This window comes from Pseudomonas sp. NFX71 (assembly GCF_048079215.1).
Taxonomy (GTDB): domain Bacteria; phylum Pseudomonadota; class Gammaproteobacteria; order Pseudomonadales; family Pseudomonadaceae; genus Aquipseudomonas; species Aquipseudomonas fluorescens_B.
Genome location: NZ_CP182230.1, coordinates 5,954,389 through 6,010,774 on the forward strand (window position 1 = coordinate 5,954,389; position 56,386 = coordinate 6,010,774).

Sequence of the window (56,386 nt, forward strand, 5' to 3'; positions counted from 1 at the left end):
GTCCAAGTGCGGCAACGCATAGACGCTGGCATCCACGAACTTCGCATCGTAGACCTGCACGATTTCGTGCCCTGGTATGCCGTTATACGTAAAGAGGCTTTCAAGAGTGCCAAGCAAGTGAACATCGGTGATGGGAAAACCGAGTTCTTCCTGAACTTCTCGCACAATGGCTTGTGCACTGGTTTCACCGAATTCGATTCCGCCACCGATCGGACGGAAAAATGGCTTTTCAGTGATGGGGTCGCGACTTTCGTTGACGAGTATCTTGCCATCGTGGTGGAAGACGCAAAGTGCGAGGGCGCGGATGCGTGGCGTGGTCACGAGGTTAAGTCCATTTATCTGGCAGAGTGTGTAACGGTCACGTTGCTAATCAATGTCTGCGACCGGGTTTCCAGACATAGTGGCTAAAAACAAAGACCGCCATTGCGAAGACAACAAACAGCATACCTACCGCAAGCCACCGCGGCAGTTCACTCAAAAACCCGATTTTATCAATGACCGGAACACTGAGAACGGTCCCAATCAAAGCCCCGACGATAACCCCTACCCTCGCCCCCCACACACTCGTGAACCGCTCCTCTTCGCCGAACTCAATCCGTTTCAACCTCGGCGCAAGGTAATACACGCCGAAAATGCAAAAGACCACGAAAGAGGCAAGTCCCACCGTCTTGAGATACGCGTCACCCACACCAAAAATTTGCTTCAGCCCCGCCACCAATATCACAGAGTAAAAACCTGAACTGGCAAAGACCATCGGCCATGCCCGGAGGTAGTAGCGCAACGTTCGAGCATCCATACGCACACGATCCATTAGGGGTACAGCAATCAAGCCCTGGTGAAATCAGAAGTTAGCCGGCGTATTCGCGCTAATGATTTCCGCTTCATCCGCCCCAATATTGCGAAACTTGTGCGGCAACGTCGTCGGAAAGTAGTAGCCGTCACCCGCGTTGAGCACACTGACCTGCCCATCAACTGTCAGCTCGACAGTGCCCCGCGTAACCAACCCACACTCCTCCCCTTCCGAGTGCACAATCGGCTCTTCCCCCGAACTCGCCCCCGGCGCGTACTGCTCCCGCAAAAGCCGCATCTGCCGACTCGGCACCGAAGCGCCAATCAGCAACAACCGCAGCCCATGACGCCCAAGATCCGGTTGTTCATTGGCGCGGAACACGTATTGGTGCTCACGCGGCGGCTGATCGAAGGTAAAGAAATCCGCCAAAGACATCGGTATGCCTTCGAGCAGTTTTTTCAGGGAGCTGACGGAGGGACTGACGCGATTCTGTTCGATCAGGGAGATGGTGGCATTGGTGACGCCGCTACGCCGGGCCAGCTCGCGCTGGGAGAGTTTGTAGCTTTCGCGTACTAATTTGAGTCGTGAGCCCGTGTCCATGACAGCCTTATGCGAGGAAAACTTAAGGGTTATGGGGGTGGATGGCGGGCGACTTTTGGCCGCGAAAGTACCGCTTCCCTGTCCCAGGATTGTGAAAGGCGGGTATTAAATCACGTTTGGTGGTGTTGCTCAGCAGGTTCGATGAATGGCCGAATAAAAAGCCAAAAGCGCGGGCCGCTCCGCCCCCGGCGTGAGCAAGCTCCCTCGCCACAGGGACATTTAGATCGTGTGGCGAGGGAGCCAGGCTTAGATGCCGAACCGATCGCGCAGCGCGTAATAGGCGGCACCCATGGCGGTGAGTGGGGCCTGAAAGGTGCGGCCACCGATCATGGGCATATGCGGCAAGGATGCGAAAGCGTCGAAGCGTTCGGCGTCGCCGCGGATCATTTCCGAGATCAGTTTGCCGGCCAGGTGCGAGCAGGTGACGCCGTGGCCGCTGTAGCCTTGCATGTAGTAGGCGTTTTTTTCTATGCGGCCGAATTGCGGCATGCGCGACATGGTCAGCAGGAAGTTGCCGGTCCAGCGGTAATCGATCTTCACGTCCTTCAGTTGCGGGAAGGTCTTGAGGATTTTCGGTTTGATCAGTTGCTCGATGTCGTCCGGTTCACGGGCGCCGTAGACCACTCCGCCGCCGTACAGCAGGCGGTTGTCGGCGGTGAGGCGGTAGTAGTCGAGCAGGTAATTGCAGTCTTCAACGCAGTAGTTGTTTTTGATCAGGCTGCGCGCAACCTTTTCCGACAACGGTTCGGTGACGACAATTTGCGAGCCGCACGGCATGCTTTTGCTGGTCACACGATTGTCGAGACCCTGCGGCAGGTAGGCGTTACCGGCGATCAACAGGTATTTGGCACGGACCAGGCCTTTGGCGGTGCGCACGGTGATCGGTTCGCCGTAGGTGATTTCCACCGCCGCCGATTGTTCGTAGATTTTGCCGCCCAGGCCGATGATGGCCGAGGCTTCGCCGAGGGCCAGGTTCAGCGGGTGGATGTGGCCACCCTGCATGTCGAGCAGGCCGCCGACGTAGTTGTCGCAACCGACTTCGCGCTTGATGTCAGCCGCGTCGAGCATTTTCAGGTTCTTGTTGCCGTAGCGTTCCCAGCTGCTTTTCTGCTCGGCCAGGCCTTTGAGCTGCTTTTTGTTCAGCGCGGCGAAGATGCCACCCGGCTTGTAGTCGCACTGGATGTCGTAGTGCTGTATGCGCTGACGGATGATGTCGGCGCCTTCGAAGATCATGCTGCCGAGGACTTCGGCGGTCTTGTCGCCGTAGCGTTCTTCGATGACATCGACATCGCGGCTGTAGGAATTGACCAGTTGGCCGCCGTTGCGACCGCTGGCGCCGAACCCGACTTTGGCGGCTTCGAGCACGGTCACGCTGTAGCCGGCTTCGGCAAGGAACAGCGCCGAGGACAAACCGGTGTAGCCGGCGCCGATGATGCAGACGTCGCAGTCCACCGCTTGCTCCAGCACCGGGAAGTCGCCGGTGAAGTTGCGGGTGGCGGCGTAGTAGCTGTTTACATGTGTTGTTTGTTTCATAGGTTTCTCCGATGGCCACTGGCATGTGCCGGCGACCGCCGTTGTAGAAGTGTTAAAGCTTGATCCAGGTCGCTTTGAGTTCGGTGTATTTGTCGAACGCGTGCAGCGATTTGTCCCGACCGTTACCCGACTGCTTGTACCCGCCGAACGGCGCGGTCATGTCGCCGCCGTCGTACTGGTTGACCCAGACGCTGCCGGCGCGCAAGCCGCGGGCGAAGGTGTGGGCCTTGCTCAAGTTGCTGGTCCAGACGCCTGCAGCCAGGCCGAAGATGCTGTCGTTGGCGATGGTCAAGGCTTCTTCCTCGGTGTCGAAGGTGATCAGCGACAGCACCGGGCCGAAGATTTCTTCACGGGCGATGGTCATGGCGTTGGTCACGCCGTCGAAAATCGCCGGTTCCACGTACAGGCCACCGGTGGCCTCAAGGGTGCGGCTGCCCCCCGCGATCAGTTGCGCGCCCTGGTCTTTGCCGACCTGGATATAGCGCAGCACGTTGTCCAGTTGACGCTGATCGACGACCGCGCCGACGGTGGTTTGCGGATCGAGAGCATGCCCCGGTTTCCAGGCTTGCAGCGCTTCCACCAGTAGCGGAATGAACTGCTCGCGAATCGAACGCTCGACCAGCAACCGCGAACCGGCGGTGCAGACTTCGCCCTGGTTGAAGGCGATCCCGCTGGCCGCTGCTTGTGCTGCCGCGCGCAGGTCCGGCGCGTCGGCGAACACCACGTTCGGGCTCTTCCCCCCGGCTTCGAGCCAGACGCGTTTCATGTTGCTTTGGCCGGCGTAGATCAGCAGTTGCTTGGCAATCGCGGTCGAGCCGGTGAAGGCCAGCACGTCGACGTCCATGTGCAACGCCAGCGCCTTGCCGACGGTGTGGCCGTAGCCCGGCAAGACGTTGAACACCCCTTTCGGAATGCCGGCGTCCAGCGCCAGCCGAGCGATGCGGATCGCGGTCAGTGGCGACTTTTCCGAAGGCTTCAAGATGAACGAGTTGCCCGCCGCCAGAGCCGGGGCGAACTTCCAGCTGGCCATGATCAACGGGAAGTTCCATGGCACGATGGCGGCGACCACACCGGCAGGTTCGCGGGTGATGAGGCCGAGTTGATCGTGCGGCGTGGCGGCGACTTCGTCGTAGATCTTGTCGATAGCTTCGGCGCTCCAGCGGATCGCGTTGGCGGTCGCCGGGATGTCGATGTTCATCGAATCGTTGATCGGTTTGCCCATGTCGAGGGTTTCGAGCAGGGCGAGTTCTTCCTGGTTGGCCAGGATCAAATCCGCGAAGCGAATCAAAATGCGCTTTCGCTCTGCGGGCGCCAAACGCGCCCAGATGCCGGATTCGAAGGTGCGGCGCGCGACGGCCACGGCTTCGTTGGCGTCGGCTTCGTCGGTGCTGGCAACGTTGGCCAGGAAACGGCCGTCGACCGGGCTGATGCATTCGAAGGTGTCACCGCTGAGGGCGGCGCGGTATTGGCCATCGATGAAGGCGCGGCTTTCGATGGTCAGGGACTGGAAGCGTTGTTCCCAGTCGCTGCGAGTGTTTGTCATTGTTGTGACTCGACGCAGAGGAATAGGGGGTCGTGTTAACCGATGGGATGAGCGATGAGTACCCTGTGGCGAGGGAGCTTGCTCCCGCTGGGTTGCGAAGCGACTCCAAAAGGCAGTCCTTCGGCCTCCAGCGGGAGCAAGCTCCCTCGCCACAGGTTGAATGTCAGCCCATCAAACGGTGTGCAGATACCAGTTGTACTCAAGGTCCGAGATGGAGTTCTCGAACTCGGCCAGCTCGCTTTCCTTGCACGCCACGAATACGTCGATGTACAGCGGGTCGATGTATTTGGCCATGACTTCGCTGTCGTCCAGTTCGCGCAGCGCATCGCGCAGGTTGTTCGGCAGGCTTTGTTCGTTTTGCTCGTAGCTGTTGCCTTCCACCGGAGCACCCGGCTCGATCTGGTTGGTCAGGCCGTGGTGAATACCGGCCAGCACCGAGGCCATCAGCAAGTACGGGTTGGCATCCGCACCGGCAACGCGGTGTTCGATGCGCACCGAGTCCGGCGAACCGGTCGGCACACGGACCGCGACGGTGCGGTTGTCGATGCCCCAGCTCGGCGAGTTCGGCACGTAGAACTGCGCGCCGAAACGGCGGTACGAGTTGACGTTCGGGCAGAGGAACGCCATCTGCGCCGGCAGGGTCTCGAGCACACCGCCGATCGCGTGTCGCAGCGCGGCGTTCTGCTCGGGATCCTCGCTGGCGAAGATGTTGTTGCCTTCTTTGTCGAGAATCGAAATGTGCACGTGCAAGCCGTTGCCCGCCTGGCCCGGGTACGGCTTGGCCATAAACGTGGTGTCCATCTCGTGGTCGTAGGCGATGTTCTTCACCAGACGCTTGAGCAACACCGCGTAGTCGCAGGCCTTGATCGGGTCATTGACGTGATGCAGGTTCACTTCGAATTGCGCCGGGGCGCTTTCCTTGACGATGGCGTCGGCAGGAATGCCCTGCTCTTTCGCGCCTTCGAGGATGTCTTGCAGGCAATCGACGTATTCGTCGAGGTCGTCGATCAGATACACCTGAGTCGACACCGGACGCTTGCCCGATACCGGCGAACGCGGCGACTGCGGACGACCGTTCACGTTGTCCTGGTCGATCAGGTAGAACTCGAGTTCGAACGCGGCGCAGATGGTCAGGCCAAGTTCGTCGAACTTGCGCACCACATTGGCCAGCACTTCACGCGGGTCAGCGAAGAACGCCTCGCCCTCCAGTTCGTGCATGGTCATCAGCAACTGAGCGGTCGGGCGCTTCTGCCATGGCTCGATGCTCAGGGTGCCAGGGATGGGGTAGCAGATCCGATCCGAGTCACCGATGTCCAGACCCAGGCCGGTGCTTTCCACCGTAGAACCGTTGATGTCCAGGGCAAACAGCGACGCCGGGAGGTTGATGCCTTTTTCGTAAACCTTATGAAGACTGGTGCGTTCGATGCGCTTGCCGCGCACCACACCGTTCATATCCGCAATCAGAAGGTCGACGTACAAAACCTCAGGATATTTCTTAAGGAATGCGTTTGCTTCGTTGAGTTGAACGGTACGCAGAGGGACCGACATGATGCACCTATTAGCTGTTAATTATTATGTTCACTACCTTGTTGCGAGCCCAGTCAACCCGAACGGCAAAGTGAAGTCAATAGCGAACACCCGGCCTCTCATCCGTTATTTTTGGGCCTTTTTCGGGCACGAGAGTGCCAGATGAACCTTGAGCGCCGCGCAAAGACTAGCGATCGGACGTGTGGCGTTTAGAATTTTTTACATGAGAGTTGTTAATTAAAATCAACAAGGCTAAGCTCCGGAAAAGCTCGTTCAAGTGTGAAACTTCGAGGTGATAAAAATGGCATTCAAGCCATTGATCGGCGTTACAGCGTGCGTCAAACAGATTGGCCTGCACCCCTACCATGTCAGCGGCGACAAGTACTTGCGTGCTGTCAGCGTCGCGGCTTTGGGGCTGCCCGTCGTCATTCCTTCCTTGGGCGAACTGACCGAAATCGATGACCTGCTATCGCAGCTCGACGGCCTGTTGCTCACCGGCTCGCCGTCGAATGTGGAACCCTTCCACTATCAAGGCCAGGCCAGCGCTCCCGGCACGGATCACGATCCAGCGCGGGACGCCACCACCCTTCCCTTATTGCGTGCAGCCATTGCGGCGGGCGTTCCGGTGCTCGGCATCTGCCGCGGCTTCCAGGAAATGAACGTGGCGTTTGGCGGCAGCCTGCATCAGAAGGTGCATGAACTGCCGGGCATGCTCGATCACCGAGAAGCGGACAGCCCCGAGCTGGCGGTGCAATACGCTCCGGCACATGCGGTGACAGTGCAACCGGGTGGCGTGTTCCAAGCGCTGGAGTTGCCGGCCGAGTTCATGGTCAATTCGATTCACAGCCAGGGCATCGACCGCCTCGCGCCCGGCCTACGCGCCGAAGCGATTGCGCCGGACGGCCTGATCGAGGCGATTTCGGTGGACCACAGCCCGGCCTTCGCCGTCGGCGTGCAATGGCACCCGGAATGGCAGGTACTTTCGAATCCGCCCTATTTGAGTATTTTCCACGCGTTCGGCGATGCATGCCGGCGACGGGCCGCGCTGCGTAAAACCCGCTGACCCAAAAAACCCATTTACTGCCCCCGCGAGTTTGGCGGGCGTGCCTTTGCACGTCCGTGACTCGCGAAAACAACACACTGCAATAACAACAAGTACGACCCAGGCAGCCAGGACGGCGGCGCCGAATAAGCCCGCCCAGTGCTGGCTTGCAATCAACTATTAAGTCAGGCCGCGTTGGCCCGACGACTGAAACCTGTTGGGAGTTTCACATGGCAAACGCCTCCAGCATTTACAGGAAGGCTCTTGAAGGTCACCCGTCACCGAAAAAGGTGCTGGTGAAAGTCGACCGCGTCACCAAGAAATTCGATGAAACCACCGCAGTGGACGATGTCTCGCTTGAGATTCATCAAGGGGAAATCTTCGCCCTGCTCGGCGGTTCCGGTTCCGGCAAATCGACGCTGCTGCGCATGCTCGCCGGCTTCGAGCGCCCGACCGAAGGGCGGATTCTGCTCGATGGCGTGGACATCACCGACATGCCGCCGTACGAACGGCCGATCAACATGATGTTCCAGTCGTACGCCCTGTTCCCGCACATGACTGTGGCGCAAAACATCGCCTTCGGCCTGAAGCAGGACCGTTTGCCCGCCAGTGAAATCGACGCCCGCGTGGAAGAAATGCTGCGCCTGGTGCACATGACCCAATACGCCAAACGCAAGCCGCATCAACTGTCCGGCGGCCAGCGTCAACGTGTGGCCCTCGCCCGCTCCCTGGCCAAGCGTCCAAAGCTGTTGCTGCTCGATGAGCCGATGGGCGCACTGGATAAAAAACTGCGTTCGCAAATGCAGCTCGAGCTGGTGGAAATCATCGAGCGCGTCGGCGTGACCTGCGTGATGGTGACTCACGATCAGGAAGAGGCCATGACCATGGCCCAGCGCATCGCGATCATGCACCTGGGCTGGATCGCCCAGATCGGCAGCCCGGTCGACATCTATGAAGCCCCGGTCAGCCGAATGGTCTGCGAGTTCATCGGCAACGTGAACGCCTTCGAAGGCACGGTCGTGGAAGACCTTGAAGGGCACGCGATCATTCACAGCAAGGATCTGGAACAGAAGATCTACGTCGGTCACGGCGTCAGCACGTCGGTGCAGGACAAGTCGATCACCTACGCGATCCGTCCGGAGAAAATGCTGGTCAGCACCACCCAACCCGAGTCCCGCTACAACTGGTCCCAGGGCAAGGTGCATGACATCGCCTACCTCGGTGGTCACTCGGTGTTCTACGTCGAATTGCCCGGCGGCAAAGTCGTGCAGTCGTTCATGGCCAATGCCGAACGCCGTGGCGCGCGTCCGACCTGGGACGACAAGGTCTACGTGTGGTGGGAAGACGACAGCGGCGTGGTACTGCGCTCATGAAAACACTCAATCAGCAGTTCATGCGGCTGATGCCGAGTGGTCGAAAGCTCGTCATCGGGATTCCTTTCCTGTGGCTGTGCCTGTTTTTCCTGTTGCCGTTCTTCCTGGTGATGAAGATCAGCTTCTCGGAAGCGGCGCTGGCCATTCCTCCTTACTCCGAGATCTACACCTTCGCCGAACAGAAATTCCAGCTGTTCCTCAACGTCGGCAACTACTTGCTGCTGACCGAGGATGAGTTGTACATCTCGGCTTACTTCGGCTCATTGAAGGTCGCGTTTTTCAGCACGCTGATGTGCCTGGTGATCGGCTTCCCGATGGCCTACGCGATCACTAAAGCGAGCAAGGAAGCGCAGAACGTCTTGCTGCTGTTGATCATGATGCCGACCTGGACCGCGATCCTGATCCGCGTTTACGCGTGGATGGGCATCCTCAGCAACAACGGTTTGCTCAACGCGTTTCTGATGTGGACCGGGCTGACCGATCACCCGATCGAGATCCTCAACACCAACACGGCCGTGTACATCGGGGTGGTGTATGCCTACTTGCCGTTCATGGTGTTGCCGCTGTACGCCAACCTGGTCAAGCACGATCAAAGCTTGCTGGAAGCGGGTTCCGACCTGGGTTCGAGCAACTTCAACAACTTCTGGAAAATCACCGTGCCGCTGGCCAAGAACGGGATCATCGCCGGTTGCATGCTGGTGTTCATTCCGGTGGTCGGTGAGTTCGTGATTCCGGAACTGCTGGGCGGCCCGGAAACCCTGATGATCGGTCGCGTGCTGTGGCAAGAGTTCTTCAACAACCGCGACTGGCCGGTGGCGTCTGCCCTGGCGGTGGTGATGCTGTTGATCCTGATTGTGCCGATTCTGCTGTTCAATCGCAGCCAGGCCAAAGAGATGGAGGCACGGGGATGAAACGCTTCGGATTTTCAAAGTTCATGCTGATTTTCGGCCTGTCGTTTATCTACCTGCCGATGCTGATCCTGGTCATCTACTCGTTCAACGCTTCGAAACTGGTGACGGTGTGGGGCGGCTGGTCGTTCAAGTGGTACGCCGGCCTGCTCGACAACACCCAATTGATGGGCTCGGTGGTGCGCTCGCTGGAAATCGCCTGCTACACCGCGATTGCCGCAGTGGCACTGGGGACGTTGGCGGCGTTTGTGCTGACTCGCGTGACGCGCTTCAAGGGCAGGACGTTGTTTGGTGGCCTGGTCACCGCGCCGTTGGTGATGCCGGAAGTGATCACCGGTCTGTCGCTGTTGCTGCTGTTCGTGGCCATGGCGCAACTGATCGGCTGGCCACAGGAACGCGGCATCGTCACCATCTGGATCGCCCACACGACATTCTGTGCGGCGTATGTGGCGGTGGTGGTGTCGGCGCGCTTGCGCGAGCTGGACCTGTCCATCGAAGAAGCCGCCATGGACCTCGGGGCGAAGCCGTTCAAGGTGTTTTTTCTGATCACCATCCCCATGATCGCGCCGTCACTGGCGGCCGGCGGCATGATGTCGTTTGCCCTGTCGCTCGACGATTTGGTGTTGGCGAGCTTCGTGTCGGGGCCGGGGTCGACGACCCTGCCAATGGAAGTGTTCTCGGCGGTGCGCCTGGGTGTGAAGCCTGAGATCAACGCCGTGGCCAGCCTGATTCTGCTCGCCGTTTCGATCGTGACGTTCATGGTCTGGTACTTCAGCCGCCGCGCCGAAGCCAGCCGTAAACGGGCGATCCAGGAAGCGATGGACCAGACCGCCAACGAATCGTGGCAGCAACCGAAAAAGCAAATGGTAGAAGCGACGGTTTAGTGCCGTTGCTGAAGCGGTCAGTGAACACCAAACCTGTGGCGAGCGAGCTTGCTCGCGCTGGGTTGCAAAGCGACCCCGAAAAATCCGGCAACCCTGCCAATTTTGTGAGTGCTACGCACTCAAGCGGGAGCAAGCTCCCTCGCCACAGGAGTTTTGTTTACTCCACAGGTTTTGTGTTGACTCCACGGGTTTTGGGTTTGCTGCAAAGGTTTTATGTTCACTGCATTTTTGCTGTGTGATTTTGAATAAAAAGAGAATTGGAGTTGTACCGATGAAAATGTTTGGCAGGACTCTGCTGACGCTGTCCTTAATGGGCGCAATGGCCACTGGCGCCCAGGCCAATGACAAGGTTCTGCGCGTCTACAACTGGTCCGATTACATCGCCCCGGACACCGTCAAGAAATTCGAAGACGAGACCGGCATCCGCGTGACCTACGATGTATTCGACAGCAATGAAACCCTTGAGGCACGCCTGCTCGCGGGCAAATCCGGCTACGACATCGTCGTGCCGTCCAACAGCTTCCTGGCCAAGCAGGTCAAGGCCGGCGTCTATCAGGAACTGGACAAGTCGAAGCTGCCGAACTGGAAAAACCTCAACCCGGTCCTGCTGAAAAACGCATCTGCCAGCGACCCGGATAACGCTCACGCCTTCCCGTACATGTGGGGCTCGATCGGCATTGGTTTCAACCCGCAGAAGGTCAAGGAAGTGCTCGGCGCCAACGCCCCGACCAACTCCTGGGACTTGCTGTTCAAACCGGAAAACGCGGAAAAACTGAAAGCCTGCGGCATCAGTTTCCTCGATTCGCCGACCGAGATGCTGCCCGCGGCTTTGCACTATCTGGGTTACCCGGTGAACTCGCAGGACAAGGCGCAGATCGCCGAAGCGGAAGCGCTGTTCATGAAGATCCGGCCGTCGGTGGCGTACTTCCATTCGTCGAAGTACATCTCCGACCTGGCCAACGGCAACATTTGCGTGGCGGTCGGTTACTCCGGCGACGTGTTGCAAGCCAAGGCCCGCGCGCAGGAAGCGGGCGACAAGGTGAAGATCGACTACAGCATTCCGAAAGAAGGCGCCGGCAGTTTCTACGACATGGTCGCGATCCCGCGGGATGCGGCGAACGTCGAGAACGCCTACCTGTTCATGAACTTCCTGATGCGCCCGGACATCATCGCCGAGATCACCAACAACATCGGCTACAGCAACGCCAACGCAGCGGCCACGCCGTTGGTGGATGAAGCGATTCGCAATGATCCGGGCTCGTATCCACCGCTGGCCGTGATGGCGACGTTGTATGCGATTCCTGACATGCCGATCGGGGTTCAGCGGGTGATGACCCGGGGCTGGACACGGGTGAAGCTCGGGAAGTAAAAAATATTTGTGAACACCCCGGATCAAGCCCGCTCCCACAGTTTGATCCGGGATGATCACTCGTTTTCCGTTCACGCAGCGCCTTACCACCGCTGCACTCCTCTCTGACGAACGGCCTCACCTGGCTTCCTCGGTTCAGGTGAATTTGGCGCCCTCCTCGGGCGCCTTTTTTATGCCGGAACCAACGGCCATTCGGCCAGCGCCCGATAGCGGCCCTTGTGGGATTCAAACAAGACGAACCGGTCCGCCCGCAGAAGAAACTCCGGCGGCGTCGCCGATTCAGGCACCGGCGCCCGATAGTCGCGCATCAACGTCAGGTGTGGCCGGAACTCCTTCGGCGTCTCCTCAAAACCGAACGGCGACATCGCCTGCTCCAGCGCATACACCAGCCGCAACAACTCCGGCGGCGCTTGCTCCGGCGCGAGAACCAGCACCCCTGCCCTGCGCCAGACATCCAGCCGATCCAGCGCCACTCGCAACGCCACACCGGGAACACGCACCTTCGCCGCCGCCACGCAGATCTCGGCAATCTGCGCTACGCCAACCGTGCCCAGAAACAGCAACGTCAGGTGAAAGTTTTCCGCCGGCACCGGGCGCCCATGACGCAATTGCAGCGCACTGCGCCACTGGGCGATGGCCTTGCGTTGCTCGGGCGGGCAGCTCAACGCGAAAAACAGCCGTTTGACCGGCTCCGGGGTTTCGTCGCTCACACCTGGCACCTCCTGACATGCACGTTATAGTTGAACCAACCGAATCTACGGGACGGGGCCATGCGAGAAATCATCAGCAAAGAGCCATGGTGGGCCATGCCACCGCAACCGGGTCAGGATGAGTCAGAACTGGAATGGGGCTGGCTGGTTCACTATAGCGAAGGTGAACCGCGTTTCGAATTCGTCAGGGAGCGACCGACGGACAGCGAGATCCAAAATCGAAAAAGTTGCAGGATCACCCCCGCGTCGGAGTGATCCCGTGATTGATGCTCAAGCCTTCACGATCATTTCAAAACCACCGAACACCAGGCGCTGCCCATCGAACGGCATCGGATTGACGTCCGGCTGCATGCGCGGATCGTTCATGAGTTTTTCCATCCCGGCGTCTCGGGTTGCCTTGTCCGGCCAGATGATCCAGGAAAACACGACGGTTTCGTCTTCCTTGAGTTTCACCGCCAGCGGAAACGACGTCACCTTGCCGTCGGGCACATCGTCACCCCAGCATTCGGCGAGGCTCAGCGCGCCGCTTTCCTTGAAAATGGCTGCAGCGGTTTCGGCGTGTTTCTTGAATTTTTCGCGGTTGGCGGTGGGTACGGCGGCGAGGAAGCCATCAACGTAGGACATGGTCGTTCTCCTTGGGTTATGGGTCGTTCTGCGGGTTAGTCGGTTGGGGCGGACTCCAATCGACCGTGTCGCCGTCCGAACCGACCGACGGTACTTCGGCACTCCCCGCCAGATTGCCCTCGATCTGACTGGCCATGTACAACGTCCCCGCCATCACACCGGTGGTCGGGTTCTGCACCATTTTTATCCAGGCTTTGTCGAACGTATTGCCCAGACTGCTGCGAATCAGCGCCTCGCTGTCCGGCCGGTCGCTGGCCTGAATCAACGCGCGAATCCCCGCCACGCCCAGAGTAATCAAGCCTCCTGCGAGCTTGCCCGCCGCTGCGGACACCGCGCTGGCGGCACCGCGCGGGGCCATTTCGGCTTCCATCCGCTGGCTCGCGCGTTTGGCCACGGGTGCCATGGCGGTGTCGGTCGAATCAACGCCCTTGCTACCGCCGGCCTTGTGGATCTTGTCGATCAGCGCCGCGTAAGCCGGCAACGTGTTCAGCGGCTGGGTGTGCACGACCTGGTACAGCGTCGCATCCCGTGCGGGCGGCGGACCCAGGGCGATGGCCGGGATTTTCTGGATACGGCCATTGAGCTGGGCCATGGGGACGCCGTGGCGCTGGGAGATTTTTTGCAGTTCTTCCTGAAGAATATCCACGTAGAACACCGTGGCCAGGCCGAGGATCTGGTCGGGATCAATCTCGACCGCGACCGGGGCCAGCACACGTTTCTGGTATTGCTCCAGCAGATAGGCTGCCAGGCGCTTGGACGAAGCATCCTGCTCGCCCTTTGCGCTGAGGGAGTACCAGCTGACCTTCATCGACAGCCATTCCTGGGTCCAGTAGCTGCTGAACCAGGGAATGAAATTTTCTTCGGTGAGTTGATAGACCCGGGTGCGCCAGTAATCCATGGCGCCACGGGAGTAGATTCTTGCCTGTTCGGTGGCGGACCGGGACGCGGCGATGATGTCCCGATCCACCAGCTGCCAGGTGCTCTGGGAAATGATCACCGGCGGCGCTGGCGCCGGGGCGCGCGCAGGCATGGCGCATCCCGCCAACACCAGCAGCACGGCGACGATCAGCGAACGCAGGTTCAAGATCGCATGTCCTACAGTCTTCCCGTGAACAGGTTATTCGGGGGTTAAGGCACCCTGATTTGAGTATAGGCGTCGGTGAGGGCCTGCTCTGGGGTTGATGGTGTTGCTGAGTGCCTCATCGCTGGCAAGTCCGCCATGAGGCACTCAAGAACACCACAAAAACCGACCATCACTTCCGTCGATATTCACCATCGCCGCGAATGCCTTCCGCTCGTGAACCGTCAGCGTAGGATCGACCTCAACCCGACACAAAACCCCGAACCGGAGGGGCAAAATCATGTTGATCCATCTGCTGACCTGCCTGGCCCTGACAGCCTTCACGCTGACCGTTTTTTCGTGGTACGTCCTGACCGAGGAGCGCACATCATGATCCACACCGTCACCCTCGCCGTGAGCTTTCCGGTGTTCGGCAACAACTACTACTCGCAGCAGGTCGTTTCGCGTAAGGAGCTGTCGCTGGTGTTCGACAAGAATTTCGAAGCGCTGCTGATGCCGGCCGCCGCCAACCACTTCAGCAACGAAGTAGTCGGGCTCAACGATCAGTTCCGCTTTTTGAATGATGTGCTGGCCGAGCACCTGCTGGATGCCGAACTGGCCCAACATTCCTCCCGTTCGTTCACTTTTTGAGTGCGGCCCATCAGTGCCATCCGTGCATCGGCCGGCACGTCGGCCTGAGGGAAGTTCAGGCTCCATAGGGAACACATGGCTTCCTCATCAGCGCCACTTGAGTCCATTTTCCATTTGAAGAACGCGCTATTGCGCACAAACCTCACGAACACACCCGCGTAACCATCGGTGCACCGGATCGGCATCCAGCCGGGGGTGCCAAAGCATGGCGACGGTGAATTCCGCCAAGGAAAACGGCAGCGCAAAGCTGTGCATGCCCGCCCGCAGGTTTTCGGTGTGCCGCTCAGGAACGGTAGCGATCAAGTCAGTGGCGCGGGCGAGCGCCAACGCGGTGGAGAAACCGGCAACGATGGTCACGATCTGCCGCTCCAGTTGCAACGTCACCAGCGCTTCATCGACCGGCCCCTTGTCGAGCCCACGCCGCGAAACACTGATGTGGCCGCCCGCCGCGTAGCGTTCCGGGGTGATCTCGCCCTGGCTTAGCGGGTGCCCCGTACGCACCACGCCGATAAAACGGTCGCGAAACAAACCCTGCGTACGCAGCTCGGGCCCGGCGGCCCTCCCCACCACACCGGTTTCCAAATCAACGCTCCCATCACGCAGCGACGTGCTGTCCTTGTCAGGTTTGTGCATGAAGCGCAGACGCACGCCAGGCGCTTGTTCGGCGAGGCGTTCAATGAGCGGCGCGCCGAAGTTCTCCACAAACCCCTCGCTGGTGCGCAACGTGAAAGTGCGCACCAGTTGTTTCAAGTCAGGCTGCTGCGCCGGACGCAACACCGCCTCGGCGTCCTGCACCAGCTGGCTGACCCGCTCGCGCAGTTCCAGCGCCCGCGGCGTGGCGACGAGCCCTCGCCCGGCCCTGACCAGCAACGGATCGCCCGTGGTTTCACGCAAACGCGCCAACGCCCGACTCATCGCTGAAGGGCTCAACCGCAAGCGTTTCGCCGCACGCGCCACGCTGCCCTCGGCGAGCAGCACATCAAGGGTGATCAGCAGATTGAAATCAGGATTGGACATGGCTCGCCCCGCGACAAAGTGAGATGGCGTTGAACGCACGAATACAGTGCAAAGCATGCGCCTTCCGCCATGTTAGGTGCTGGCGTAGATTTCTGACAGCTCCGCTTTGGGAGTGCCAGATCAAGAGAGACAGAATGAAGCCGACTATTGCCCTCGTAGACAACGCACCACAGACACCCTCCGTGCGCTGGGCGCTGATCAGCCTGTCGCTGTCGATGCTGCTGTCGTCGCTCGGCACCAGCATCGCCAATGTGGGGTTGCCGACGCTGGCGCAGGTGTTCAACGCGACGTTCCAGGAAGTGCAGTGGATCGTCATTGCTTATCTGCTGGCGATCACCACGCTGATCGTCAGCGTCGGTCGGCTCGGTGACCTGATCGGGCGTCGACGCTTGCTGCTCGGCGGCATCGGCGTGTTCACCCTGGCCTCGGCACTGTGCGCTTGTGCTCCGACACTGGGCATGTTGATTGGCGCCAGGGCCCTGCAAGGGCTCAGCGCGGCGATCATGATGGCGCTGACCATGGCCTTCGTCGGCGAAACGGTAGCGAAGGACAAAACCGGCAGTGCCATGGGTTTGCTCGGAACGATGTCGGCGATTGGCACCGCGATGGGACCGTCGCTCGGCGGTCTGCTGATTGCCGGTTTCGGCTGGCGGGCGCTCTTCCTTGTCACCGTGCCCTTGGGCCTGATGACGTTGCTGCTCGCACATCTTAATCTACCCGCCGACCGCCAGAGGCCAGCCACCGGGCGTGCCCGTTTCGACATGTGGGGCACCCTGGTGTTGGCGCTGACGTTGGCGGCGTATGCGCTGGCCATGACCCTCGGCCGCGGCCATTTCGGGCTGTTCAATATGAGTTTGCTGTTGGCCGCGGGGGTCGGCGTGGGGCTTTTCGCGTTCGTCGAGACACGAGTCGCTTCGCCGTTGATTCGACTGGCGATGTTTCGCAACCCGGTGCTGAGCGACAGCTTGGCGATGAGCACGCTGGTGGCGACGGTGATGATGGCGACGCTCGTGGTCGGGCCGTTTTACCTCGCCCATGGACTTGGACTGGAAGCGGTTGTGGTGGGACTGGTGCTGGCGGTCGGGCCGTGTGTCGCGGCGTTGACGGGGGTGCCCGCTGGCCGGATCGCCGACCGTTTCGGCGCACAACGGATGACGGTCGCCGGGCTGATCGCGATGGCCGTCGGTTGCCTTGCACTGTCGGTGTTGCCACGGACAATCGGCATCGGCGGTTACGTTGTGCCGATGGTGGTCATCACACTCGGCTATGCGGTCTTCCAGACGGCCAACAACACCACAGTCATGACCGATGTTGCGCCAGACCAGCGCGGTGTTGTCTCGGGCATGCTCAACCTGTCGCGCAATCTCGGACTCATCACCGGAGCTTCCGCGCTGGGCGCCGTGTTCGCCCTTGCCTCGCAGGCAGCCGACATCGCCACCGCGCAACCCGAAGCCGTAGCCCACGGAATGCGGGTCACCTTCGCGGTAGCGCTGGGGCTGATCGTGGTTGCGCTTTGTGTAGCGCCGACTCGACCACCAGCAATCGACCGCCCTCCTCAACCCACCACAAAACCTCTGTAGGAGCTGCCGCAGGCTGCTCCTACAGGGGGATGTGTTGGCTCTTGCGGATTCAGCGGGTCTTACTGTTTGATCACAACCAGCGGTTCGCCTTTCTTCACGATGTACGTCGCCAGTTCGGAGCCGGTTTTTGTCCCGACGTTCTTCGCGATATGCGCGACGCCAGCCGGGATGTACAGCGAGTCACCGGCCTTCAGCGTGACCGGAGGCTGCCCTTCCAGTTGATATTCGAACGTGCCGTCGATGACATAAGCCACTTCCACGCCTGGATGGGAGTGGTTGGGTGACGAGACGCCCGGATCAATATCAACCCGAACCTGGATCACTTCGCGACCGTCGACGTCGAGATCCTTTTTCAGAAGATCGGTGCGATGAATCCCTGTCTGCCAGCTTTTTGCAGGGGCTTTCACTTCTTCGGCCTGAGACACGCCGGAGAACGCAGCGAGTGCGGCGGTGGTGACAACAGCGACACCGAGCATTTTGACAGCGTGACGAGCATTGATGCGGAACATGGCGTTTCTCCGGTTATACCGTTGTGGTGCCCTCATTAGGCCGCCGCCGTGTATCCCGTACGTGTCGTGGACGCCATGGATTTGTAAGCGAAGATAGCTGTGGGCGCGGCGGATACGTAGGGATACAAACGGCCAACTCATCTGGAGGTGTTGAGCACCACTGCCGCACGAATCAGCGCCTTGAGCGCCTGCTCATCAATCGCATCGCCCTCATGCAGATCAATCGCCCGTCGGGTGTTGCCCTCAAGGCTGGCGTTGAAGAGGCCCGAGGGATCGTCCAGCGAGGCACCCTTGGCGAAGGTCATCTTCACGGCGGTCTTGTACGTCTCTCCCGTGCAGATGATCCCGGCATGCGACCACACCGGCACGCCTCGCCACTTCCATTCCTCGACCACGTCGGGGTCTGCCTGCTTGATGATCGCCCGGATGCGCGCGAGCGTCTCGCCCCGCCAGTCATCCAATTCCTTGATTCGGGTGTCGATCAGCGCAGAGGCCGATTCGCCGCCGCTGCTTTCCTTCTTCATGGTGCTCGCTCCTGTGCAACAAGGGTCGAATCAGTATTGCCGACTTGCGCAATCTCTCCAGGCGCAACGTGACCGGCTGGCCGCACAAGGTTGCGAGTGAGGCAATCGCGGCCTATGGTCCAAGCGATGCATTGTTGGCAACGGAGGCGCGAGGACGTGCTGCCGGTTGCCGTCCTTCAGTGCGAATACCCGCGAAGAGGTGACAACATGCTGAACGATTCCCGCCCTGCCGTGCTTGAACTGATTGGCAACACGCCGCTGGTGCGCGTCAGCCGTTTTGATACCGGCCCGTGCACGCTGTTTCTCAAGCTCGAATCGCAGAACCCCGGCGGCTCGATCAAGGACCGCATCGGCCTGGCGATGATTGACACCGCCGAGCGCGATGGTCGGCTCAAGCCCGGTGGCACGATCGTCGAAGCCACCGCCGGCAACACCGGGCTCGGCCTGGCGCTGGTCGGCCGCGCCAAGGGTTATCGAGTGGTGTTGGTGGTGCCGGACAAGATGTCCACCGAGAAAGTCCTCCACCTCAAGGCCATGGGCGCCGAGGTGCACATCACCCGCTCCGACGTCGGCAAGGGCCATCCCGATTATTACCAGGACGTCGCGGCGCGGCTGGCGCTGGACATTCCCGACGCATTCTTCGCCGACCAGTTCAACAACCCCGCCAACCCGCTCGCCCATGAGTGCAGCACCGCGCCGGAGATCTGGGCGCAGACCCAGCATGACGTGGATGCCATCGTCGTCGGTGTCGGTTCGGCCGGCACGCTGACCGGGTTGACCCGATTCTTCAAGCGCGTGCAGCCGGATCTGGAAATGGTGCTGGCCGATCCGGTCGGTTCGGTAATGGCCGAATACAGCCGCAGTGGCACCATGACCACACCCGGTTCGTGGGCCGTGGAAGGTATCGGTGAAGACTTCATTCCGTCGATTGCCGACCTGTCCAGCGTGCGCCACGCCTATTCGATCAGCGACGAGGAAAGCTTCGACCACGCCCGCCAGTTATTGCGCGCCGAAGGCATTCTCGGTGGTTCTTCGACCGGCACCTTGCTGGCCGCGGCGCTGCGTTATTGCCGCGAGCAAACCGAGCCGAAGCGCGTGGTCAGCTTCGTCTGCGACACCGGCACCCGCTACCTGTCGAAGGTCTACAACGACCAGTGGATGAACGATCAAGGGCTGCTGGCACGCAAACCTTATGGCGATCTGCGCGACGTGATCGCGCGGCGGTTCGAGGATGGCCGGGTGATCAGCGTCGGACCGGACGACACCTTGCTCACGGCATTCCAGCGCATGCGCCTGGCGGATGTGTCGCAACTGCCGGTGCTGGTGGACGGCAAGCAACTGGTCGGTGTGATCGACGAATCCGACATTCTGCTGGGCATGGCGGAAGATCCTTCACACTTCCGCTTGACCGTGGCCAGCGCAATGACCGACAAAGTGGAAACCCTGCCAGCCAGCGCCAGCATGGCCCAGCTGCAGACCGAACTCGATCGCGGGCTGGTGGCGATCATCGCCGACGCGTCGGGCTTCCATGGCCTGATTACCCGCGTCGACCTGCTCAATCATTTGCGGAGATCCCTTGCATGAGTCAACACGATGAAAACGCCGCGCCGCGTGCCTTCGCCACTCGGGTGATCCACGCCGGGCAGGCACCGGACCCGACCACCGGCGCATTGATGCCGCCGATTTATGCCAACTCCACCTACCTGCAACAGAGCCCCGGCGTGCACAAGGGTTTCGACTACGGCCGCTCGCACAACCCGACGCGCTTTGCCCTGGAGCGCTGCGTCGCCGACCTGGAAAGCGGCACCCAGGCCTTCGCGTTCGCCTCGGGGCTGGCGGCGATCTCCACCGTGCTGGAGCTGCTCGACGCCGGCTCGCACATTGTCTCTGGCAATGACCTGTACGGTGGCACCTTCCGGCTGTTCGACAAGGTGCGCAAACGCAGCGCCGGCCATCGTTTCAGTTTCGTCGACCTGACTGACCTCGCGGCCTTCGAAGCGTCCTTGCAGGACGACACCCGGATGGTCTGGGTCGAAACGCCGAGCAACCCGTTGCTGAGCCTCACGGACCTTACCGCCGTCGCACGCATCTGCCGCGCGCGCGGCATCATTTGCGTGGCCGACAACACCTTTGCCAGCCCGTGGATCCAGCGGCCGCTGGAGCTGGGTTTCGACATCGTGCTGCACTCGACGACCAAATACCTCAACGGCCACTCCGACGTGATCGGCGGCATCGCCGTGGTCGGGCAGAACCCCGAACTGGCGGAACGCCTGGGCTTTTTGCAGAACTCGGTGGGTGCGATCGCGGGACCGTTCGACGCCTTCCTGACCCTGCGCGGCGTGAAGACCCTGGCGCTGCGCATGGAGCGACACTGCAGCAACGCGCTGGAACTGGCGCAATGGCTGGAACGTCAACCGCAGGTGGCGCGCGTCTACTATCCGGGCCTGCCGTCACACCCCCAACATGAATTGGCCAAGCGGCAGATGCGCGGTTTCGGCGGAATGATTTCTGTCGATCTGAAAAGTGATCTGGCCGGCGCCACGCGTTTCCTCGAGAGCGTGCGCATCTTCGCCCTGGCCGAGAGTCTGGGCGGCGTGGAAAGCCTGATCGAGCACCCGGCGATCATGACCCACGCCACCATCCCCGCCGACACCCGCGCACAACTTGGGATCGGCGACGGGTTGGTACGATTGTCGGTGGGGGTTGAGGATGTCGAGGATTTGCGTGCCGACCTGGCTCAGGCGCTGGCGCGGATCTGAACAACGGAGGGGCATTCAAACCTTTGCGCAATCTCGCAAAGGTTTCCTGTTCACACTTAGGCGCGCGTGCACACGTGTGTGGCAAGGGGATTTATCCCCTCGCCACAGGTTTCTTTCCCGCCTGAAGATTTACTCAAGTGAACAGCATCAGTGCCTGTGCGTTATTTGTCGGATTTGATGCTGGTCCAGACCCGCGTGCGAACCCGCTCGAGTTTTTGCGGCAACGGCTGCACCACGTACAGCGTTTTCAACGCTTCGCTGGTCGGTGTCAGGTTCGGGTTGCCGGTGATCTCTTTGTTGATCAGCGCAATCGAGTCCTTGTTGGCGTTGGGGTAGCCGAGGAAGTCACTGATCGGGGCGATGACTGTCGGGTCCAGCAAGGTGTTGAGAAATTCGTGGGCTTCTTCAACGTTCTTCGCGCTTTTCGGGATGGCGAAGGTATCAAACCAGATCGGCGCACCTTCCTTCGGCAAGCGCCAATCGACCACCACGCCGTTGCCCGCCTCCTTGGCGCGATTGCCGAACTGGTAGAAGCTGCCGGAGTAGCCGATGGCGACGCAGATATCGCCGTTGGCGATGTCGGTCATGTACTTGGCGGAGTTGAAGTAGGTGACGTAAGGCCGGATTTTCAGCATCAGTGCCTTGGCTTTTTCGTAGTCGTCCGGGTTCTGGCTGTTAGGGTCCAGGCCCAGGTAGTGCAACGCCAGCGGCAGGATTTCCGAAGGTGAGTCGAGCATCGCGACGCCGCAGGATTTGAGCTTCTCCATGTTCTCCGGCTTGAACACCAGGTCCCAACTGTCCACCGGCGCATTCTCGCCCAGCGCGGCCTTGACCTTGGCCGGGTTGAAGCCGATCAGCACGGTGCCGTACATGTAAGGCACGCCGTACTGATTGCCGGGGTCGTTCTTGTCCAGCAACGCGAGCAGTGCCGGGTCCTGGTGCTTCCAGTTCGGCAGTTTGGACTTGTCGAGCTTCTGGAACACTCCGGCCTTGATCTGGGTTTCGATGAACTGGTTGGACGGCACCACCAGGTCATAGCCCGAGTTACCGGTGAGCAACTTGGCTTCCAGCGACTCGTTGGTGTCGAAGGTGTCCCAGGTCACTTTGATGCCGCTTTTCTCGGCGAAGTCCTTGGGCACGGACGGCAGGATGTAATCCGCCCAGTTGTACACCCGCAGTTCCCGCTGTTCGGCGTGCACGGCGCTGGCCAGCAGCGTCAGCCCACACACGGTGGCGCCCAGTATGCGTTTCATCGTGACCATGAATGAATTCCCCAAGTGTGTCGCTCGTTGGTTTTTATGTTCTGTGCACGGCAGGACTTGAAAATTGCCAAGGGCAAGGAAAACGGGATTCTTGTTGTGATGTTGTCAGCGTGCTGGAACAGCAACGCTGCTTCGATTCTTGCTGACGAACTGGGCAGTTCATAGTGCGAGGTCGGCCAAAAGGGGATCGAAATGGCCAATATCGGTGTCCCGCTTGATCTGGTCGTTAGTGGGGGGCTTTGTTCCCCTGAAACATAGAATCTCCCACAGGAAGCTGCGGTGTTTTGCGGAGACAATGACGAAAACGACAAAGCCCGCACAAGGCGGGCTTTGGGATTCGAGTAGGTGGCCGGTGCTGGTCTCCGGCTTACAAGGTTTATCAGGATTCTCACAGAACAGTTTTGTGCTCTTCTGCTTCACACGGCATAAGGGCTGGATCTCAGCGCGGAGATCTTTCTAACCGTGTACCCTTCGGAACGCGCCCCACGTGTCCTTGCCATCCGTTTGCGCATCAGTCTGCGTCTTCACCTACATGTTCAATAGTAGCCCACCGTCAGCCGTGCGGAACGGTATTTTTAGATCGATTTGATCCGCCACGAAGCCCGGCAGGAAGCAAAGAAAATAACCCTCCCGAAGCGGCCATCCCAGCATACCTGCGCAATTTGGCAACAGTGTTTCTCCAGCGGGCCGCTATTTGAGGAAAGCCTAAACTCTTAGCATCGACTTCACCCGGTGAACAAATGAATCAAACAGCCACTTAGTCACCGGGACCCACCGAAACTCGATGCGAAGGTGAACACCATGAAAACGTTAAAGATCGCGATGTTTCTGGCACTTGCCGGTGTAGCCGCACAGGCCTACTCGGATGAAACTCCCACTGATGCGGCCAGCCAGATTCCGGTTGAAAGTTACTCTTACGGCATGAAACTCGACATCCAGAAAATCATTACCGTGTCCGATACAGGAGACGAGTGCGCGCCGGTGCCGAAGCAAATGACCTATGAAGACTCGAAGGGTCAACGCCATATCCTTCAGTACCAGGTGATGGGCACCGGCTGTTCGAATGGTTGAGGACCGTGCGGACGATGGGGGGTCGACACTCCATGCCTGCCGCCCCCCCCCTACATCAGCGCCCGGCGGCTGAACCGGCGATCGCTTCATCGGATGCCAATAACACCGGTATGTAATCCTTCAGAAATTCCACCCATGTCTTTATCTTTGCGTCCACGAACTTTCGTGACGGGTAGATCGCAAACAAGTTGAACTCTTCAAAGTGATACTCCGGCAATACACGCACTAGCGTGCCTGCTCTTAGACCGTCAACGGCAGATGCAATCGGTTGAATACCGATCCCCATCCCGTTTGTGATCGCGACAGTCATTGCATCGGCCGTGTTGACGTGAAACGGAGAGACCGGAATGTTCACCGTCTCCACGCCATCAGGCCCTTCGAATGCCCAGTTTTCAACCGGCATGACCGTATTCACGATCCGCAAACAATCATGTTCGCCAAGCGCCGTTGGAGACTCCGGACAGCCACGTTTCTTCAAGTACACCGGCGAGGCGCAGAGAATGCTGTAAGTGATGCCAAGCCTTTGCGCGACAAACCCTGAATCGGGCAGATCCCGCGCCAGCACAATCGACATGTCATACCCCTCCTCCAGCAAGTCAGGCAGTCGATTGGTCACGGTCAGGTCGAACATCACCGACGGATGCGTCTCCCTGTATTTGGCAATGGCATCGATCACGTAATGATTGCCGATGGCGGACATCGCGTGAATCTTCAGCCTGCCCACCGGGGTGGTATGAGCGGTGCCCGCTTCCTCGTCGGCTTCACGCATCTCATCCAGAATTTTCTCGCAGCGCTGCAAGTAGCGAACCCCGGCTTCGGTCAACGCCAGGCGCCGGGTAGTGCGATTGATCAGGCGGGTTTTCAGCCTGGCCTCCAGACTGGTCACCGCTTTGGACACGTTGGTCGTGGTGGTGTCCAGTATCTGCGCCGCCGCCGTGAAGCTGCCGGTTTGAGCGACGGCGACGAAACAACGCATGGTCTGGAAAATGTCCATTGCAGGACCTCGGAAAAGGGATAAAAAAAAGCGACCTTACAGAAGGCCGCCCTTCTCGTCTCGGGTTACTGCTTGCGCGGAATAAACCCGGGCACACCGGTTTCCACCACCGAGTTGAAGCGTATCCGGGTTGTAATCTCCTCCTTGATCTCCAGCATCGCCCGGTGCGGCAGAGTGGAAAGATCGATGTTTTCCCGGATATGGCTCGGCGTGGCCGATGTGGTCAGGAACGCAACACCGCGTTGAATCGACCAGGCCAGTGCCACTTGCGCCGGAGTCTTCTGCACGCGCCGGGCGATCCCGGTAAGCACCGCGTCTTCCAGTACATTCGGTTCCATGCCATGCCCGAGTGGCGCAAACGCCAGGACGATAATTCCATGTTGCTTGCAAAACTCAAGCAGTTCCCACTCCGGCAAATAAGGATGGGACTCGACTTGCACGACGGCGGGCTTGATCCGCGCTTCGGCGACAATCGCCTGCAACGCCGGCAACGTGACATCCGACAAGCCGATGGACCTGCATCGCCCCTCATCCACCAGGCGCTCAAGCGCCCTCCACGTCTCGATCAGCGTAACGCCTGAATCGTAGATCACGTTGCCTTGCTAATCCCGCGGGTCCTGATTGTCGCCCGGTTGAAAAGCAAACGGCGTATGGATCAGGTAGCAGTCGATGTAGTCGACCTGAAGGCGACGGCAACTGGCCTCGAAGGCCGGTTGAACCCGATCGGGACGATGGTTGGTGTTCCACAGTTTGGTGGTGATGAACAGGTCTTCCCGGCGGATCTTTCCACCTTCCAGCGTTTCCTTGATCGCCACGCCGACGCTGTCTTCGTTGCGATAACGCTCGGCACAATCGAAGTGGCGAAACCCGGCGTCCAGGGCTTCCTTGACCGCTTGGGTGGTGACGCTGAGATCGCGGAACAATGTGCCAAATCCAACCGCCGGCATTTCCACAGCGCCGTGATTCAGCGCAAATCTTGTATCGCGAAGGTCATCGTAAAAAGCTTCGTAAGACATATTTTCACTCCAATGTTCAGCGGCCGCAGCCTCTATTGATACGAAGGTTTCTGACCTTCGCGATAAGCAACCCGTTGCTCGAACGCACCGACGGAATTGCCGCCGAGCGCCACGTACAGCCGAACCGTGTCGAGGTACTGCGCAGTCTTCACGCGGATTCGACCCAGCAACGCCTGCTGATAGGCGCGTTCCGCTTCCAGCACCTGGAGAATGCTGTTCTCGCCCTGGGTGTAGGCTTGCCGGTTCAACTGCAAGCTGGTTTCAGCGGCGCGCAACGCGTCCTCCTGCGCGAGGTTTTCCTCGGCGTCATGGTTGATGGCTTGCAGCGTGTCGGCGACCTGGCCGAACGAACTGATCACGGTCTGCTGGTAACCGGCGAGCGTCGCGTTGTAGCCCTCGACCGCTGCCTGACGTTCAGCCTTGAGCGTACCGCCATCGAAAATCGGCCCCGCCAGCCCTGCCGCGAACCCCCAGAGTGCGGCACCGCCGTTGCCGGAAGCGGCCTGCGCCAGCGACGCGGACAGGGTGACGTGGGGATAGAGATTCGCGGTCGCGACGCCAACCGCCGCGCTGGCCATGTGCAGTTCCGCCTCGGCCTGCATGACATCCGGCCGGTCGTGGGCCATTTCCGAAGGCACGCTGACGGGCACGTTGGCCGGCAAGACAAACTCGGCCAGGTCGAAGTCCGGCGCGCTCCAGTCGCCCGGGCCTTTGCCGGTCAGAATCGACAACGCATGACGTGCCGAATCGCGCTGCTGCGCGAGGGGTGGCAACAGCGTACGGTCCTGCGCGAGCCGCGTTTCAGCCAGCGAGACATCGATCTGCGTGGTGGTGCCGTTGGCGTGGGCCAGGCGCACCAGCTCGAGGTTCTTTGTGTCGTTGGCCAGCAGTTTCTCGACGGCCTGCATCTGCGCATTGGCCGAAGCCACCAGCAGCGCCTGACTGGCGACACTGCCGGTCAACGTCAGGTACGCCGCTTCGTAGCGATGCTTCTGCAGATCGGTAAACGCTTGCTGCTGTTCGACCAGACGCTTGTTGCCACCGAACGCATCAAGGTCGAAACCGACCCGTGGTCCGATCGCATAGAAGTTGGACACGGACGGTTCTTTGGCGGTGTGTACCCGTTGCCGGCCGGCCTGGGCGCCAAAATCGACCTGCGGATACAGCGCGCCTTCCGCCGCCGCCACCGAGGACGCCGCTTGCCGGATCGTGGCGTCCGCCGCGACGAGCTCAAGGTTGCCGTCAATGGCACGACGAACCACCTTGTCGAGCTTCGGCGATTGAAAAGCGCTCCACCAGTCACCGCTCACTTTACGACCCGGCTGGATGCGCTTATCACCGTTCTGGCCAAGGCGCTGCTCGGCCTGTTGATCGTAGTGCTGCGACGTGCTCGGTGGTTGCATCTGATAATCAGGGCCCACGGTGCAGGCAGTCAGGAATACCAACGCCGCCATCGCACCGAAGGTGTTTTTGAACTGAGGTCCATTGATGAAGCGTGCATGGGATTTCATTGGGCAAACTCCACGTAAACTAGTTGGTCGGAACGGGCTTGCGAAGAAAGACAACCAGTGGACTGACCACCAGCATCGCCACCAGCAAAATCTTGAACTGGTCGACCACAGCGATAAAAGCCGCCTGGCCGGTGATCATTTCGTTGAGCCCCTCCAGCGCTTGCAGGGACGTTGGCACAGCGGCGTGATACGGCGTCAGATTGCTGACCAGCGCCATGTGCATCGCTTGCGTGTTGTTGAAGAAAAACAGCTGCACGATCGCCACGCCGAGGGTGCTGCCGTAGACCCGCGACAGATTGAACAGGCCGGTGCCTTCCGGGCGCAGCGCGGGATCGAGCGTGCTGAACGCGACCTTGGTCAGCGACGGCATCAGGACGCCAATGCCGATCCCCTGGATCGCGCCTGCCACTGCCACGGGCGACCAATCCATCAACGGCGAATAGCCGAGCATCAGCCAGTTGGCGTAAATCACCACGGCCACCCCGGCCGCGACGAACCAGCGACGGTCGAAACGCTCGGGAACACGGTTCATCAGCACAAACGCACCGACCAGCCCGATGCCACGCGGGATCGTCAACGACCCCGTCGTGTCCGGCGGGTAGCCGAGAATTTCGTCGAGCATCGGCGAGGTCAGGGCCATGGTCGACAACAGCACAAAACCGACGGCGAAGAAGATGATCGTCGACAGCACGAAGTTGCGATCATCGAACAAACGCTTATTGAGGAAATGCACCTTCGCCGTCAGTACATGCACCGCGAACAGGTAAAGCCCCAACGCACAGCCCAATGCTTCCAGCCAGATCTCGGTGGAGGCAAACCAGTCCAGGCGCTCACCGCGATCGAGCAGCATTTGCAGGCTGATCAACCCCAGCGTGAAAGTGCCAAAGCCGAAGAAGTCGAACGCCGGCGCTTTCTCGGCTTTCTTCTCCTTGAGCAACAGCGCCATCACCAGGAAGATGTACGCCGCCAGCGGCAGGCTGATGTAGAAGATCGGCCGCCAGCCGTAATGCTCGCCAACCCAGCCGCCGATGCTCGGGCCGCTGACGATGCCGAACAGCACGACGGCCGTCCAGGTTGCGCCAAACTTCGCACGCTTTTCGGCAGGCAGCGTCTCCAGGGCAATCGCCATCGACAACGGCGCGAGCACGCCACTCGCCAGGCCCTGCATGATCCGCGCACCGATGAATTCCAGCGAAGTCGTTGCCATCGTGCCCAGCACCAGACCGAGCACGAAAAACGCCAGCGCTGCCTGATACACCCGCTTCAAGCCATGACGCGCAGCGAGCCACTGCGCGATCGGCATAGTGATAGCGCTCGCCGCGAGGTACGAGGTGAAGATCCAGCCGGCCTGATCGTCGGTCATCGACAGGCTGCCCTGAATCAACCGGAGTACCGCGTTCGGAACAGGCAGGTTCGCCGACTGCATGTAAGTCGCCAGCAGCGCGACGAACCTCAACGCACGGGCGCCCTCTCCCGCTGGGGCGTTCATGAATCGGCACCTGCGGACAACAGCGCCTTGAGTGGATGCCACCACGGTGTGCGGTATCCGGTGTCGACCTTGACCGTGGCGCTGGTGCCCGAGTACAGCGGCAGCGCCGGACTCATTTCGTCGAGTTCAAGACGAACCGGCACCCGCTGCACCACCTTGACCCAGTTGCCGGTCGCGTTTTCCGGCGGCAGCAAGGCGAAGTCCGATCCGGCACCAGGGCTCATGCTGGTCACGTGGGCTTTGAAAACGTGATCGGGATAGGTGTCGATGCGAATGGTCGCTGCCTGGCCGGGGCGCATGTGCGTCACCTCCGTTTCACGGAAGTTGGCCTCGATCCAGATCTCGCGCTCGGACAGCAGCGCAAAGGCAGGCGCGCCGTTGTTGACGTAGTTGCCGACCTGCAAATCGTCGACCTTGGCGACGATGCCATCGTCCGGTGCGTACACCGTGGCATACGAGAGGTAAAGCTGCGCCTCGTCGAGCTGGGCCCTGGCCTCGCGTACCGTCGGGTGGCTGTCGGCGACGATGTCGGGATTGCCGTTCAACGCAACGACCGTGTTGGCGATCTGCTGTTCGATGGACGCAATGCGTTGCCGTGCGACTTTAAGGTCGGTGTCCGCACGCTCGTAAACCGCACGCGAGACAAAGTCGGAAGCCACCAGCGCCTTCTTGCGGGCGAACTCTTTCTGATCGAAATTTGCCGACTCTCTGGCCGATTGCAGCTCAGCCTGTTGCTGGCGATAGCTGGCCTTGAGCCCGTCGATGCGCAACCGTGCCACGCTCAGCTGTGCTTCTGCGCGGTCAACCGCGATCTGCAACGGTTTCGGGTCGATGCGGAACAGGACCTGGCCCTTGTGAACGAGCTGGTTATCCTCGACTGCGATGTCGACCACTTGCCCTGAGATGCGTGCATTGATCGACGCTTTTGCCACCCGGGCGTAAGCGTTATCGGTAGAAACAAACGGAACCCCCGCCAGGTAGTGTGCGTACCCGTATGCCGCGAAAAGCACCGGAACGCCCACCATCAGCAGTGGCCGCAGTTTTTCCTTGAGCGGTTTCCTGGGCGCGTCTGGATGGGCCGGCCCTGGGTGCTCGAAGGTCTGTGTGGCTGGAATATCGAATTGTCTGGTCATGATCGGATGCACCTCTAACCGGGAAATCGGGCTAATACCCACTAAAAACAGCCTTACCGTGCGCAAAAAGGAGGATCGCTCCGCCGCACCTGTTTCGTAGCCGCTTCACCCCGTTCGAGCTCCGCTACAACAAACCTGCAACCAAGGAATTTCTGGTTCCTTAATTTTGTGCGATGGTGTAAGAATATCCCCACCGAAATCTCCATTCAAGGATTTTGTACGACATGGCACAAAATAAAACCACCGAAGGAAAAGGCCGCGGCCGCCCTCGCGCCTATGACCCGCAGACAGCGTTGCAGCAGGCGCTGGGAGTTTTCTGGAGCACCGGCTATTCCGGCGCCTCGCTGGACAGCATTGCCACGGCAGCGGGCATGAATCGCCCGAGCCTCTACGCCGCATTCGGCGACAAGCACGCGCTCTATATAAAAGCGCTTGAGCAGTACTGGGAATTTGCTGCGGCGGCCATGCAAGCGGCGCTGACGGACGATGAGCTGACACTGCGTCAGGCGTTGACGCAGTTCTATGAAGGGCAGTTGGCGATCTACTTCTCGGGTGACGGCCAGCCCCGTGGCTGCTTTGCGATTGGTACGGCGACCACTGAGGCGGTCGAAGACCCGGAAATTCGCGAGGTGTTGTCGGAACGGCTCAGCCGTCTGGATGCCGATCTGGAAACGCGGCTGCGGGCGGCCATCGACAAGGGTGAGTTGAACAAGGATGTCGACCCGGCCGCCCTCGCCGTCCTCGCGTCATCGTTGCTGCACAGCATTTCGATTCGGGCGCGGGCAGGCAAATCCCGCGATGAGTTGACGGAACTGGCACGCAACGCGGTCAACGTGATGTGCGGTTGAGGTTTTTTAAGTGAGTGAAGGACTCGAAGACATTCTGGCCGATCATCTGGCGGTGATTTTTTGCGGGATCAACCCGGGCATGATGGCCGCGACCCAAGGGCATCACTTTGCCGGCAGGGGCAACCGCTTCTGGCGCACGCTGCACCTTGCCGGCTTCACGCCTGAGGAAGTACGTCCGGAAAACGACCGGCAGCTTTTGCAGTATCAGTGTGGCTTGACCGCCGTGGTGGATCGGCCGACGGCGCGAGCGGACCAGCTCTCGGTAGATGAATTCACCGCCGCCGCTGCGAATTTCGAACAGAAAATCGCACGCCATATGCCACGCTTCGTAGCGTTTCTCGGTAAAGCGGCGTATTGCGCGTTATCCCGCCAGCGAGAAATTGCCTGGGGCCTGCAACCAACGACGTTTGGCACTGCTACGGTGTGGGTGCTGCCCAATCCGAGCGGGCGCAACCTCGCCTTCAGCCAGGAACAGCTGGTGGCCGCTTACCGCCAACTCTATCTGGCCACCCACGAGGGCCAGCCATCGACCGCTTGAATACTGCGCCATAAGCAGCGCTTCAGACCCATTGAGATACAGTCGCTGGCAATGCTTTCAGAACAACAACAAAACAGGAGTTGAAGATGTCCGGACTGAAACTGCACCCCAACGCAGCTGCCTCCTTGAATCAATGGCACGCCATGATCCGCGAGGGTGACCTGCAAGCCCTGCCCGCCTTGCTGGACCCGAACGCGGTGTTCCGCTCACCGATGGCGCACACACCGTACCCGGGCGCCCAGGTGGTCACGATGATTCTGACCACGGTGTTTAACGTCTTTGAAGATTTCACCTACCACCGCGAATTGGCGACTGCGGACGGCTTGAATGTCGTCCTCGAATTCAGCGCCAAGGTCGGCGGAAAAGCGCTCAAGGGCATCGACATGATCCGCTTCGACGAGCATGGCAAAATCGTCGAATTCGAAGTCATGGTTCGTCCGATGAGCGGTTTGCAGGCCCTGGGCGAAGAAATGGGCCGCCGCCTCGGTGCTTATCTGGCGGCCAGCAAGGCCTGACAACGATCGGGGTCACCGATCGGATTGACCCAACCACCTCCCGCCTCCCGGCTACGCTCAACGTGAGTGCTGCATAAATGCCTGTTTCGTTGCATTATCGCAGCACTCAACGACTCGCCTGCCCTTGTGCTCCCCTGTTCGTCGCGCCTTCCAGTTGGCATGCGATATGCCCCGCTTTGACTGCCTGAGTGATTTCAGCCAGGTCCCATTAGCCAAATCGAGCCGATCCATCGATGGATATCCTGAATTTACTGACCAACAAGGCACCGCCGCTGACCAGCACCCTCAGCGCTGACGGGCAACTGATCAGCCTGTCCCCCAGCCTGAGCGATCAACTGGGCTACGACCCCGAAGCGCTGCTGAACCAGCCGATCGAGCGCATCTTCAGTGTCGAATCGTTGCGTGCCGTGCAGTCGTTGTTTGCCAATCCGCCCGCCGATGAGCAAGTGCATAGCCTGGAACTGACCCTGATTCGCCACAACGGCGGCTTGCTGCCCGTGGTCGCTTGCGGATTGCTCGAATGGCGCTCGTTGCACCCGGCGCGCCTGCATCTACTGAAAATCCCTCTCGGCGCACTGGGTCATCGCTTGCGGGAAATGCACAACGCCAATGAAGTCATGAGCCAGATGCTGCAAAGTGCCAAGGTCGCGTACTGGTGCATCGAGTTCGCCGAGGCGGTGGACATCAACACCTCCCCCGACGAAATCGTGCGCCAGGTGTTCGAAAACGACTCCCACTGGCGACTGTGCAATCGCGCCATGGCCGACGTGTATGAAATGCCTTCGGATGTCGATTTCAACCAGCAACCGGTGCGCCTGTACTGGCCGCGCAGCCCGGCCAACGAAGAGTTTGTGCGGCGCCTGATCGAAGCCGGTTTCCACGTGGACTGCGCGCTGTCGGTGGATCGCCGGCACGACGGCTCGCCGGCCTATGTCGAGAATGATGTGCGCGCGACCATCGTCAACGGCCATCTGTTGCGCATGTGGGGCAGCATTCGCGATGTCAGTCAGGAACTGCGCATGCAGCACGACGCCGAGCAGCGCATCGACGCCTTGCGCCGGGTGTTCGATGCGGTGCCTGACGCGGTGCTGGTGATCGATGAGCACTTGCAACCGCAATGGCGCAACGCAGCGTTCGAAGAAACCTTTGGCATCACCCATGGCGACGGCATCGCTCGGCTGCTGCTGGACAACGCCCTGCCCGAACGCACCTGGCACAGCCTGCCCTTGCCCGACTTGAGCGGACGCCAGCTGAATTTCAATGTGCATTGCTCGCGCATCCTGATTCGTGAAGGCGTGGCCTGGCGGGTGGCGGTGCTTCGCGAAAGTCAGGGCCTGCGCCGTGCCGAAGAGTTGCACCCATGAAAGACAAGAACCTGCCACCCACGCTGCAAATGGGCATGCGCTCTTCGGTCAACGTCAGCAGTGAAGTGCTGGGCGCCTTGCTGGAGACTCCCGCACTGCACGCCTTGCTCGACAGCTTCAGTGACGCGCTGATCGTGACGGACGGTGAAGGCCGGGTGCGCTTTCTCAACCTCGCCGCCGAGCGGGTCAACCGGGTGTCCCGCCAGCAAGCCAGCGGTTTGTCCGACAGTGAGTTTTACCAGCGCTCGGCGCTGAATTACGACGATTTTCAGGCGGCGCTGAATCGCGGCGGCAATAGCGCGCTTACCCGTTCGCGGGAAGGTCGGGTGCTGCTCAGCAGCACCCACGCCATTCCCACCGGGGCCTACGAAAAACCGTTCAGGATGCTGACCCAGAAAGACTTCGACGGCAGCCAGCCGCAGCGTCGCGCCTCGTTGGGCAACCGGCCGGTGGAAACCCAGGGCCTGCGCGATCCGCAGGACAACGCATTGCACTTGTCGCCGCAGCTCTCGAGCATCGCCGATACCGGCGTGCGCGCGTTCAGGCGGCGTGCGCGGTTGCTGCTGCTGGGTGAACCGGGCGTCGGCAAGACCGCCATCGCACGGCACATCCACCGCGCCGCCGGTTGGGGTGATCGGCCGTTCATTCACGTCAACTGCGGGAGCATCCCGGAGAGCCTGTTCGAATCGGAGATGTTCGGCTACGAACGCGGCGCCTTCACTGGCGCGTTGCAGGGTGGCAAGCAAGGTTATATCGAGGCCGCTTCGGGCGGGACGCTGTTCCTTGACGAGATCGGTGAAATCCCGTTGCACGTGCAGGCCAAACTGCTGAAGTTTCTTGAAGACAGCACCATCCAGTCGGTCGGTTCACCGTTGAGCAAAACGGTGCAGGTGCAGGTCATTGCCGCCACCAACAAAGACTTGCGTCACCTGGTGAGCATCGGTGAGTTTCGCGCCGACCTCTACTATCGCCTGGCGGTCCTGCCGGTAGAAATTCCGCCGCTGCGCCAGCACCGGGATGACTTGCCGTTCCTCATCGACATTCTGCTGAGTCGCATCAATGGCGACCGCGAGCCGTCACTGAGCCTGTCCGCCGGTTGCCGCAAGCGGCTGTTGGGTTACGACTACCCCGGCAACATCCGCGAACTGGTGAACATCTTCGAACGGCTGGCGGTGCTCGCTGACGATGAAGCCCAGGAGCATCATCTGCCGGCTGAACTGCTCGACCCGGTGCGCCCTCAGGAGCGGGCAAAACCAGTGATGGCCGACGAAGAGGAGACGGAGCAAAACCTCAAGCTGCAGGTTCAGCATTTCGAACGCCAGGTCATTCTCAGGGCCGTGCATGTGTGCGGCAGCAAACGTAAAGCGGCGGTGCACCTGGGGATCGACATCGGGACGTTGATTCGCAAGCTCCAGCGCGACTGAAACCCGCAATGTCAGTGAACACGCCGCTCCTACAGGGTTGCGTGTTGTTCCGGATGACACCTAACCGCTGCAAAAACGCATACATACCTGGTTACTTTTGCCTGTCCCTCACGCCCTGAAATCAAACAAATCCTTTATTTTCAATAGCTTGAATAACTGGCACGACCTGTGCTCCTGCTACCTGCAACCCACCATCGTTGGGCTTTGCATCAGGGCCGGCTTTCATCTAGCCGCGCCGGTAGCCAGGAGGAATAATAAAAATGTTGATCACCGGGATCAAAAGCCGACCGGTCTATGACCGGTTGCAACCGCTGCCGGGAGGTATCCGGCACATCATTGCCGGGCAAGGCAGCGGCGGTCGCGCCATGTTGCGCTTACTGGAAGAAATGGCTGGCCTGGACCGGCCGATTACCTTGCTCTACTCCCTGGAATCCTTTTCCGGCCAGGACTTCCTCACGCAGTTGCAGCAGCACCCCGAGCACCCGCTGCATGTGCATGCAACCAACCAGTCGTTGATCGACGCGCTGAAAACCCTGCTCGGCGAAGCGCGCATGGGCACCCGCCTCTATCTCGCCGGTTCGGAAAGTTTCCTCGGCAGCGCCATGCAAGTGGCCACGCATTTCGACATGAACCGCGACGAAGTGCTGCGCGAGCACTCCGGCACGCTGGTTCGCCGCGTCTGGTGCGTGCATTGCGACACCTACACCGAAAACGTGACCCAACGCGTCTATGACTGCCCCGGCTGTGGCCTGACGCTGGTGGTGCGCGATCACTATTCCCGGCGGTTGGCGGCCTTTCAGGCGGTCAAGGCCGATGCTGAAGTCCCGGGTGAATTGCCCGAAGCCGAGGAGCTCGACACATGAGCCAGAACAATGGCACGTTGAACCTGCGCGTCGCCCGGATCGAAGCGGTGACCCCGGAAATCAAGCGCTTCACCCTGGTGTCGCCGACCGGCGCGCACTTGCCGGCCTTCTCCGGCGGCAGCCACGTCGTGGTGCTGATCGCCCATCAGCAGAACACCTTGCGCAACCCGTATTCGCTGCTGAGTTCGCCTTACGACACCAGCAGTTATCAGATTGCCGTGCGCCGGGTGGACGCCGGGCGCGGTGGCTCGGCGTCGCTGCATGACAACGTCAGTGAAGGTGATCTGATCGAGGTCACCCCGCCGGTCAACCTGTTCCCGCTGATCAAACAGGCACGCCTGCACCTGTTCATCGCCGGTGGCGTCGGCATCACGCCGGTGATTTCCCAGCTGGAAGAACTGCGCCTGAGCAAAGTGCCGTTCGAGCTGCATTACGCGGTGCGCGGTGCAGAGCATGCGCAGCTCGGCCAGGAGTTGCAGGCCACTTACGGCGAGCAGGTTCACCTGTACCGCAAAGGCATTGAATCGCGCATGGAGATCGGCCGGGTGCTCGCCGACCGCCCGTTGGGCAGTCACGTCTATGTGTGCGGCCCGGACAGCATGATCGATGCCACGCTGGCCTGCGCCCGCGACCTTGGCTGGACTGACAGTCACGTGCACTTCGAACGTTTCCTCGAACAGAGCAGCGGCGGCGAAGCCTTCAGTTTCACCCTCGGCCGCAGCGGCGCAACGATTGAAGTCTCGCCCGACCAGACCATGCTCGAAGCGGTCGAAGCCGCCGGCTACAGCATGCCGTACCTGTGTCGCGGCGGTGCCTGCGGGCATTGCGAAACCTCAGTGCTGGAACTCGACGGTGAGCTGCTGCACAGCGATGACTGGCTGTCCGACGAAGACAAGGTCGGCTGCAAGAAAATCATGCCCTGCGTATCCCGCGCCAAGTGCAATCGCCTGGTCATCGACCTCTGATCGACGGAGAACAAAATGAATATCCAATTCAATCCCGACGAAACCTATCGCGACGACTACACCTTCGCCAACAGCCCGGAAACCATCGCCCGCGCGCCCTTCCCGTTCCCCGATGACGACTATATGTATTCGATGAACCTCGAACCGCATGTGTCGGTGGGCGACGGTGCGTTTCGCGCCGCATTCGATATCGACGAACACTACATCAGCGAATGCCGGGACCGCGCGATCACCCTTGAGAAAGATCCTGGCATGCACTACGTCTCGGCGCCGCACATGATGGAAGCGCAATGGGATTTGCTGGAGCTGATCATGGAGTCCTACGCCCGGGACTATCCGCAGTACTTCAGCCTGGCGCGTGAAGGTCGGCAGTGGCACTGGACCAACCGCCTGCTGGACATCGACGACCATTTCACCTTCGGCGACCCGGCCACCCTGCCCTACGAGCCGATGGAGTACGTGACCCGCCAGGCCCAGGGCGATTGGGTGTTGCAGGAAGAACGCGACGGCACGCTGTACTGGGGCGCGGGGATCGCCACCCAGCGCGCGGATTACTCGCTGCGTTTCAACCTCGGCATGAGCTGGGAGGAGTTCCACGGGCCGGTGCCGCTGGTCAAGGAAATCGGCATGCTCGACCGCGCCTTGAAGTTCCTGCTGCGCCTGCGCACTGGCCATCCGGTGCGTCGCCTGAACTGGTCGCTGACCGTTAACCCGCGCCTCGAAGTCTCGGCCGAAAGCCTGCCGGAATGGGCACCGGACCGGACCATCGTCACCGCAGAAAACGCCGGCAAACTGGTTTACCTGCGCATCGAGTTGCAACCGCTGCATCGCCTGCCGCGCAGTAACGCCATCGTCTTTCCGATCCGCACGTACCTGCTCAGCCTCGAAGACATCGCGACCAACCCGGCGTGGGCCCGACGCATGCACCGAGTGCTGCGGGACTTGAATCAGCAATTGGTTGATTACAAGGGTTTCAGCCGTTATCGCGATGCTGCCGTTGAATGGCTGTCGCAGTACGACGACGAAACCAAAGCCTGACGCGATCCCCTGTGGGAGCCAGCCTGCTGGCGATGGCGGTCTTGAGGTCGCTATGGCTCCCACAGGTTCGAGGTGTCCGTGAGACCCCCATACAACAAAAAGATCGACAAGAACATCGGCCGGCCAACCGGCCAACCCAGCAAACACCTGCCATTGATAATGAGGAAATAAAATGAGTGGCTCATCCAACACGCGTGCAAGCGTCAGCGCCGATCAGGACGCGGAACAACTCCGCGCCCTCGGCTACAGTTCGGACTTCAACCGCAGCATGAGCCTGTGGGAGAACTTCTCCCTGGGCTTTACCTACCTGTCGCCGGTCGTCGGCGTCTACACCCTGTTCGGTTTGTGCCTGGCCGCCGGCGGCCCGCCGATGTTCTGGTCCTACCTGCTGATCGGCGCCGGGCAATTGCTGGTGTGCCTGATCTTCGGTGAAATCGTCTCGCAGTTCCCGATTTCCGGGGGTGTCTATCCGTGGGCCCGTCGCCTGGTGGGCAAGCGCTGGGCGTGGATGGTCGGCTGGGTGTATGCCTGGGCGTTGTGCGCCACCATCGCTGGCGTCGCCGTGGGTGCCGGGCCGTACCTGGCGATCATGCTGGGCTTCAATCCCGGTCCCGAAGCCAACATCTACATTGCCCTGACGATCATCCTGCTCTCGACCGCCCTCAACCTGGTGGGCACCAAACTGCTGGCGCGGGTGGCGATGTTCGGCTTTCTCTGCGAGCTGGTCGGGGCGATCCTGGTCGGCGGCTACCTGCTGATCTTCGAGCGTCATCAGCCATTCAGCGTGCTGTTCGACACCTTCAACCTTGAGGTCAACGGCTCGTACTTGCCGGCGTTCCTCGCGGCCTCGTTGGCGGGTCTGTTCCAGTACTACGGCTTCGAGGCCTGCGGCGATGTCGCCGAAGAAACCCCGAACCCGGGCAAGCGCATTCCGAAGGCCATGCGCATGACCATTTACATCGGTGGCGCGGCGGCGATGTTCGCCTGCCTGGCGCTGATTCTCTCGGTGCCGGACATGGCCAAGGTCCTGGCCGGTGAAGACACCGACCCGGTGGCCACCATCCTCGCCAATGCTTTCGGTCCGGTAGGTTCGCGACTGGTGATGGCGGTGGTGATGGTGTCGTTCATCTCTTGCGTGCTGAGCCTGCAAGCGGCGGCCAGTCGTCTGCTGTTCGCCTATGCCCGTGACGAAATGATCATCGGTAGCTCGCTGCTCAAACGCCTCTCGGGCAACCATGTGCCGTCGTTCGCGTTGCTGATCAGCGGCCTGGTGCCCGCGGCGATTGTCTGCCTGGGCATGTTCATGGCTGATGCCGTGGCGACCATCGTCGGATTCGCGGCGATTGGTATCTACGTGGCGTTCCAGCTGATCGTTGTCGCCGCGTTGATCGCCCGCGCCAAGGGCTGGCGCCCGAACGGGCAGTTCACGCTGGGTGCGTGGGGCTTGTGGGTGAACCTCGCTGCGTTGATATATGGCGTCTGCGCCATCGTCAACATGGTCTGGCCGCGCTCGCCGGATGCGCCGTGGTACATCAACTTTTCGATGATCCTGACCACGTTGGTGGTAATGGGCGCTGGGCTGGTTTACATGCTGCTGGGCAAGCCGTACGACAAAGGCACGGCGCCGGCGGGGGATGCGTGGAAGTTTTCGAAACCGCAGGTTAAGGATGCTGACCTGTCCGGTGCTTCGATCAATCGATCGACGATCTGACAACGACTGCCCCGAAAGGAACCGGATCCTGTGGGAACGGGCTTGCCCGCTCCCGAACGGATTCGGTTCCGACAGAAAAACAATAGATTCGAAGAGGACAACGCCATGCAAACCCAACTCTTGATCAACGGCCAACTGCTCGACGGCGAAGGCCCCGCCCAACCGGTGTTCAACCCGGCCCTCGGTCGCGTGCTGGTGGAAATCAACGAAGCCAGCGAAGCCCAGGTCGATGCCGCCGTGCGCGCCGCCGACGCCGCGTTCGACAGCTGGTCGCAGACTCCGCCCAAGGAGCGCTCGCTGCTGCTGCTCAAACTCGCCGACGCCATCGAAGCCCACGGCGAAGAGCTGGCCAAACTCGAATCCGACAACTGCGGCAAACCCTACAGCGCCGCGTTGAACGACGAGATTCCGGCGATTGCCGACGTGTTCCGTTTCTTCGCCGGCGCCAGCCGTTGCATGAGCGGCTCGGCAGGCGGTGAATACCTGGCCGGCCACACCTCGATGATCCGCCGCGATCCGGTGGGCGTGATCGCCTCCATCGCGCCGTGGAACTACCCGCTGATGATGGTCGCCTGGAAAATCGCCCCGGCCCTCGCCGCCGGTAATACCGTGGTGCTCAAGCCGTCGGAGCAAACCCCGCTGACCGCGCTGCGCCTGGCGCAACTGGCGTCGGAAATCTTCCCGGCCGGCGTACTCAACCTGGTGTTCGGCCGTGGTCCTTCCGTCGGCAGCCCATTGGTCACTCACCCGAAAGTGCGCATGGTGTCGCTGACGGGCTCCATCGCTACCGGTTCGAACATCATTTCCAGCACTGCCGACAGCGTCAAGCGCATGCACATGGAACTGGGCGGCAAGGCCCCGGTGATCATCTTCGACGACGCCGACATCGACGCCGCCGTGGAAGGCATTCGCACCTTCGGTTTCTACAACGCTGGCCAGGACTGCACCGCGGCCTGCCGTATCTATGCGCAGGAAGGCATCTACGACAGATTCGTCGAGAAGCTCGGCGCGGCGGTCAGCAGCATCAAGTACGGCCTGCAGGATGACCCGTCGACCGAACTGGGGCCGCTGATCACCGCGCAGCACCGCGACCGGGTGGCCGGTTTTGTCGAACGCGCCATGGCGCAATCGCACATCCGTTTGATCACCGGCGGCAAGGCGGTTGAAGGCAATGGTTTCTTCTTTGAACCGACGGTGCTGGCCGACGCGCTGCAGGACGACGAAATCGTCCGTCGCGAAGTGTTCGGGCCGGTGGTGTCGGTGACCAAATTCAGCGACGAAGCGCAGGTGCTGGGCTGGGCCAACGATTCGGACTACGGCCTGGCGTCATCGGTGTGGACCGCCGACGTCGGTCGTGCGCATCGCCTGTCGGCCCGTTTGCAGTACGGCTGCACCTGGGTGAACACGCACTTCATGCTGGTCAGCGAAATGCCCCACGGCGGTCAGAAATTGTCCGGCTACGGGAAGGACATGTCGATGTACGGGCTGGAGGACTACACCGTTGTGCGGCATGTGATGTTCAAGCACTAAAAGCTTCGCGAGCAAGCCGGCTTCCACATTTGACCGCATGCCCCTGTGGGAGCGGGCTTGCCCGCGATGGCCTTACCGCTGATCCAACGCCAGGCCCTACAACGTCCTCTGCCCGTTGCCGATGTCCTTGGCTTTCTCGATCCCCCATTCCATCGCGGCCTCCATGTCGAGAAAATGCAGCGCGGGATGGTCGTTCTCCTCAATGGCCGAGCCATCAGGTCGGTAGACACCTATGAACATTCCCAACGAACCGTCCCGCAGGATCTCGGCCTTGACCTCGATGCTGCATCCGTTCGACAGCGTTTCCGTGTGGCGCAAATGGCGTTCAGTCATTGTTGCGTTCCTCCGGGTAGTTAAGTCGGTCAACGCGTACCGCAGTCCCTATTTTTAGTTCAAAAAACCGCTAAAAGGCCTGGTGTACAAGGGTGCAAGACAGCGGCGCAATGCCACCTATACTACAAGCCACCGCCCCCTCGGGGTCTGCACTCCCAACAATAAAAAGCAGAGGTGGAACATGGTCTGGCAGCAAATCTACGATCCGTTCGGCAACCCGGTCATTTCAACCATCATGGCAGCAGTGCCGGTCGTGGTGATGCTGGCAGCCCTGGCGTTCTTCCACATCAAAGCACATTTGGCGGCATTGCTCGCCCTCGCCTCCGCCCTGGTCATCGCGATCTTCGCCTTCGGCATGCCGGCGAACATGGCAGGCTCGGCCGCCCTGTATGGCGCCGCCAACGGTTTGCTGCCAATTGGCTGGATTGTGCTCAACATCATCTTCCTGCACCGCCTGACCACCGAGAACGGCTCGTTCAAAGTGCTGCAAGACTCGCTGGCGCGCATCACCGATGATCGACGCCTGCAGTTGTTGCTGATTGCCTTCTGCTTCGGCGCCTTTTTCGAAGGCGCTGCCGGTTTCGGTACACCGGTGGCGGTGACCGGGGCGATTCTGATCGGTCTGGGCTTCTCGCCGCTGGCCGCGTCCGGCCTGGCATTGATCGCCAACACCGCGCCCGTGGCCTTTGGCGCGCTGGGTACGCCGATCATTACGCTGGCCAAGGTCACCGGGCTGGATGAAATGGAGCTGTCGATGATGGTCGGGCGGCAATTGCCGTTTTTCTCGGTGATCGTGCCGTTCTGGTTGATCTGGGCCTTCGCCGGCTGGCGCAAGATGCTGGAAATCTGGCCGGCCATCCTGGTGGCCGGCGTCAGTTTCGCCGTGCCGCAATTCCTGGTGTCCAACTACCACGGGCCAATGCTGGTGGACGTGGTTGCCGCGCTGATTTCCATGGCCTGCCTGACCGGTTTTCTCCGGGTGTGGAAACCCGCGACGGTGCACACCTCCGCTGCGCTGTCCGGGCGTGTCGATAATTCCAAAATCGCCGACGAGCATGACGAAAAACCCGTTGCCAGTACGACCTTTGCCAGCGACGCCAAGCCTGCTGTCATGCGCGCGTGGATGCCGTGGATCATCCTCACGGTGTTCGTTTTCGCCTGGGGCACCCAGGGCTTCAAAAACATGTTCGATACCCGTCCGGCGATCGATCCGGTCACACACTCCGCCAAGCTCGACCCTCAAGGCAAACCGCTGCGCGAAGCGAACCCGATCTTTGCTCCGGTCATCACCTTCGGCACGATCCACCAGCAAATCGAAAAAGTCCCGCCGGTGGTGCCTGCGCCTAAAACCGAAGACGCGGTCTACAAATTCACCTGGTTGACCAGCACCGGCAGCGGCATCTTGCTGGCGGCGATCCTGGGCGGGCTGCTGATGGGCTATTCCATCCCGCAACTGATCAAGCAGTACCTGCGAACCATCTGGGTCGTGCGTTACTCGCTGATTACCATCGTGGCGATGCTCGCCCTCGGCTTCCTCACCCGTTATTCGGGGCTGGACGCCACCATGGGCCTGGCGTTCGCGGCGACGGGGATTTTCTACCCCATGTTCGGCACCCTGCTCGGCTGGCTTGGCGTGGCGCTGACGGGTTCGGACACGGCGTCTAACGTGCTGTTTGGCGGCTTGCAGAAAGTGACTGCCGAGCAACTGGGTCTTAGTCCGGTGTTGATGGCGGCGGCCAACAGTTCCGGTGGGGTCATGGGCAAGATGGTTGATGCGCAGTCGATCGTGGTGGCCTCGACCGCCACGCGTTGGTACGGCCATGAAGGGGAGATTCTGCGTTATGTGTTCTTCCATTCCATCATTCTGGCGATTCTGGTGGGTGGGTTGGTGACGTTGCAGGCTTATGTGTCGCCGTTTACGCAGATGGTTGTGGGTGGGCATTAAGCGGATGCGGTTTGCCTGGGTTTTGGGTGCAGGCGCTTGGGGGCATATCCGTTTTTTTGGTAACGGCGGCTATTGGTTCCGCCCTTACGGCGGGTTACTTGGAGAAGCGCCAAGTAACCAAGCGCCTGCGCCCCTGACGTACGGTGGCTCGCCATTCCCTCGCTCCGGTCCTGCTCCGTGGGCCCGCCGGCATCGGGGTAGCACCAATGTCATGCCCGCCAAAAATCCCCTGTGGGAGCTAGCCTGCTAGCGATGGAAGTCCAGACACCGCGTACATTCAGACAGCACGCGTTATCGTTAACGACTATCGCTAGCAGGCTAGCTCCCACAGGGGAAATGTGTACGCTGCAAGAGCCAGGTCGGTCCGAAGGCCGCCTCGCGGTGCTTTTGCGGTAGCCGCCCCCGGCCATGGATGGCCGATGGCGGCGGGCCCACAGAGCAGGACCGGAGCGCGGGCATGCCGAGCATTAGCGAGGCACCGAACGAAAGGGGCAAAAGCGCTTGGTTACTTGGCGCTTTTCCAATTAACCCACCGTAAGAGCAGAACCATAAGCAGCCGTTACCGCAGAAACGGATATTCACCCAAACGCTCAAACAAACAGACCGCTGCCCCGGCAATGCACGAACGGAGTATCGTAAAACGACTATGAACATTCTCTACGATGAACGCGTTGATGGTGTGCTACCGGACGTCGACAAGGCCGCCTTGCTGCGAGCTCTGCAAACCCGCTTGCCGAAGCTGGAAGTGCTGCATCAACAGGAAGAGTTGAAACCGTACGAATGCGACGGCCTCTCGGCTTATCGCACCACGCCCCTGCTGGTGGTGTTGCCACGCCACCTCGACGAGGTGCAAGGCGTGCTTCGGCTCTGTCATGAGCTGCAGGTCCCGGTGGTCGCCCGCGGCGCCGGCACCGGTTTGTCCGGCGGCGCATTGCCGCTGGAAAAAGGCGTGCTGCTGGTGATGGCGCGTTTCAACAACATTTTGCACATCGACCCCGCCGCCCGCACCGCACGGGTCCAGCCGGGTGTACGCAACCTGGCGATTTCCCAGGCAGCGGCACCGTTCGGCCTGTACTACGCGCCCGACCCGTCTTCGCAAATCGCCTGTTCGATCGGCGGCAATGTCGCTGAAAACGCCGGCGGCGTGCATTGCCTGAAATACGGTCTGACCGTGCACAACCTGCTCAAGGTCGACATCCTTACCGTCGACGGCGAACACCTGACGTTGGGCTCCGATGCCCTCGACTCGCCCGGCTTCGACCTGCTGGCGCTGTTCACCGGTTCCGAAGGCATGCTCGGGGTGATCACCGAAGTCACGGTCAAACTGCTGCCCAAACCGCAGACTGCGAAGGTGCTGCTGGCGGCGTTCGATTCCGTCGAAAAAGCCGGTCGCGCGGTCGGTGACATCATCGCCGCCGGCATCATTCCCGGTGGCCTGGAAATGATGGACAACCTGGCGATTCGCGCCGCCGAAGACTTTATCCACGCCGGTTACCCAGTGGACGCCGAAGCGATTCTGCTGTGCGAACTCGACGGGGTCGAAGCCGATGTCCACGACGACTGCGACCGCGTGCGCCAGGTGTTGGAAAACGCGGGCGCCACCGAAGTGCGTCAGGCCAGGGATGAAGCCGAGCGCGTGCGTTTCTGGGCCGGGCGCAAGAATGCCTTCCCGGCCGTGGGTCGCCTTTCGCCGGATTACTACTGCATGGACGGCACGATCCCGCGCCGCGAGTTGCCCGGTGTGCTGCGTGCGATTGCGGCGCTATCCGCCGAGTATGACTTGCGCGTCGCCAACGTTTTCCATGCCGGTGACGGCAACATGCACCCGCTGATTCTGTTCGACGCCAATCAACCGGGCGAGCTCGACCGCGCCGAAGCCCTGGGCGGCAAGATCCTCGAATTGTGCGTGAAAGTCGGCGGCAGCATTACCGGTGAACACGGCGTGGGCCGCGAGAAAATCAATCAGATGTGCGCGCAGTTCAACAGCGATGAACTGACCGTATTCCATGCCGTCAAGGCCGCGTTCGATCCGAGTGGCTTGCTCAATCCGGGCAAGAACATTCCGACCCTGCACCGCTGCGCCGAGTTTGGCGCCATGCACGTGCACATGGGGCAGCTGCCCTTCCCTGAGCTGGAGCGTTTCTGATGCGCAGTGAACGGGATATCGATGACAGCGCCGTGCTGCTGGAGCAGGTCAACCAGGCCCTGGAAAACGCCACGCCGCTGCGGATTCAGGGTTCCAACAGCAAGGCGTTTCTGGGCCGTATCGTTGCGGGTGAAGTCCTCGACACCCGCGCGCACCGCGGCATCGTCAGCTACGACCCGACCGAACTGGTGATCACCGCCCGGTGCGGTACGCCATTGTCGGAATTGACCGAAGTGCTGCACGATGCGCAGCAAATGCTGCCCTGCGAACCGCCCTCTTTTGGTGACGACGCCACGGTCGGCGGGATGATCGCCTGCGGGCTGTCGGGACCGCGACGGCCATGGTCAGGTTCGGTGCGCGACTTCGTCCTCGGCACGCGGGTCATCACCGGGCATGGCAAACACTTGCGCTTCGGCGGCGAAGTGATGAAGAACGTCGCCGGCTACGACCTGTCGCGCCTGATGGCTGGCAGCTTCGGTTGCCTTGGCGTGATCACGGAAGTCTCGCTCAAGGTGCTGCCCAAACCACGCCAGTGCCTGAGCATCAGCCTGGAAATGGACAGCGATCGCGCCTTGCTGCGACTCGCGGAATGGGGTCAGCAACCGCTGCCGATCAGCGCCGCGTGCCACGACGGAACGCGCCTGCACCTGCGACTGGAGGGTGGCGAAGGCTCGGTGGCGGCGGCCCATGACCGGTTGGGCGGCGAGCTGCTGGACAGTGCTTACTGGACGGATCTCAACGAACACCGCCTGAGTTTCTTCGACGAGGATCAGCCGCTCTGGCGCTTGTCCGTGCCGCACAACACGGCTCGGTTGTCCCTGCCCGGCCGGCAATTGATCGACTGGGGCGGCGCCCAGCGCTGGCTCAAGTCCGACGCTGAAGCGGCGTTCATTCGCAAGGTCGTCGAAGAGGTCGGCGGCCACGTCACCTGCTACAGCCATGGCCTGATCGACAGCCCGTTCCAGCCGTTGCCTGCCGCGTTGTTGCGCTATCACCGCAGCCTGAAACAACAACTCGATCCACGGGGCATCTTCAACCCCGCACGCCTGTACGCGGAGCTTTGAACCATGCAGACGACCCTGAGCGACACCGCCCGGCACCTGCCCCGTGCCGAAGAAGCCGAAAGCATCCTGCGCACCTGTGTGCACTGCGGGTTCTGCAACGCCACGTGCCCGACTTATCAATTACTGGGTGATGAACTCGATGGGCCACGGGGCCGCATCTACCTGATAAAACAAGTGCTGGAAGGCAACGAGGTCACGCAGAAAACCCAGCAGCACCTGGACCGCTGCCTGTCTTGCCGCAATTGCGAAACCACCTGCCCCTCCGGTGTCGATTATCACAACTTGCTCGACATTGGCCGCGCAGTGGTCGATGCGGCGGTGCCTCGCGCCATCGACCAACGCCTGTTGCGTGAAGGATTGCGCAGTGTTGTGCCGAACCCGGGACTGTTCAAGGCGCTGGTCAGCAGCGGTCAGTTTTTCCGGGTGCTACTGCCGAACACGTTGCAGGCCAAGTTGCCTCGCCGTGTTTACCCCTCCAGGCCTCGCCCTGCCACGCGCCACGCGCGCCAGGTGCTGATGCTAGAAGGCTGCGTACAACCGAGCCTGTCGCCGAACACCAACGCGGCAGCTGCGCGGGTCCTGGATCGACTGGGCATCAGTGTCACCTCGTCCGGTGAGGCGGGCTGCTGCGGTGCCGTGGATTATCACCTCGACGCGCAAGCTGCCGGACTCGACCGCGCACGGCGCAACATCGATGCCTGGTGGCCGAGTATCGAGAACGGTGCCGAAGCCATCGTGCAAACCGCCAGTGGCTGTGGCGCTTTCATCAAGGACTATGGCCATCTGCTGGAGCGCGATCCGGCATACGCCGAGAAGGCGAAAAGGGTCAGCGCGCTCGCCAGGGACCTGGTGGAAGTGCTGGGCGACGAACCCCTGGAAACACTCGGTGTCCACAGCGACCAGCGCCTGGCCTTTCATTGCCCCTGCACCTTGCAGCACGCGCAAAAACTCGGCGGCGCGGTGGAAGCGATGCTGAGTCGCCTCGGTTTCAACCTCACGGCCGTACCCGACAGCCATTTGTGTTGCGGTTCGGCGGGCACCTATTCGATCACCCAACCCGAACTGTCCCGACAACTGCGCGACAACAAACTGAACGCACTGGAAAGCGGCCACCCCGACGTCATTGTCACGGCCAATATCGGCTGTCAGTCGCACCTCGACGGTGCGGGCCGAACCCCGGTCCGGCACTGGATAGAACTGGTCGAAGCCGCGCTGCCCTCAACGATCCCCGGAGAAACCCCATGAAGAGCAAAGCCATCCTGAGCCAGGCCGAAGTCAGCCAGATCCTCGCGGCCGCACGCACCGAGGCGCAAAACAACCAATGGGCCGTGACCATCGTGGTTGTCGACGACGGCGGCCATCCCCTCGCCCTCGAACGCCTCGACGGTTGCGCGCCCATCAGCGCTTACATCGCCACTGAAAAGGCTCGCACCTCGGCGCTGGGGCGGCGGGAGTCCAAAGGTTATGAAGAGATGGTCAACGGTGGTCGCTTTGCATTTTTGTCGGCGCCGCTGCTGACGTCCCTTGAAGGTGGCGTGCCGATAATCGTGGGTGATCAGGTAGTCGGCGCAGTCGGGGTGTCTGGCGTCAAGGCCGAGCACGATGCGCAAGTGGCGAGGGTTGGGGCGCAGTGTTTGCATTGAAGGTCGATCCCACACTCGGCGTCATGCGTGCACGGTAAACGTCTACTTCGCAGGTCGGTTGAAAACGATGTAGAGCGGGTCAAGCCCGGACGAGACCGGGAATACCAGGATGTAGTCGTCAAACCGGTCATGCGCCCGTTCGGCTTTGGCTTCAATCGTCGGCACTCGCGCGGACTCCACAAATCCCACACGACGCTGATGGGTCGGTGTAGCCGCCGGAGCGGTTTCAACGAAAATCGGTCTAGCCCAGTGGATAGCGACTCCAGCACCCTCAGGAGTAAAACTGAACCGGTTCCGATGCTGATCCTGCGTCGCCGCTCTGACCCTCACGCCAGAGATCGAATGACAGCCTCTGCATGCGTTGAGGTAAACCTGCGACAACGTTTTGATCTCACGCAACCCCTGGAACATTTTTCCAGGTCTGGCGGGGACTGCCGCAGTACTCATGCGAAAAGGCACTTCGACCTCAGCCTGGTGCGCAGCCAGGTGTTGCCAATCCTGGCCTTCGATGGGCAAAAGCTCGGACAAAGGGACGCTGACACCGAATATTTGAGCGTCTGCCCGACTGGAAAAGGCGAAGCTCAATACGGCAGCACGCTGGTTTTCAGTGTCCGGTCCGCCTGATGCGTTTTGCCAGGAAAACCCGGCAACCGTCGAACGTATCGCTTTAAGCAGATCCGCCTGCTGAGACGCCAGCAGCACCGGCGAACCGCCAGTCAGTAAAAGATCAGGACGTTTATGGGCAGAATCGAGGGAAGCGCTGATGGTGTGCACCGTTTGTATTGTGCTGCGCGAATCAATCAAGCGCTGATGCGCCACTATCAGCAACGCTTCCGCTTCATCATGCAGAGCGCGATGTCGTTGAGAAAGGCTTTCCAGCCGTAAGAGGTAGCGATCATGGGTGGCGTTGATCTGCTGCACGATACTCTGCCATTGCGCTTGCTCGGATCGTGCATAGGTGAGGTTGCGCTGAGCGCCGCTTTGGACGAATTCCACTCTCATTTTCCAGGACTGAAACTTTCTGACGGCTATCAGTGCTTCATGCTGGGCATGTTCCAGCGCGCGTATGCCGGTTTCCTGAGGGGGGATGTCCAGACGGGTGTTTTTTTGACGTTGAAAGTTCCTGATCTGTAGCTCGAAATGGCCGAAAGCCTCTTCAACGACCTGACCTGAAACGGCCACATCCGCCGCGATTTTTTCGACTTCGGCCAGGCTTCTGGCCAAAGGGGTTAGCGGCGCAACAAGTGGTTTGGCAACAGGAACATCCTCGTCTTTGAATGCCGGTATTCCTTGCTGGTGATGCCATGTCCTGACGTGGTGGACAACGGCTTCCGGGGTGTTGGTATTCGACTTGTCCATCGGGTAGAACAGCAGATCTGCACCTTGGGGATGACCGACAATCCGGTCGAAATGGTTGATCAGTCGATCATGGTCCGATTTCGGTAGGTCAACGGCCCAGATTTGGTTGACCAATGCCTGGAATTCCAGAGCAGTGTAATCCTTGAGTGTGGTTTTAAGTTCCATCTTGAATTCTTCCTTGTTTCTATCGAGTCGCGGAATGCGAAGGCACCTGCTCTCCTTATGAGCAAGTGCCTGTTGGAATTTACTCGTGTCCTTTGTCAATCAAAGTGAAGACCAATGTTTTCACTTCCATCGCAGCGGTGTATTGAAATACAACTTTTTTGCCGGGATGAACCGCCGGATCAAGGGGATAGGCTTCCCATCCGCCGGTCTGACCCATCGGTTGAGGCATTTTGATGGGGCCTCTTGACTCCATTGGTTCGCCGAAGAGTGCGTGGACATCGGACTGGGTCAATGCCAGCTTATATGGCGTTGGGAGCTCACCCTTGTACTCGACGGTCGAGGGGGTCGTTTTGATGAGTGTTACAAAGACAGTTTCAAGCTGTTTACTCTCAGCCCAGAAGGACAGTGCGATGCCGACCTCGGGATTCAGATGCAACTTATCACGGCCTGGATACAGCTCCTTTAGCGGTTGATCGGGAACGATGCCAAGTGCGATCAAGTCGTTATAACTTTGGCCTAGGTTATCGATCCACGCTTCGATATTTGTATTGGTCATCAGTACCATCCTTGATCGTTGCTAAGTTTATGTAGCAAATCTCGTCCCAGCTCAATCTCCGATTCCGAAAAGCCAGACTCAATCAAACCTGGCTTTAACGCATCAAAATTCGTATCCACAGCCATTCGCAAGTCGAACGCATCGGCAGCCTGTTTCCGTGCGTTGTTACGTCCTCCGTAAGTTTCACTATATTTTCGATGCACTGCTGTGGGGATTGCGATACTCGGTGCTTTTCTTAAAAAGTCGGCCAATTCCTCAGGACCGATGTCCGGCCAGGAATCAACGATGTACGCCTCCAACGCCCTCCGGGATGGAATATGGTCAATATCCAACCCATCTCCCCTGCTCCGACCACTGAGTTCGTTATATGGCCCTACTTCCAGCGGCTCAACCGGCGGACCAACAAAAACCAGTCCCGGCGAAGGCAGTTCCATATCCCCCGGAAACCCGGGAATACTCGCACCAATCTCCCCTTCATCAACCGCCGGAAACGTCTCGTTTTGCGGTAGGACCGGGATGACCGGGTTGCCGGGATAAACCGCGGGCGGAATGGACGGGGTTGGTGATGTCGTCGAACCCAGTTGTTCACTGCCCGGCGGCACCAACGGTGTCCAGGTGCCAACCGGCGGAATCGGCCAGGGCACAACCGTCGGTACGATGCCCAACCATCCTTCAGTAGTTTGCGGTGTCTTGATGCTGATTTTGTCGAGGTTGAACGGGTCGGCCCAGAACTCCGGCCGCTCCTGATACCGCAGTTCGAATTCTCGGTTCGTACCCACCCATGTGCTTTTCGGCGCGTACGGGGCGAAGCCTTGTTCGACTCGTTTTTTGTTCACCTCATCGAGTGGACGGGTCAACGCCGGGTGTTCACCGAGCGTTCGCCACAGGGCTTCGTCGAACGCCTCGAATGACTTGAATTCCTTGCCCCGGAACTGATCACCAATCTGACTCGGAATCGCTGCGCCGGCCGTCTGGCTGACGCCCTTCCACCAATCAGCCGTCGGCGGTTGACCGGTTCCGGTGACAACGCCGGAGCCCATGGCCGGAACGTTGAAGGACAGGTAGGTCGGTGGCAGACCAGGCATGCAGACAATGCAATCCTGAATGCGCCAATCAACACCCGCCGGGATGTCCTGAATCTGCGGTTCCGTGACAGTCAGACGAGTCTCGCTGGCCAAGGTCGCGTAAGGCGCGGTGTCAGGAGTGAACTGCACAGACCTGGCCGGTGATCCAGGAACCTCGGCGGTGTAGATGCCTGTTCGCGGGTCGAGCACAGCATTCACGACCGGGACGCGAGAATCGATTTCGCCCCCCGTCGCGCCGACAACGATCGCGGTTCCTTCCGGTGTGGCTACAGGTTTGAGCCGGTATTCCACCTCCACCGAACCGCCTGCGTCAGCAGCAGTCCGCATCTCTTGAGGGTCATGAAGTTCCAGGGCTTGAGCCGGAACGGCGACGGCCTCGGACAATCGTTGTCGTTGCTCGGAGGTCAGCTCGCCGTTGCCCAGTGCGCTGGGATAGGCCATCCCCACCACGAAAATTGCGGCTTGCCCTACCGTGAGCGTCGCGGCGACGGAGCCCAGTTCGGTGATTGCTCGCGAAACGGCTATGACCAGTTTGTCGGCATCAACCCATTCCCCGCCGTGGCTGGGCAATACCCCGGCAGACAGCGCTGACGATGTGGCAGGTAATTGGAAGGTGTTGGCCTGCCTGGCCTGTTCGAGGCGAGCATCCTCATCAACCTGTTGCTTGAACCGAATGCGCGCGTCACGCTGCTCGGCGTGCTGCCGATGACGCTCCCAGAGTGCCTCCCGCTCACGCCAGATGATGGTCTGCTCGGCATGACGAGTGGCCAACGCATTGGATTTATCGTAGAGCGCATCGATCTGCGCTGGCAGCAACCGGGCTTCATGAGCCGCGTTGTAGGCGCTCTCCCAGAGCTGATGACCACCCCTCAGCGCATCACCGAACTGCCCGAGTCGGGCCAGGTAGTCGTCGGCGGTTCGCGTGAGCGGATCGTGCCCGTCGAATGACCGGGCAAGCGCATTTTTTTCGTTGAGCTCCGCGGTTTTTCGGGCGATCAACCCATCGATTTCGTTCTTGTCTTTGGTGATGAGATAAAGCTGCCAGCGCTCACTCGAGTCGCCGGCATGGTGCCGTTTTGCCGCCGAGATTTCGTTATCAAGTGACGAAGTGAGTTGCTCGGCTCGGGCGGTAAAACGTTGGTCTATTTCAGCTCTGGTTATGTTTTGAAGCTGGGTGAATTGTGCGAGTAGTTGATTGCGCGCATAGATGCGAGCCTGCTCTCGGGCTTGAGCAGCGGCCGCCACTGCCTGTGCTTCCTGCGCTGCCTTGTTCCGGTGGTACTCTTCCTTGGCAAGCCGTCGGGCTTCTTTCGTGCTTTTGCTGGGACCACTGGTTACGCCTGAGGCTCCTACGCGGTTGCCTCCAGAACCTCCACCACCGCCCCAGCCACCACCGCCGCCCGAAGCAGGCGGCCCGGACCTGATGACGACGTCTCCTGACGTACCATCGTTGAATCGTTGTGCCATACAGTCTCTCCTTGTCTGTAGGGCACAGCTTGTCGATGGGGGAATGGCGAGGTGCGGTACATATGTATCGCGGGCATTTATGTCGGAAATTGACGCTTTCTGAACAGCTGAGTCGCGAGTCTACAAAAAACCTGTTCATGCGCTTAACTGACAGGAGTTCATTACGTCAAAGAGGAAGCGCACCGATGCCCCGTCTCACTGCAAAAGACTTCGCCCCGGAACTGCTCGAGCTCTACGACTACTACGCCCACGGCAGGATCAACCGGCGCGAATTCCTCGACCGTGCGGCGTTGTTCACTTTGGGCGGTTTGACGGCCAGCGCGTTACTCGCTGCCCTGAGTCCGAATTACGCACTCGCCGAGCAGGTTGAGTTCACCGACCCGGACATCATCGCCGAATACATCACCTACCCCTCCCCCAAAGGCCACGGGACAGTTCGCGGTTATCTGGTGCGTCCGGCCAAAGCCACCGGCAAGGTAGCGGCTGTGGTGGTCGTGCATGAAAATCGCGGACTCAACCCGTACATCGAGGATGTCGCACGGCGGTTGGCCAAGGCCGGCTTCATTGCGCTTGCGCCCGATGGACTGACCTCGGTGGGCGGCTATCCCGGTAACGATGACAAAGGTCGGGAACTGCAGGCGACCGTTGACCCTGAAAAGCTCATGAATGATTTTTTCGCCGCCATCGAGTGGCTGATGAAACACAATGCGAGCAGTGGAAAAGTCGGCATCACGGGTTTCTGCTACGGTGGTGGTGTGGTCAATGCCGCGGCGGTGGCCTATCCGGAGCTGGGCGCTGCCGTGTCCTTTTATGGTCGCCAGGCAGAAGCCAAGGATGTTCCCCGAATCAAGGCACCGTTGATGCTTCATTACGGTGAACTGGACACGCGCATCAACGAAGGATGGCCCGCTTACGAGCAGGCCTTAAAAGCGGCAGGCAAGACTTATGAAGCCTACATCTACCCCGGTGCCAACCACGGTTTCCATAATGACTCGACACCGAGATACGACGAGGCCGCCGCCAAGCTTGCCTGGGAAAGAACACTGAACTGGTTCCGGCGCTGCCTGGTTTAGCGCAAGAAATGTCAAGCAGGGATTCATTTCTATGTTCTCAGTCTTCTTAGAGTGCCAAATCCCATGAGCAACATTGATTTCCTATCGCAAAGAACCCCACCCTTCAGCATTGTTCTGGTCAATTACAAGACCATCGAAATAACCCGGATTTGCCTCGACCTGCTGCATCAGCACCTGGGTGAAAGCAACATCCCGGTCTGGGTAGTCGATAACGATTCCGCCGATGAAAGCACTGACTATCTGCGCACACTGGACTGGATCCACCTGATCGAACGCTCCTGTCCCGAAAAGGAACCGGGCCATATTGCACACGGAAGAGCACTCGACATGGTGCTGGAGCGGGTTGAAACCGACTATCTGTTTCTGCTGCACACCGACACGTTCATTTTCGACAAGAATGTGTTTTCGATGATGATGAACAGATGCATTAATAAACCGAACGTCGTGGCCATCGGATGCGTAGAGCAAATCAACCGCAGTACCACGAGAGCCCTTTGGCGCTTTAGCTCTCGACTGGTAAAACATCACGTCAGACGCCTGAAACTGTCCTTGGGGTTACGCTCCAGAGAGCCAAAGCCCTACAGGGAAGTTTATTTGAAAAGCTTCTGCACCTTATGGAATTGCAAGCTGATGAAACAACACTCCATGCATTTTCTGATGGATGATCGCGTACCCGGTTATACACTCCAGGATCGCATGACCCAATTGGGCTATGTTGTTGAGCTGTTGTCGACGCGCAAGATATTCAGCTACCTCGACCATATTCAGGCTGGCACCGTCGCAGCCGCTGGTGGTTACGAAACAACGCACAGACGAACGAAGATGTACAACGACATCCTTAAACGCTTGAACAGTGAACACAGCCAGGTTTCGTCTTCACCTAAAAAATAGGGCGTGTAACGCTACCTGGAAGTACCCAGGTTGTTATGAATAGTTTATTGGAGCGGTAATGAGACCCATCACGCAGACACTGCCCATCACCGTTACGCCAGAGCTTGATTTCGACCAGAACGCCGCCAGCTCGCTGGGTCAGTCGCTCGCAATGACTTACGCTCAGGCCACCCCTTTTCCACACATCGTCATTGACGACTTTTTACCGCAAGACCTGATTGCGAGCATCTGCTCGCACTTTCCGGTCGAGCCAACCAGCAACGAAATGCTTTATGAGCGCGGCTACAAAGGTCAGCACAAACGGCAAATCAGCCCCAACGAATGCGACCCCTATTTGAAGACGGTTTTCAACGCCTTCAACTCTGCCCCCATGTTGCAGTTTCTGGAAAAACTTACAGGTATCGAAGGCTTGATACCCGATCCTTACTTTACCGGCGGCGGGCTGCATGAAACGAAAAGGGGTGGTTTCCTGGGCGTGCACTCGGACTTCAGGCTCAACAAAAAACTGAATATCGAGCGCAGACTGAATGCCATTATTTATCTGAACCAGGATTGGCAAGAGGCATACGGTGGCAACCTGGAGCTATGGGATGTCGGGATGAAAACCTGCCTGAAGAAAGTCCTGCCGGTCTACAATCGCTGCGTCATTTTCAACACCGACAAGGACAGCAACCACGGGCACCCGGAGCCTCTGACGACGCCGGAACACATTACGCGCCGGTCCATCGCGCTGTACTACTACACCGCAGCCACCGTGGTTGCCGACCCTGCGCAAAGAAACAAAACTCATTACAAACCACGGCCCAAGGATCGTTTGAGCCTCAAGTACTACCTCAACAAACTCATCAAGAAAAAGTCCTGACGAGTGGCGTCTACCCCACCACATCAATCAACTGCTCGCGCTGCGCTCCCGTCAGCATCGGACCGAACCCCGCGCCGGCATTTTCCGCCATGTAACGCGGGTTGCCGGTGCCGGGGATGACACAGGTCACCGCCGAATGCGCCAGCAAATACTTGAGCGCCAGTTGCGCCCAACTGGTGACGCCGACTTGCGAGGCCCAACCCGGCAGTGGCCTGCCCTTCAAGCGAGCGAGCAAATCACCACCGCCGAACGGCCGGTTGCAGATCACCGCCACGCCGCGTTCACGGCACAGCGGCAGGATGCGTTTCTCGACGCCGCGATCGTCCAGCGCATAGTTGATCTGCAAGAAATCCAGTGGCTCGGCTTTCAGCGCCGCTTCCACTTCGTCATACGCCGACGCGGTGTAATGGGTGATGCCGATGTAGCGAATGCGCCCTTCTTCCTTCCATTGGCGCAACGTTGGCAAATGGGTTTTCCAGTCCAGCAGGTTGTGAATCTGCATCAGATCGATCCGGTCGGTCTGCAGCAGTTTGAACGACTGCTCCATCTGCGCGATGCCCTCTTCGCGGCCACGGGTCCACACCTTGGTCGCCAGAAAGGCCGGCGAGCGCGGCTTGTGAATCGACAGCAGTTCACCGGTGGTCTGCTCCGCGCGGCCATACATGGGCGAGCTGTCGATCACCGTCCCGCCCTTTTCGAACAACGCACTGAGGACGGCGGGCAGGTTTTTGTAGGCCGGATCGGCAGGCGCGACATCAAAACCGCGATAGGTGCCCACGCCGACAATGGGCAGTGGCTCGTTGCTGGAAGGAATGGCGCGGGTCAGCATGTTCTTGCCTCCTGTTTCCTTCGACGGCGCGATGGCTGCAAAGGCCGGATCGAAAGTGAGCATCGCCGAAGCACCGGCAGCCAGCGTGAGTATTTGTCGACGCGTGTATCCATCAGTGTGGCTCATGGTTTCGTCCTTACACTTCTTTACTGTCTGCCTGTTGTGCGGTCAGCCACACGCATAACCCGCCCCCCACAGTTCGGCAAACGGCAAAATCAACAGCGCCACCAGACTCCTGCTGGCTACAACAGAATAGCTGTCGGGGACAATTCGTCCCGGCGTGGAATACAACAAGGCTGTAAAGGCTGGTGTGCAGCAGCAATCGGTTGGCTGAATATCCGTTTTTGGGTGATGGCTGATAGGGTTCCAAGGACGGCGGGGTAGCCGCACGCCGCTGTCGTTCAACTACACTCCGACAGCGATCAGCCGTCGCGGTCGTCAGGCCCAGAGCAATCAATGCCACTCACCAACGTTAGCCGAATGTCGCGCATCCTGATGTATATCGTCGTCATCGTCGCCGTGCTGTACCTGGCGCTGTGTGCCGCGCTGTTCGTGTTCCAGCGCGCGCTGATCTACTTCCCGCAACCCGCTGCGCCCGGCGCGCCCGAAACGCTGCTCACGCTATCGGTGGCGGACGCCCAGGTGCAGGTCACCGTCAGACCGCACGACGGGCCCAATGCATTGATTTATTTT

52 protein-coding genes and 1 pseudogene (2 of these 53 running past the window's edge) are annotated in these 56,386 nt (G+C 60.1%); 30 read left to right on the plus strand and 23 right to left on the minus strand.

What is annotated here, in order from left to right; all coding sequences use genetic code 11:
* The 6 genes from ACM1ZW_RS27555 to ACM1ZW_RS27580 form a co-directional block, all read right to left on the minus strand.
* Nucleotides 1–321, minus strand: partial view of an NUDIX hydrolase gene (locus ACM1ZW_RS27555; protein WP_414884460.1) — the 5' portion only. Its footprint begins 126 nt before the window's first position; 321 of the gene's 447 nt are visible here — the first part of the coding sequence; it begins with the start codon at nt 319–321; its stop codon lies beyond the left edge, outside the window.
* Nucleotides 322–370: 49 nt separating this feature from the next.
* Nucleotides 371–796 (minus strand): hypothetical protein, encoded by a 426-nt coding sequence (locus ACM1ZW_RS27560; RefSeq protein ID WP_416739764.1) that lies wholly within the window; start codon nt 794–796, stop codon nt 371–373.
* Between the two features lie 45 nt (nt 797–841).
* The gene (locus ACM1ZW_RS27565) at nt 842–1,390 is read right to left on the minus strand and encodes a cupin domain-containing protein (RefSeq protein ID WP_095136571.1); all 549 of its coding nucleotides are present in this window, start codon (nt 1,388–1,390) and stop codon (nt 842–844) included.
* Between the two features lie 246 nt (nt 1,391–1,636).
* Entirely contained in the window at nt 1,637–2,923 is a 1,287-nt protein-coding gene (locus tag ACM1ZW_RS27570) for an NAD(P)/FAD-dependent oxidoreductase (RefSeq protein ID WP_017338195.1), read from the minus strand.
* A gap of 52 nt (nt 2,924–2,975) precedes the next feature.
* Nucleotides 2,976–4,466, minus strand: coding sequence for an aldehyde dehydrogenase (locus ACM1ZW_RS27575; RefSeq protein ID WP_416739765.1), 1,491 nt, complete (start codon nt 4,464–4,466; stop codon nt 2,976–2,978).
* A gap of 171 nt (nt 4,467–4,637) precedes the next feature.
* Nucleotides 4,638–6,014 (minus strand): glutamine synthetase family protein, encoded by a 1,377-nt coding sequence (locus tag ACM1ZW_RS27580; RefSeq protein ID WP_017338193.1) that lies wholly within the window; start codon nt 6,012–6,014, stop codon nt 4,638–4,640.
* Nucleotides 6,015–6,294: 280 nt separating this feature from the next.
* Here ACM1ZW_RS27580 and ACM1ZW_RS27585 point away from each other — a divergent pair, with 280 nt between their 5' ends.
* From ACM1ZW_RS27585 to ACM1ZW_RS27605, 5 genes are all read left to right on the plus strand, one after another.
* Nucleotides 6,295–7,056, plus strand: coding sequence for a gamma-glutamyl-gamma-aminobutyrate hydrolase family protein (locus ACM1ZW_RS27585; RefSeq protein ID WP_416739766.1), 762 nt, complete (start codon nt 6,295–6,297; stop codon nt 7,054–7,056).
* A 209-nt stretch (nt 7,057–7,265) separates the two neighbouring features.
* On the plus strand, nt 7,266–8,408 hold the full coding sequence (locus tag ACM1ZW_RS27590; protein WP_017338191.1) for an ABC transporter ATP-binding protein: 1,143 nt from the start codon (nt 7,266–7,268) through the stop codon (nt 8,406–8,408).
* A gap of 29 nt (nt 8,409–8,437) precedes the next feature.
* Nucleotides 8,438–9,319 carry an ABC transporter permease subunit gene (locus ACM1ZW_RS27595; protein WP_162491080.1) on the plus strand — a complete coding sequence of 294 codons (882 nt, stop codon included), beginning with the start codon at nt 8,438–8,440 and terminating at the stop codon, nt 9,317–9,319.
* Nucleotides 9,316–10,200: an ABC transporter permease subunit gene (locus tag ACM1ZW_RS27600; RefSeq protein ID WP_017338189.1), complete on the plus strand. Its 885-nt coding sequence runs from the start codon at nt 9,316–9,318 to the stop codon at nt 10,198–10,200. The genes ACM1ZW_RS27595 and ACM1ZW_RS27600 overlap by 4 nt, the downstream gene beginning before the upstream one ends.
* 271 nt (nt 10,201–10,471) lie before the next feature.
* On the plus strand, nt 10,472–11,569 hold the full coding sequence (locus ACM1ZW_RS27605) for a polyamine ABC transporter substrate-binding protein (RefSeq protein ID WP_017338188.1): 1,098 nt from the start codon (nt 10,472–10,474) through the stop codon (nt 11,567–11,569).
* A gap of 170 nt (nt 11,570–11,739) precedes the next feature.
* Here the strand turns inward: ACM1ZW_RS27605 and thpR are convergent, their stop codons facing one another.
* On the minus strand, nt 11,740–12,279 hold the full coding sequence (gene thpR, locus ACM1ZW_RS27610) for an RNA 2',3'-cyclic phosphodiesterase (protein ID WP_416739767.1): 540 nt from the start codon (nt 12,277–12,279) through the stop codon (nt 11,740–11,742).
* A gap of 60 nt (nt 12,280–12,339) precedes the next feature.
* Between thpR and ACM1ZW_RS27615 the strand changes: the two genes are divergently transcribed.
* Nucleotides 12,340–12,534, plus strand: a complete 195-nt coding sequence (locus ACM1ZW_RS27615) for a hypothetical protein (protein ID WP_017338186.1) — start codon at nt 12,340–12,342, stop codon at nt 12,532–12,534.
* A gap of 15 nt (nt 12,535–12,549) precedes the next feature.
* Here the strand turns inward: ACM1ZW_RS27615 and ACM1ZW_RS27620 are convergent, their stop codons facing one another.
* A complete protein-coding gene (locus tag ACM1ZW_RS27620) occupies nt 12,550–12,903 on the minus strand; it encodes a DUF1428 domain-containing protein (protein ID WP_017338185.1) in 354 nt (117 codons plus the stop codon).
* 16 nt (nt 12,904–12,919) lie between these two features.
* Nucleotides 12,920–13,987, minus strand: coding sequence for a hypothetical protein (locus ACM1ZW_RS27625; protein ID WP_017338184.1), 1,068 nt, complete (start codon nt 13,985–13,987; stop codon nt 12,920–12,922).
* A 366-nt stretch (nt 13,988–14,353) separates the two neighbouring features.
* Here ACM1ZW_RS27625 and ACM1ZW_RS27630 point away from each other — a divergent pair, with 366 nt between their 5' ends.
* Nucleotides 14,354–14,614 (plus strand): hypothetical protein, encoded by a 261-nt coding sequence (locus tag ACM1ZW_RS27630; protein WP_017338183.1) that lies wholly within the window; start codon nt 14,354–14,356, stop codon nt 14,612–14,614.
* 126 nt (nt 14,615–14,740) lie between these two features.
* Here ACM1ZW_RS27630 and ACM1ZW_RS27635 read toward each other — a convergent pair whose 3' ends face one another.
* Complete coding sequence (locus tag ACM1ZW_RS27635; protein ID WP_416739768.1) at nt 14,741–15,631, minus strand: LysR family transcriptional regulator; 891 nt, start codon at nt 15,629–15,631, stop codon at nt 14,741–14,743.
* 134 nt (nt 15,632–15,765) lie between these two features.
* On the opposite strand from ACM1ZW_RS27635, the gene ACM1ZW_RS27640 reads away from it, so the two are divergent.
* Nucleotides 15,766–17,211, plus strand: a complete 1,446-nt coding sequence (locus tag ACM1ZW_RS27640) for an MFS transporter (RefSeq protein WP_416739769.1) — start codon at nt 15,766–15,768, stop codon at nt 17,209–17,211.
* A 59-nt stretch (nt 17,212–17,270) separates the two neighbouring features.
* Here ACM1ZW_RS27640 and ACM1ZW_RS27645 read toward each other — a convergent pair whose 3' ends face one another.
* Together ACM1ZW_RS27645 and ACM1ZW_RS27650 are read right to left on the minus strand one after the other, a co-directional pair.
* On the minus strand, nt 17,271–17,720 hold the full coding sequence (locus tag ACM1ZW_RS27645) for a cupin domain-containing protein (protein WP_017338180.1): 450 nt from the start codon (nt 17,718–17,720) through the stop codon (nt 17,271–17,273).
* A 137-nt stretch (nt 17,721–17,857) separates the two neighbouring features.
* Complete coding sequence (locus ACM1ZW_RS27650; protein WP_414884455.1) at nt 17,858–18,244, minus strand: DUF1801 domain-containing protein; 387 nt, start codon at nt 18,242–18,244, stop codon at nt 17,858–17,860.
* A gap of 207 nt (nt 18,245–18,451) precedes the next feature.
* Here ACM1ZW_RS27650 and ACM1ZW_RS27655 point away from each other — a divergent pair, with 207 nt between their 5' ends.
* Nucleotides 18,452–19,828 carry a pyridoxal-phosphate dependent enzyme gene (locus ACM1ZW_RS27655; RefSeq protein ID WP_017338178.1) on the plus strand — a complete coding sequence of 459 codons (1,377 nt, stop codon included), beginning with the start codon at nt 18,452–18,454 and terminating at the stop codon, nt 19,826–19,828.
* Nucleotides 19,825–21,003: a cystathionine gamma-synthase gene (locus ACM1ZW_RS27660; RefSeq protein WP_414884454.1), complete on the plus strand. Its 1,179-nt coding sequence runs from the start codon at nt 19,825–19,827 to the stop codon at nt 21,001–21,003. The genes ACM1ZW_RS27655 and ACM1ZW_RS27660 overlap by 4 nt, the downstream gene beginning before the upstream one ends.
* A gap of 161 nt (nt 21,004–21,164) precedes the next feature.
* Here the strand turns inward: ACM1ZW_RS27660 and ACM1ZW_RS27665 are convergent, their stop codons facing one another.
* Nucleotides 21,165–22,265 carry a polyamine ABC transporter substrate-binding protein gene (locus ACM1ZW_RS27665; protein ID WP_017338176.1) on the minus strand — a complete coding sequence of 367 codons (1,101 nt, stop codon included), beginning with the start codon at nt 22,263–22,265 and terminating at the stop codon, nt 21,165–21,167.
* A gap of 801 nt (nt 22,266–23,066) precedes the next feature.
* Here ACM1ZW_RS27665 and ACM1ZW_RS27670 point away from each other — a divergent pair.
* Complete coding sequence (locus ACM1ZW_RS27670) at nt 23,067–23,336, plus strand: DUF2790 domain-containing protein (RefSeq protein WP_017338173.1); 270 nt, start codon at nt 23,067–23,069, stop codon at nt 23,334–23,336.
* A 55-nt stretch (nt 23,337–23,391) separates the two neighbouring features.
* On the opposite strand, the gene ACM1ZW_RS27675 is transcribed toward ACM1ZW_RS27670, so the two are convergent.
* From ACM1ZW_RS27675 to ACM1ZW_RS27695, 5 genes and pseudogenes are all read right to left on the minus strand, one after another.
* Complete coding sequence (locus ACM1ZW_RS27675; protein WP_017338172.1) at nt 23,392–24,330, minus strand: LysR family transcriptional regulator; 939 nt, start codon at nt 24,328–24,330, stop codon at nt 23,392–23,394.
* Nucleotides 24,331–24,395: 65 nt separating this feature from the next.
* Nucleotides 24,396–25,346 (minus strand): annotated as a pseudogene (locus ACM1ZW_RS27680) (aldo/keto reductase).
* Between the two features lie 32 nt (nt 25,347–25,378).
* Nucleotides 25,379–26,857 carry an efflux transporter outer membrane subunit gene (locus ACM1ZW_RS27685; protein WP_017338170.1) on the minus strand — a complete coding sequence of 493 codons (1,479 nt, stop codon included), beginning with the start codon at nt 26,855–26,857 and terminating at the stop codon, nt 25,379–25,381.
* 19 nt (nt 26,858–26,876) lie between these two features.
* On the minus strand, nt 26,877–28,346 hold the full coding sequence (locus ACM1ZW_RS27690; protein WP_416739770.1) for a DHA2 family efflux MFS transporter permease subunit: 1,470 nt from the start codon (nt 28,344–28,346) through the stop codon (nt 26,877–26,879).
* A complete protein-coding gene (locus ACM1ZW_RS27695; RefSeq protein ID WP_416739771.1) occupies nt 28,343–29,479 on the minus strand; it encodes an HlyD family secretion protein in 1,137 nt (378 codons plus the stop codon). Before ACM1ZW_RS27695 ends, ACM1ZW_RS27690 begins: the two co-directional genes overlap by 4 nt.
* Nucleotides 29,480–29,703: 224 nt before the next feature.
* Between ACM1ZW_RS27695 and ACM1ZW_RS27700 the strand changes: the two genes are divergently transcribed.
* The 10 genes from ACM1ZW_RS27700 to ACM1ZW_RS27745 all read left to right on the plus strand — a co-directional run bounded on the left by ACM1ZW_RS27700 (nt 29,704) and on the right by ACM1ZW_RS27745 (nt 40,275).
* A complete protein-coding gene (locus tag ACM1ZW_RS27700; RefSeq protein ID WP_017338167.1) occupies nt 29,704–30,327 on the plus strand; it encodes a TetR/AcrR family transcriptional regulator in 624 nt (207 codons plus the stop codon).
* Between the two features lie 10 nt (nt 30,328–30,337).
* The gene (mug, locus tag ACM1ZW_RS27705) at nt 30,338–30,865 is read left to right on the plus strand and encodes a G/U mismatch-specific DNA glycosylase (protein WP_416739772.1); all 528 of its coding nucleotides are present in this window, start codon (nt 30,338–30,340) and stop codon (nt 30,863–30,865) included.
* Between the two features lie 86 nt (nt 30,866–30,951).
* Nucleotides 30,952–31,380, plus strand: a complete 429-nt coding sequence (locus ACM1ZW_RS27710) for a nuclear transport factor 2 family protein (protein ID WP_416739773.1) — start codon at nt 30,952–30,954, stop codon at nt 31,378–31,380.
* 233 nt (nt 31,381–31,613) lie between these two features.
* Nucleotides 31,614–32,744, plus strand: coding sequence for a PAS domain-containing protein (locus tag ACM1ZW_RS27715; protein WP_414879037.1), 1,131 nt, complete (start codon nt 31,614–31,616; stop codon nt 32,742–32,744).
* Entirely contained in the window at nt 32,741–34,168 is a 1,428-nt protein-coding gene (locus ACM1ZW_RS27720; RefSeq protein ID WP_017338163.1) for a sigma-54 interaction domain-containing protein, read from the plus strand. Before ACM1ZW_RS27715 ends, ACM1ZW_RS27720 begins: the two co-directional genes overlap by 4 nt.
* 260 nt (nt 34,169–34,428) lie before the next feature.
* Entirely contained in the window at nt 34,429–35,031 is a 603-nt protein-coding gene (locus ACM1ZW_RS27725) for a dimethylamine monooxygenase subunit DmmA family protein (RefSeq protein WP_017338162.1), read from the plus strand.
* Nucleotides 35,028–35,996: a PDR/VanB family oxidoreductase gene (locus ACM1ZW_RS27730; protein WP_416739774.1), complete on the plus strand. Its 969-nt coding sequence runs from the start codon at nt 35,028–35,030 to the stop codon at nt 35,994–35,996. Before ACM1ZW_RS27725 ends, ACM1ZW_RS27730 begins: the two co-directional genes overlap by 4 nt.
* Before the next feature lie 15 nt (nt 35,997–36,011).
* The gene (locus ACM1ZW_RS27735; protein ID WP_017338160.1) at nt 36,012–37,034 is read left to right on the plus strand and encodes a heme-dependent oxidative N-demethylase family protein; all 1,023 of its coding nucleotides are present in this window, start codon (nt 36,012–36,014) and stop codon (nt 37,032–37,034) included.
* A gap of 172 nt (nt 37,035–37,206) precedes the next feature.
* Nucleotides 37,207–38,745, plus strand: a complete 1,539-nt coding sequence (locus ACM1ZW_RS27740; protein ID WP_414884445.1) for an APC family permease — start codon at nt 37,207–37,209, stop codon at nt 38,743–38,745.
* A gap of 105 nt (nt 38,746–38,850) precedes the next feature.
* Complete coding sequence (locus ACM1ZW_RS27745) at nt 38,851–40,275, plus strand: gamma-aminobutyraldehyde dehydrogenase (protein ID WP_052909689.1); 1,425 nt, start codon at nt 38,851–38,853, stop codon at nt 40,273–40,275.
* A gap of 96 nt (nt 40,276–40,371) precedes the next feature.
* On the opposite strand, the gene ACM1ZW_RS27750 is transcribed toward ACM1ZW_RS27745, so the two are convergent.
* The gene (locus ACM1ZW_RS27750; protein ID WP_414879041.1) at nt 40,372–40,608 is read right to left on the minus strand and encodes a hypothetical protein; all 237 of its coding nucleotides are present in this window, start codon (nt 40,606–40,608) and stop codon (nt 40,372–40,374) included.
* Nucleotides 40,609–40,789: 181 nt separating this feature from the next.
* Between ACM1ZW_RS27750 and ACM1ZW_RS27755 the strand changes: the two genes are divergently transcribed.
* From ACM1ZW_RS27755 to ACM1ZW_RS27775, 5 genes are all read left to right on the plus strand, one after another.
* Nucleotides 40,790–42,553, plus strand: coding sequence for an L-lactate permease (locus ACM1ZW_RS27755; protein WP_416739775.1), 1,764 nt, complete (start codon nt 40,790–40,792; stop codon nt 42,551–42,553).
* A 646-nt stretch (nt 42,554–43,199) separates the two neighbouring features.
* Nucleotides 43,200–44,699, plus strand: coding sequence for a glycolate oxidase subunit GlcD (gene glcD / locus ACM1ZW_RS27760; RefSeq protein WP_017339320.1), 1,500 nt, complete (start codon nt 43,200–43,202; stop codon nt 44,697–44,699).
* Entirely contained in the window at nt 44,699–45,763 is a 1,065-nt protein-coding gene (gene glcE, locus ACM1ZW_RS27765; protein ID WP_414884442.1) for a glycolate oxidase subunit GlcE, read from the plus strand. The genes glcD and glcE overlap by 1 nt, the downstream gene beginning before the upstream one ends.
* Nucleotides 45,764–45,766: 3 nt before the next feature.
* Nucleotides 45,767–47,008, plus strand: coding sequence for a glycolate oxidase subunit GlcF (gene glcF / locus ACM1ZW_RS27770; RefSeq protein WP_017339322.1), 1,242 nt, complete (start codon nt 45,767–45,769; stop codon nt 47,006–47,008).
* Entirely contained in the window at nt 47,005–47,406 is a 402-nt protein-coding gene (locus ACM1ZW_RS27775) for a heme-binding protein (protein WP_017339323.1), read from the plus strand. Before glcF ends, ACM1ZW_RS27775 begins: the two co-directional genes overlap by 4 nt.
* Before the next feature lie 42 nt (nt 47,407–47,448).
* On the opposite strand, the gene ACM1ZW_RS27780 is transcribed toward ACM1ZW_RS27775, so the two are convergent.
* The 3 genes from ACM1ZW_RS27780 to ACM1ZW_RS27790 form a co-directional block, all read right to left on the minus strand.
* Entirely contained in the window at nt 47,449–48,930 is a 1,482-nt protein-coding gene (locus tag ACM1ZW_RS27780) for a bacteriocin immunity protein (protein WP_416739776.1), read from the minus strand.
* 79 nt (nt 48,931–49,009) lie between these two features.
* Nucleotides 49,010–49,486, minus strand: coding sequence for a DUF6392 family protein (locus ACM1ZW_RS27785; protein WP_017339325.1), 477 nt, complete (start codon nt 49,484–49,486; stop codon nt 49,010–49,012).
* Nucleotides 49,486–52,038: an S-type pyocin domain-containing protein gene (locus tag ACM1ZW_RS27790; RefSeq protein ID WP_416739777.1), complete on the minus strand. Its 2,553-nt coding sequence runs from the start codon at nt 52,036–52,038 to the stop codon at nt 49,486–49,488. Before ACM1ZW_RS27790 ends, ACM1ZW_RS27785 begins: the two co-directional genes overlap by 1 nt.
* Nucleotides 52,039–52,223: 185 nt before the next feature.
* On the opposite strand from ACM1ZW_RS27790, the gene yghX reads away from it, so the two are divergent.
* The 3 genes from yghX (at nt 52,224) to ACM1ZW_RS27805 (ending at nt 54,864) form a co-directional block, all read left to right on the plus strand.
* Nucleotides 52,224–53,111 (plus strand): YghX family hydrolase, encoded by an 888-nt coding sequence (yghX, locus tag ACM1ZW_RS27795; protein ID WP_416739778.1) that lies wholly within the window; start codon nt 52,224–52,226, stop codon nt 53,109–53,111.
* Between the two features lie 63 nt (nt 53,112–53,174).
* Complete coding sequence (locus tag ACM1ZW_RS27800; RefSeq protein WP_416739779.1) at nt 53,175–54,002, plus strand: glycosyltransferase family 2 protein; 828 nt, start codon at nt 53,175–53,177, stop codon at nt 54,000–54,002.
* Nucleotides 54,003–54,060: 58 nt separating this feature from the next.
* Nucleotides 54,061–54,864, plus strand: coding sequence for a 2OG-Fe(II) oxygenase (locus ACM1ZW_RS27805; protein WP_017339329.1), 804 nt, complete (start codon nt 54,061–54,063; stop codon nt 54,862–54,864).
* A gap of 10 nt (nt 54,865–54,874) precedes the next feature.
* Here ACM1ZW_RS27805 and ACM1ZW_RS27810 read toward each other — a convergent pair whose 3' ends face one another.
* Entirely contained in the window at nt 54,875–55,819 is a 945-nt protein-coding gene (locus tag ACM1ZW_RS27810) for an aldo/keto reductase (RefSeq protein ID WP_017339330.1), read from the minus strand.
* A gap of 330 nt (nt 55,820–56,149) precedes the next feature.
* On the opposite strand from ACM1ZW_RS27810, the gene ACM1ZW_RS27815 reads away from it, so the two are divergent.
* A protein-coding gene (locus ACM1ZW_RS27815) for an alpha/beta hydrolase (RefSeq protein ID WP_414879046.1) crosses the window boundary here: on the plus strand, nt 56,150–56,386 show its beginning. Its footprint extends 552 nt past the window's final position; 237 of the gene's 789 nt are visible here — the first part of the coding sequence; its start codon is at nt 56,150–56,152; the stop codon falls past the right edge of the window.

Coding starts and splice junctions, on each gene's coding strand:
- ACM1ZW_RS27590 (WP_017338191.1), top strand. CDS start 7,266: ATGGCAAACGCCTCCAGCATTTACAGGAAGGCTCTTGAAGGTCACCCG.
- ACM1ZW_RS27685 (WP_017338170.1), bottom strand. CDS start 26,857: ATGAAATCCCATGCACGCTTCATCAATGGACCTCAGTTCAAAAACACC.
- ACM1ZW_RS27715 (WP_414879037.1), top strand. CDS start 31,614: ATGGATATCCTGAATTTACTGACCAACAAGGCACCGCCGCTGACCAGC.
- ACM1ZW_RS27635 (WP_416739768.1), bottom strand. CDS start 15,631: ATGTCCAATCCTGATTTCAATCTGCTGATCACCCTTGATGTGCTGCTC.
- ACM1ZW_RS27725 (WP_017338162.1), top strand. CDS start 34,429: ATGTTGATCACCGGGATCAAAAGCCGACCGGTCTATGACCGGTTGCAA.
- ACM1ZW_RS27600 (WP_017338189.1), top strand. CDS start 9,316: ATGAAACGCTTCGGATTTTCAAAGTTCATGCTGATTTTCGGCCTGTCG.
- ACM1ZW_RS27660 (WP_414884454.1), top strand. CDS start 19,825: ATGAGTCAACACGATGAAAACGCCGCGCCGCGTGCCTTCGCCACTCGG.
- ACM1ZW_RS27650 (WP_414884455.1), bottom strand. CDS start 18,244: ATGAAGAAGGAAAGCAGCGGCGGCGAATCGGCCTCTGCGCTGATCGAC.
- ACM1ZW_RS27775 (WP_017339323.1), top strand. CDS start 47,005: ATGAAGAGCAAAGCCATCCTGAGCCAGGCCGAAGTCAGCCAGATCCTC.
- ACM1ZW_RS27570 (WP_017338195.1), bottom strand. CDS start 2,923: ATGAAACAAACAACACATGTAAACAGCTACTACGCCGCCACCCGCAAC.
- ACM1ZW_RS27640 (WP_416739769.1), top strand. CDS start 15,766: ATGAAGCCGACTATTGCCCTCGTAGACAACGCACCACAGACACCCTCC.
- ACM1ZW_RS27695 (WP_416739771.1), bottom strand. CDS start 29,479: ATGACCAGACAATTCGATATTCCAGCCACACAGACCTTCGAGCACCCA.
- ACM1ZW_RS27665 (WP_017338176.1), bottom strand. CDS start 22,265: ATGGTCACGATGAAACGCATACTGGGCGCCACCGTGTGTGGGCTGACG.
- ACM1ZW_RS27585 (WP_416739766.1), top strand. CDS start 6,295: ATGGCATTCAAGCCATTGATCGGCGTTACAGCGTGCGTCAAACAGATT.
- ACM1ZW_RS27655 (WP_017338178.1), top strand. CDS start 18,452: ATGCTGAACGATTCCCGCCCTGCCGTGCTTGAACTGATTGGCAACACG.
- ACM1ZW_RS27620 (WP_017338185.1), bottom strand. CDS start 12,903: ATGTCCTACGTTGATGGCTTCCTCGCCGCCGTACCCACCGCCAACCGC.
- ACM1ZW_RS27740 (WP_414884445.1), top strand. CDS start 37,207: ATGAGTGGCTCATCCAACACGCGTGCAAGCGTCAGCGCCGATCAGGAC.
- ACM1ZW_RS27785 (WP_017339325.1), bottom strand. CDS start 49,486: ATGACCAATACAAATATCGAAGCGTGGATCGATAACCTAGGCCAAAGT.
- ACM1ZW_RS27575 (WP_416739765.1), bottom strand. CDS start 4,466: ATGACAAACACTCGCAGCGACTGGGAACAACGCTTCCAGTCCCTGACC.
- ACM1ZW_RS27645 (WP_017338180.1), bottom strand. CDS start 17,720: ATGTTCCGCATCAATGCTCGTCACGCTGTCAAAATGCTCGGTGTCGCT.
- ACM1ZW_RS27690 (WP_416739770.1), bottom strand. CDS start 28,346: ATGAACGCCCCAGCGGGAGAGGGCGCCCGTGCGTTGAGGTTCGTCGCG.
- ACM1ZW_RS27710 (WP_416739773.1), top strand. CDS start 30,952: ATGTCCGGACTGAAACTGCACCCCAACGCAGCTGCCTCCTTGAATCAA.
- ACM1ZW_RS27735 (WP_017338160.1), top strand. CDS start 36,012: ATGAATATCCAATTCAATCCCGACGAAACCTATCGCGACGACTACACC.
- ACM1ZW_RS27630 (WP_017338183.1), top strand. CDS start 14,354: ATGATCCACACCGTCACCCTCGCCGTGAGCTTTCCGGTGTTCGGCAAC.
- ACM1ZW_RS27780 (WP_416739776.1), bottom strand. CDS start 48,930: ATGGAACTTAAAACCACACTCAAGGATTACACTGCTCTGGAATTCCAG.
- ACM1ZW_RS27745 (WP_052909689.1), top strand. CDS start 38,851: ATGCAAACCCAACTCTTGATCAACGGCCAACTGCTCGACGGCGAAGGC.
- ACM1ZW_RS27560 (WP_416739764.1), bottom strand. CDS start 796: ATGGATGCTCGAACGTTGCGCTACTACCTCCGGGCATGGCCGATGGTC.
- ACM1ZW_RS27720 (WP_017338163.1), top strand. CDS start 32,741: ATGAAAGACAAGAACCTGCCACCCACGCTGCAAATGGGCATGCGCTCT.
- glcE (WP_414884442.1), top strand. CDS start 44,699: ATGCGCAGTGAACGGGATATCGATGACAGCGCCGTGCTGCTGGAGCAG.
- ACM1ZW_RS27790 (WP_416739777.1), bottom strand. CDS start 52,038: ATGGCACAACGATTCAACGATGGTACGTCAGGAGACGTCGTCATCAGG.
- ACM1ZW_RS27595 (WP_162491080.1), top strand. CDS start 8,438: ATGCCGAGTGGTCGAAAGCTCGTCATCGGGATTCCTTTCCTGTGGCTG.
- glcF (WP_017339322.1), top strand. CDS start 45,767: ATGCAGACGACCCTGAGCGACACCGCCCGGCACCTGCCCCGTGCCGAA.
- ACM1ZW_RS27670 (WP_017338173.1), top strand. CDS start 23,067: ATGAAAACGTTAAAGATCGCGATGTTTCTGGCACTTGCCGGTGTAGCC.
- yghX (WP_416739778.1), top strand. CDS start 52,224: ATGCCCCGTCTCACTGCAAAAGACTTCGCCCCGGAACTGCTCGAGCTC.
- ACM1ZW_RS27675 (WP_017338172.1), bottom strand. CDS start 24,330: ATGGACATTTTCCAGACCATGCGTTGTTTCGTCGCCGTCGCTCAAACC.
- ACM1ZW_RS27810 (WP_017339330.1), bottom strand. CDS start 55,819: ATGAGCCACACTGATGGATACACGCGTCGACAAATACTCACGCTGGCT.
- ACM1ZW_RS27605 (WP_017338188.1), top strand. CDS start 10,472: ATGAAAATGTTTGGCAGGACTCTGCTGACGCTGTCCTTAATGGGCGCA.
- ACM1ZW_RS27805 (WP_017339329.1), top strand. CDS start 54,061: ATGAGACCCATCACGCAGACACTGCCCATCACCGTTACGCCAGAGCTT.
- ACM1ZW_RS27615 (WP_017338186.1), top strand. CDS start 12,340: ATGCGAGAAATCATCAGCAAAGAGCCATGGTGGGCCATGCCACCGCAA.
- ACM1ZW_RS27750 (WP_414879041.1), bottom strand. CDS start 40,608: ATGACTGAACGCCATTTGCGCCACACGGAAACGCTGTCGAACGGATGC.
- ACM1ZW_RS27730 (WP_416739774.1), top strand. CDS start 35,028: ATGAGCCAGAACAATGGCACGTTGAACCTGCGCGTCGCCCGGATCGAA.
- ACM1ZW_RS27580 (WP_017338193.1), bottom strand. CDS start 6,014: ATGTCGGTCCCTCTGCGTACCGTTCAACTCAACGAAGCAAACGCATTC.
- ACM1ZW_RS27800 (WP_416739779.1), top strand. CDS start 53,175: ATGAGCAACATTGATTTCCTATCGCAAAGAACCCCACCCTTCAGCATT.
- ACM1ZW_RS27565 (WP_095136571.1), bottom strand. CDS start 1,390: ATGGACACGGGCTCACGACTCAAATTAGTACGCGAAAGCTACAAACTC.
- ACM1ZW_RS27700 (WP_017338167.1), top strand. CDS start 29,704: ATGGCACAAAATAAAACCACCGAAGGAAAAGGCCGCGGCCGCCCTCGC.
- glcD (WP_017339320.1), top strand. CDS start 43,200: ATGAACATTCTCTACGATGAACGCGTTGATGGTGTGCTACCGGACGTC.
- ACM1ZW_RS27755 (WP_416739775.1), top strand. CDS start 40,790: ATGGTCTGGCAGCAAATCTACGATCCGTTCGGCAACCCGGTCATTTCA.